Origin of the sequence: Sphingomonas sp. Leaf407 (assembly GCF_001425385.1) — a bacterium.
Lineage (GTDB): Bacteria > Pseudomonadota > Alphaproteobacteria > Sphingomonadales > Sphingomonadaceae > Sphingomonas.
This window is the reverse complement of sequence record NZ_LMQO01000001.1, coordinates 55,609-113,279: the sequence shown is the minus strand read 5'-3', so window position 1 is coordinate 113,279 and position 57,671 is coordinate 55,609. Positions and strand designations below refer to the sequence as shown.

Here is a 57,671-nt window from a genome sequence, read left to right as displayed (position 1 = left end):
ATCGTCGCCGATCCCGTACGGCAGCTCGATGATCCGCTCGGGCCGATGCCGTCGGACGAGTTGGTCGTCGCGCGCGGGATCGCCCAGCCAGTCGGCCCAGCGATACACCGCGCACGGCCCGTCGAGCCCGGTCGTCGGCCCCGCCAATATCAACAGGTCGGCACGATCGCGCTTCAGGTCGCGGATGCCGAGGCCGTTCAGGTCGAGCACCCGCTTGTGCAACGGTCCGGGGATCGTCATCCGCCCGGTTTTCTTGAACGCCGCCTCGAACTCCAGCAGCACCGCATAGTTCTGGATCACCGGCCCGCGCATGCCGATCGCCACCCGGTTGCCCGCAACCGCGATCCCCTCCAGATCGACCCCGCCCTCCTTCGACGCGATCTTGGTGAAGGGCTTGAGCAGCACGTCGCGCGCCATCATCGCCGCCAACCGGTTGCCACGCTTCGTCTGGCGCAGCATCCCCGCGCGCCGGTCGGCATAGGCGGCGACCGGCAGCACCAGCCCCGGCGCATCGGCGTCGGGTGCCAGCGGCAACCGCGCCAGCACGCAACGCGGCCTTGTATCCTTCAACCCGGCGAACGCCGTGAGGTCGATCCGGTCGTCGCCCGCCTTGCCGATCTTGGGCCGGGTCCGCGCGTGCGACCCCAGCACCCACAGCCAGCCGTCGTCCTCCGCCAACCCCTCGATGTCCGCCTCGCCCGAGGTGTCGAGGGGCAATATATCGCCCAGCACGATGCGCTGGTGCCCGCTCCACCCGTCGTCGCCGCGCGCCAGCCGTTCGAGGCTGACCCCCTCGTCGCTGCCGAGGAACAGCGTATCACCATGCCGCGCCGCCGCCGACAGATCGAGCGTCGGGTCATCGCCCCCGGCGGCATCGGCACCAAGGTACAGCCACAGCGAGTCGTCGGGCGGCGTGATCGGCATCGGCATGGATTCCCTTGATGATTGCCACCCCATGCTGCGCCGCGCCGAGCCGCGACGCCAGCGCTGTCTACCGCTCCCTCGCTGAAAGGGAGGGGTCGGGGATGGGTCAGCCGGATCGATAGTCAACGAAGGACCCGCAAACCCTGCTCCCCTCCCTGGAAGGGAGGGGTTGGGGGTGGGTCGGCCGGTTGTGAAGCGCGCACGTTTCCTCGCGGGCCGACCCACCCCCGGCCCCTCCCTTGTCAGGGAGGGGAGGAGGTCGGGCAGGCGACCGACCGATCCATCCACCCCGAACCAAACGTCATCCCAGCGAAGGCTGGGATCTCCGGGTACAGGGCGCGACAGGAACCGCTTGATGCCCCAGCCTTCGCTGGGGCGACGCTTTAGGCGGGATCGACATTCAGCATTGCTGGCCGATCTTCGTCATTTTCGGCCGAAACAGCTATCCCTTTCGTCACCCCGGACCTGTTCCGGGGTCCACGGCTCGGCAATCGGTGCGCCTTGAGGCTGTATCGACAGCGTTTGGGGCCAGGTGGACCCCGGAACAAGTCCGGGGTGACGATGGGAGCGTGAAGGTCTATCGGCCCTATGGCAAAGGGACAAACTCGACCCGCCCCTGCCACTCGCCCGGCCGGCGAAGGAGTCCCCTTCAAAACCCCACCCGAACCGCCCGCGCCGGTTTCACCGCCACCTCCCGGTGCAACCGCTCGACCAGTTCCCCCGCGTCCGCCGCCGGCCAGTGGCGCAACTGCCGCGCGACCACCGCGAAATCGCCCGGCGTCAGCCCCTCGACCTCCGCCAGCGCCGCCGGGGCCGTTTCCCCAAAGAACCGCGCGAACGCCGCCTTCGCCCGAGCGGCCCCAAGCGGCCCCAGTCGCAGCTTGAAGACGAACCGCCGGAGCGTCGCCGGGTCGAGCTTCGCCTCGTGGTTCGTCGCCGCCACTACCGGCAACGGATGCCGGTCGAGCCACGTCAGCAGCTCGTTCACCTGCCCCACCTCCCAGCTATTGCGCGCGGTGGTGCGATCGAACAGCAGCGAATCCGCCTCGTCGAACAACAGCACCGCCTCCTGCCGCCGCGCCTCGGCAAAGGCCTCGGCGATCTGTGCCTCGGTCTGGCCAACCCATTTCGACAACAGGTCCGACGCGCGCTTGACCAGCAACGGCCGGTCGAGCGCGCGCGCCAGATGATGGGCGAACGCGGTCTTGCCGGTGCCGGGCGGCCCGGTCAGCAGCAGCGAGACGTCGCTTGCTCCCTCTCCCGCCATCGCCGCGAACAGCGGTTCGATCGGCCGGTCGCTCTCGAACAGGTCGAGGTCGAACCCCGCCGGCCCCGGATGCGGCAGCGTGCCACCCCGGAGTGCCCGCACCAGCGCCTCGGCCGCGACGCTCCCGCCATCGGCCTCGCCCGCCAGCCTGCCCGCCCGTGCCGCGACGCGCAGCACCGTCGCCGCCTCGGGCGCGGCCTCCAGCAGCGTGGCGAACCCCGGCCCCGGCGCCACCGCCTCCTCGCGCGCCACCCGGCCGAGCATCGCGAGCGCAGCGGCGCGCGACGGCAGGTCCATCCGCAGCACGAAGCTCATCCGCCGCAGGATCGCCGCGTCGACATTGCCGATCGCGTTGGTCGTCCACACCACCGGCACCGGATTGGCCTCAAGCAGCCGGTTGACGAACACCTTGCTCCCTTCGCGCGCGCGGAACCAGTCGCCGCCCGCCGACGGGCTGGCATTGCCGATCAGGTCCTCCATCTCGTCGAACAGCAGCACCGTGTCGCCGCGCTTGGCCAGCAGCTTCTGGCCGAGGGTCAGCGCCATCACCCGGTCCCACCGGCTCGGCTCCTCGCCGTCGTCGTCCGCCTCGCCGATGCCGTGCAGCACCGCGCCCGCGCCTTGCGCCAGCGTGCGCGCCAGTTCGGTCTTGCCGGTGCCCGGCGGCCCGTGGATCAGGATGTTGACCCCGGCGGCCTTCGCCGCAAGCGCGCCGCGCAGCAGCCGGACGAGGAAACCGACCTCGCCGATATGCCCGAACGCCTCCATGCCCAGCGTCGCCGCCTGTCGCGGGCCGACCAGCAGGTCGAGCACCCCGGCATCGTCGGCGGGCGCGCGGTCGAGCAGCCGTTTCATCGTCCACGCGATGTCGATCTCGGCACCACCATCGCGATTGATGTAGAAGCTCGCCAGCCCCAGCCGGGCCAGCGTCCCGCGCCGCGCGACCCGATCGGCATCGCTGCCCTCGGCCCCCGCCATCTCGCCCAGCAATTGCGGCAGGCCCCGCCCCTGCCGGTCGAGCAGTCGCGCCAGCGCCGCCGCGCGCGGCAACCGGTCGCACGCGACCATCAACCGCAGCAGTTCGGCATCCACCGGCGGCAACGCCAGCAGATGCGCGACCGTCCGCGCCAGCTCAAGCGCGGGGGCGCGCAACGGCGTCACGACCGGTTCCTCCAGCGTCGCACGCAACGCCTTCCATTTCAGCTTGCCTGCATGGCCGGGCACCAGCCAGCTCCCATGCGGCTGCGCCCATTCCAGCAGCGCTTTCACCAGCGGTGCGGTTGCGCCAAGCGTTCCCGCCGCCCGGAGCATCAGGCCCCGGACGATATTCAGTTCATCCATGTCGATTCCACATGTCGCATCGCGTCGGGCGCACGCACGAAGGGCGCACGTCGACGGCATTCCTGACGATAGGGGTTCAGGTGCGACGGTGGCGGATGCCGGCCCGTCGCAGCGTCAGTCGACGCGCTATGCGAAAGGCCGGAGACCGCCGACCCGGGCACCGCGCAAGGCGGCAAGGTCGAACAAGGCATGTCTCCGTATCGCCCGCGTCCTGTGGACCGGGTTCGGGCGGCGACTTAGCATGGTGTCGCCGCCCGCGCAATCAGCCAACGCTCACGCGATGAACGCCTCTTTCCACCGGATCGAACCGGGTGCGCCGCCCGGTGAACCGCTCGATCACCGCCGCCGCCGTGCGCGCATGCTCGCTCGGCCGGACGGTGGTGAACACGCCCCCGCCGGCCAGCGCCATCGGCAACAGCAACTGGTCGGCCAGATACGGCCCGGCGAACGCATCGCTGGCCAAATAGCCGCGCATCCGCCCCACCGCCGTCTTGGCGACCTTTTCCGCGCGCACCCCCAGTTGCGCGAAGCCGCTGACGATCTCGGTGCCATGCTCGAAATTCGCTTCGAGCAGCAGGATATTGCCCGGCCCCTGATCCACCGGTAGCTCGCGCACGAAACACTCGCGCTCCGACCAGCCCAGACTGTCGCGCACCACGGCGATCTCGCGCCCGGCGATGTCGAACGGCAGCCCGGCGAACAGCGCGCACGCCGACACGCCGGTCAGTTCCCCGCGCGCCACCCGCTCGATCGGGGTCAGCCGCGACGGCGCGACGATCACCTCGATCCGCCCCCCGCCGCGCGGATAGAAGCCGTGCCGCACCAGCCGCACCGCGACATGCCCGCCCATCGCCCGCACCACCGGCAAGAAGCACCGCTCAATGAACTCGAACGGCGGCGCCAGCATGTTGTGCGTGCCCCCCTCCAGCACCAGCGTCGACGGCGCATCGGCCAGCAACAGCGGCAGCAACACCGTCTGCAACACCAGCCCGGTCGACCCCGCCGTCCCCACCGCGAAGCGATACTCGCCCGGCGTCACCCTGCCCGGCCAGAATTTCACCTCGGACGATCCGACGTGCAGCCCGTCGCACACCCCGCCGCCGATGGTACACGCCGCCTCGATCGCGGTGACATGCTGGCGCATCAGCCCCGGCTTCGTGCGGCCTCCGCGCACGTTGAAAATCCGCACCGCCTCACCGGTGACGAGCGACAGCGCGCACGCATTGCGCACCACCTGCCCCCCGCCTTCGCCCTCGCTGCCATCGATCTCGATCATCGGTTCACCAGTTCCAGAAACAGCGCGTCGGCCTGCGCCAGACCGTCCACGACCCGCGCGGGAATATCATCCGCCCGCGACAATTCGTCGCGGATCATCGCGTCGAGCGCGGCATGCCGCGCCACCGCGCCCTGCTCGGCGGTCGTCGCCTTGGCCTCGACCAGCCGGCCAATCGCCTCGACCAGCGCATCGTCAAGCCGCACGCCCGCCAGCAGCGACGGCAGGTCCATCGGCGGCCGCTCGCCCGGATGTTCGCGCATCCACCGGATCGCCAGCGCCGGCCGCAGCGCGTAGAAATAGCGCTTCACCGCCACCTCCCCGTCGCCCGCCAGCCACGTCCCTGCAGCCGTCAGCCCCAGCTTCGCATAATGGCACGCCACGGCATGGGGATCGCACACCGCCTCCGCCAGCGCGGCGAGGTCCGCCACGACTGGATCGTCGGTGCGGTAGCGGATCGGACTCCCGATCCACTCGCCCAGGATCGCATTCGACTTGAGCAACAGCCCCAGCGCCTTGCGCACATCCCACCCGTTCAGATCGATGTCATCGACGATCGGCGCCTCGATCACATCGCGCCCGCCCTTCAACGATAGATACCAGTCGCGTGGCCGGACATAGACGAAGCGCACGTCATAATCGCTGTCGGGCGAGGGAAACCCCCACGCCCGCGACCCCGATTCGACCGCGAACAACAGCCGTACGCCTTCCTGCGCCTCGACCGCAGCGAGGCGCGCGGCGATCTCGGCCCGCACGTCGGCGGGAATGGCAGTCTTGATCGTCGTCATCGTTCGATCCTTTCCGCAGGACTTCGCTGCGAAACTTGAAATCCCCGTCTTGGCCGTATCCCCGCGCAGGCGGGGATCCAGAGCCACGCATACCGGCCATCGCGTTTGGCTCTGGCCCCCCGCCTACGCGGGGATACGGCGCGCGCCACCGAGCGGCCCTCACCCATCGCACCACTCGGTCGCATCCGGTTCGGGCACGAAGATGTGGGCGGTCCAACAATCACTTTGCAGCGTGCCGACCTCGGCTCCACAAGCGCATTGCTGGTTGGGTCCATTCATTCCATCGAGGCCGCAACAGCCGTTCAACCGACAGCGGTTCGTCGTATCCCGCACCCGCCCGGCGACATCCGCCGGATTCAGCCAGAACTGCGGCACGAATTCCAGCGGCACCGGCGGCCCCTCGAACGCCTTGGCGAGCGGCTCCCACGACTTGTACGCCACGCCCGGCGGACCGAACGGCTCACCGTCGCGATGGTCGGGCACCGTCACCGCCGGGTCCTTGCTCGACAGGATCGTCAGCATCCCGCTCAACGCCGCGCCACAGGCACGGCACGTCAGTATTCCTTCCATCCCATCCTCCAAAAGCGGCACGGCTCCCCTTCCGCCCACCCGCGCGGCCGGTGAAGCGGCGGCGACAGGCCCCCGGCCTGTCGCTGCTTCGCCGCTTCACCCCTTCACGCACACCACCTGTTTCAGCGTATGGACGATCTCGACCAGATCGGCCTGCGCCGCCATCACCGCCTCGATCGGCTTGTACGCCCTCGGCGTCTCGTCGATCACGCCTTCGTCCTTGCGGCATTCGACGCCCGCCGTGTCGGCGATATGCTCGTCCAATGTCACCAGCTTCTTGGCCTGCGTCCGGCTCATCACCCGGCCGGCACCATGCGAGCAGCTATCGAACGACTCCGGGTTGCCCAGCCCCCGGACGATGAACGACTTGGCGCCCATCGATCCGGGGATGATCCCCATCACGCCCTTCGCCGCGCGCACCGCGCCCTTGCGCGTCACCAGCACATTCTCGCCGAAATGGTTTTCGCGCGTGACGTAATTGTGGTGACAGTTCACCGCCTCCAGCGCCGCCTCGAACGGTTTCGCGATCACCCCGCGCAGCGCGGCGATGACGTTGGTCATCATCATCCGCCGGTTGAGCGCGGCATAATCCTGCGCCCACCCCACCGCCTCGACATAGTCGTCGAAATGGTCGGTCCCCTCGGGGAAATAGGCCAGATCCTCGTCGGGCAGGTTCAAATGCCATTTGCGCATGTCCTGCTTGGCCAGTTCGATGAAGAAGCTGCCGATCGCATTGCCGACGCCGCGCGATCCCGAATGGAGCATCACCCACACCGCCCCCGCCTCATCCAGACAAAGCTCGATGAAGTGGTTGCCGGTGCCCAGCGTCCCCAGATGGACGAGGTTGTTGGTGTTCTTGAGCCGCTGATGCTTCTCGCAGATACGGTCGAACCGCTCCACCAGCGTCGTCCACGCCGCGACGATCGCCGGCGGCGGGCTACCCCAGCTTCCGTTGTCGCGCTTGCCCCGGCCGACGCTGCGCCCGTGCGGCACCGCCTGCTCGATCGCCGAGCGCACGCCCTCCAACGTATCGGGCAGGTCGCTCGCCATCAGCGAGGTCCGCGCCGCCATCATGCCGCACCCGATGTCGACGCCGACCGCCGCCGGGATCACCGCGCCCTTGGTCGGGATCACCGAACCCACCGTCGCGCCGATGCCGACATGCACGTCGGGCATTACCGCGACATGCTTGAAGATGAACGGCATCCGCGCCGCCCGCGCCAGTTGGTCGCGCGCCTTGTCGTCGACGGGCACGCCGCGCGTCCACGCCTTGATCGGCACGCCGCCGGGAACTTCGGTATAGTCATAGTTCGTCTGGGTCATCACGACCTCCTTCATCAAATTCCGGTGCCGGCGACGAGGATTGGCGGGACATTCCCGGGTCGCCCCGGGGCGGATTTGAACCGCACAGCCCTTTTGGGGCCTTGACCAATGTAGTCCCGCCGGCATTCGCCAGCGTTGTTTCGGATGCCGGCGACGAGGGGTCGGCGGGACGGTTTCGCTGAGCTATCCGGTCGCCCGGAGGCGGAGTTGAACCGCCGACCTCCCGCACACGCTGCGGGTGCTCTAACCATGTAGTCCCGCCAGCATTCGCCAGCATTATCACTCCCCTCCCTGACCAGAGTTTCGGGTCGGTCATGCCCCCGGCATGACCTGAACAGTGCGGGGCACTGTTCACCCGAAACTGGGCCGGGGGTGGGTCGGCCCGCGAGGGCACGGAAACACTCGCCCCTCCCTTGTCGGCGAGGGGGAGACGGCCGACGCTTCGAAACGCCGTCCTTCGGAAAACTAAGGCGTGGCGACGAGGATTGGCGAGACATCGTCCCGGCTATCGACCGGGCGCTTCAAAGGCGATGTAGTCCCGCCGGCATTCGCCAGCCTGTGCTTGACCCACGGCGACAAGGATTTGACCGGACCTCTCCTGCTCCAACCGATTGAGCTACCCGGCTGAAAGCCGGGGCGGGACTCGAACCCGCATCCTGGGGAATCACAATCCATGTAGTCCGGCCGGCATTCGCCGTGGGCAAGCCTCGAAATCGGCGCGCGCCTGCTCCCCTCCCTGACAGGGAGGGGCTGGGGGTGGGTCGGCCCGTTGGGACACGCCAGCGCCCGCCCCCTTCGTCATCCCCGCGAAGGCGGGGATCCATACACGCAGTCGTCGCGGCTCCTGTCCAAACGTTGGCGGATATGGATTCCCGCCTGCGCGGGAATGACGAAAACGTGCGACACCTGCATGGCACACCCACCACCGGGTCGCGGCGACGAAAATTGGCGAGACATTGCCCGTGTCCTACCGCTGGACGACGGATCAGTCGGCCTGAAGCCGGGCAGACCCGGTCGGATTCGAACCGACGTCTCGGGCGGCAATGTAGTCCCACCGGCATTCGCCACGACCCTGTTCCTCACACCTCCGTTTCGTTCACCAGTTCGACCCAGTCCCGCGTCCGCCCTTCGGCGAAGCGCGCGATTCCATCGAACACCGCGTCGGAGAAGCCCCCGACGTTCAATATCTCCGGCCGCCCCGCCGCCTGGGTGGTCCCGTGCGGCTGGATGTCGACGCAGACCAGCCGCGCCCCCGGATTGCGCCGCTGCAACCGGTCCCACTCCCGCATCGTCGCCGTCGCCCCGCTTCCGGTGGCGTCGACCCACGACTGGTTGTCGGACACGATCACGACCAGATCGACCGCCGCCTTCTCCCGGTTCAACCGGGCGAGCGGCGCGGAAACGGACGTTCCGCCCCCGCCGATCGCCGCCAGCTTCTGGGCATTCACCGCCAGCCGGGCGTACGGATCGATCGTCACATCGACCACGTCCCACTCGAACGGCAGCACCCGCGCATCCCGGTTGCTCCGCAGCATCGCCGCCGTGACCAGCGCCGCGACATCGATACAGCGCACCGCGCTCGTCGCCCCCTTGCGGTAGCCGGTGACGGGCGAGGCCATCGATCCCGACACGTCGGGACACACCACCACCCGCCCCGCGACCGCCGGCACCTTGGCCAGCGACGCCTCCAGCGCGGTTTCCAGTGCGGCCTGCACCGTCAGCGGCACGCCCTCCCCCACCGATCGCAACGCGACCAGCAACTGGTAGGGCAGCACCCCCGGCGCCGGCGTCGCCAGCCGCGCCGCGACCGCCTTCGCCACGCCGGGCACCGCGAACGCGCCGCTCCTCGCCAGCGTGTTCAGGTTGATGCGCAGCGCCTGCCACCCCATCCGCGTCGCCAGCTCGCCCCATTGCTCGGCGGTGAGCGGAAAGGCGGTCAACCACTCGAACGGCACCGGCGGCAATGGCAACGCGGTGTCACGCTTCCACGCCTCGAACGCCGCGATCTCGCTCGGCAGCACCGCCACGTCATACGGCTTGCCGATCAGCCAGCCATAGAACGCCCGCCGCGCCGCATCCGCCGGCTTCGGGTGAACCATCCGCACGATGTCGGCGAGGCTCGGGGCCGTGCCCGTCGCCGCCGCCATCAGGTCGCGCATCGATGCCCGCTCCAGCCACTGCACGACCAGCCGCTTGGGCCGCGAGCCGAGCGACGTCCGCCCGACCTGCCCCGACCGCAAAATCTGCACATAGTTGCGCAGCATCCGCCCGTTGTCGATCACCCGGCCAAACACCCGCACCGCAAGGTCGGGATCGGCCACGGTCAGATACGCGGCGAGCAACGCCGGCATGTCCTTCATCGCACCCGAACGCCGGGCATAGACCGCCGCCTTGGCAACGAACGCCGGATCACAGTCGCGCGCCGCCGCCAGCACCTCGGCCAGTTGCGTCTCCGCGCGCGTGTAAAAACTGTCAGCCAGGGTGCCGGTAGCGGCCAACTGCGCCAGCTTCGCCTGCGGCCCATAGCCATAGGCCGGCGCGGCTTCGCGGTTCGGCGCATCGGCACGCGGCAGCAACCGCGCCACGGCACTTGCGAACAATCCCTTGTTGGCCATCGTCCAACTCCACATTCCGGGGGCGACCGGCCTATTCCGGTCGCCCCAGCCATCTGCCGGACCAAATTCCCTTGCGGACCGACGCAAATAGCGTTGCGAAAGCCGTGCCAAACGCGAAAAACGCGCCTCGGAAAATCTTAAACCATTGTCTTGTAATGATTTTATCCCGAAAATTACGGGATGCGAGTATTCAACTTGGAAACTGCCCGATCGACACGGATAGACATTTATCCTAGCGTATCGTCATGCGTTCTACCGTCGTCCTCGGCTTTCTCGGCTCCACGCTCGATGCGAGCAAATTCGGCCCCTCGCGCTGGGCCAAATGGCGGCCGACCGTCGGCCTGACGATGCACGACGATCTGAGAGTAGACCGGCTGATCCTGCTCCACGGCTCGCAACATCAGCGTCTTGCCGATTATGTCACGGGAGACATCGCCGATGTTTCGCCCGAAACTAAAGTCGAACCGCACATCCTCGACTTCGACGATCCATGGGATTTCGAAGAGATGTACGGCAAACTGCTCGACTTCGCCCGTGCCTATCCTTTCGACCCGGAGGCCGAGGACTATCTCATCCACATCACTACCGGCACCCACGTCGCGCAAATCTGCCTGTTCCTCTTGAGCGAGGCACATTTCCTCCCCGGCCGCCTGCTCCAGACCCAGCCACGTCGCGGCACGATCGAGGCGGCGGGAAGCTGGAACATCATCGACCTCGACCTGTCGCGCTACGACAGCATCGCCACCCGCTTCGCCGCCGACGCAAGGGAAAGCACCAACTTCCTGAAATCAGGGATAGAAACCCGCAACGCCGGCTTCAACGCGATGATCGACGAGATCGAACAGGTCGCGATCCGCAGCCGCGCCCCCCTGTTGCTGATGGGGCCGACCGGGGCGGGCAAGAGCCAGCTCGCGCGGCGCATCTACGAACTCAAGCGTTTGAAACGACAGGTAAAAGGCCCGCTGGTCGAGGTGAATTGCGCGACGCTGAAAGGCGACAGCGCGATGTCGGCGCTGTTCGGCCACCGTAAAGGTGCCTTCACCGGCGCCGCCGCCGACCGCGCCGGACTGCTGCGCACCGCCGACACCGGCGTCCTCTTCCTCGACGAGATCGGCGAACTGGGCCTGGACGAACAGGCGATGATCCTGCGCGCGATCGAGGACAAGCGCTTTCTCCCTGTCGGCGCCGACAAGGAAAGCGCCAGTGATTTCCAGTTGATAGCGGGCACCAACCGCGACCTTGCCGCCTGCGTCACCGCCGGCACCTTCCGCGACGATCTCTACGCCCGGCTCAACCTGTGGACCTTCGCCCTCCCCGGTCTGGCCGAACGGCGCGAAGACATCGCTCCCAACCTCGACTATGAACTCGATCGCCATGCCGAGCGCGAAGGCGAGCGGATCACCTTCAACAAGGAAGCGCGCGACCGCTACCTCGCCTTCGCCACCGGGGGTCAGGCAAAATGGCCCGGCAATTTCCGGGACTTGGCCGCCAGCGTCACCCGCATGGCGACCTTCAGCCCCGCCGGGCGCATCAACCTCGACGGCGTGACCGCCGAGATCGCCCGGCTGCAACGCCTGTGGACCAGCGGTGCGGCCCCTGCCACCGATCCGCTGACCGGCCTGCTCTCTCCCGACCAGCAGGAAGCGCTCGACCCGTTCGACCGGGTCCAGCTCGCCCATGTCGTCACCGTCTGCCGCGCCAGCCGCACGCTGTCCGACGCCGGCCGCACCCTGTTCGCCGCGTCGTTGCGTCAGCGCAGCAGCACCAACGACGCCGACCGGCTGCGCAAATATCTGGCGCGTTTCGGTTTGAGCTGGGGCGACATCACCGCCGCGGCCGGGTAGCCGCCGCTACAACGGCCTGTCGAGCACCGCGCGCACCCGCGCGGCGAGTTCCTCGATCGTGAACGGCTTGGAGATCAGATCGACTCCCGGTTCCAGCACGCCGTTGTGGACGATCGCGTTGCGGGTATAGCCAGTGGTGAACAGCACCTTCAGGTCGCCGCGCCGCCGCCGCGCCTCATCCACCAGCCGGGCACCGTTCATCTCCGGCATCACCACGTCGGTGAACAGCAGCGCGATTTCAGGGTGCGCGTCGAGCAGCCGCAGCGCCATCGCGGCGGAATCCGCCTCCAGCGTGCGATAGCCCAGCTCGGACAGTACCTCGACACTGAACTGGCGGACCGACGGCTCGTCCTCGACCACCAGCACCACCTCGCGCTGGTGCCCGACCGGAAGCTCGGCAGCCTGTTCCGATGCCGGAGCGGCGGCAACGTCGTTCAGCAGCCGTGGAAGATAGACCTTGACGCTCGTCCCCTCGCCCGGCTCCGAATAGATTTTAACGTGCCCGCCCGACTGTTTGACGAAGCCGTACGTCTGGCTCAGCCCCAGCCCGGTGCCCTTGCCCACTTCCTTGGTGGTAAAGAACGGATCGAACGCCTTGGCGATCACCGCCGGCGGCATCCCGGTCCCGCTATCGGTGACGGCGATCAGCACATATTGCCCCGCCGCGACGCCGGGATGCGCGGCGGCATAGCGATCGTCGAGATGCGCGTTCTGCGTCTCGATCGTCACGCGCCCGCCATCCGCCATCGCATCGCGCGCGTTGATCGCGAGGTTCAGGATCACGTTCTCCAACTGGTTGGCATCGACACACGTCCGCCACAGCCCGCCGGCCAGCACCGTTTCCAGCCGCACGTCGCCGCCCAGCGAATGGCGCAACAGGTCGGACATGCCGGCGGTCAGCTTGTTCGCATCGACCGGTTCGGGGCGCAGCGGCTGCTGCCGCGAAAAGGCGAGCAGCCGCTGCGTCAGGTTCGCCGCGCGACGCGCACCGTCGGTCGCCGCTGCGATATAGCGTTTGGCGCGCGCGTCGCCGGCCCCGATCCGCCGGTCGAGCAGGTCGAGCGATCCGATCGTCACCGCCAGCATATTGTTGAAGTCGTGGGCGATACCCCCGGTCAACTGGCCGACCGCTTCCATCTTCTGCGCCTGCCGCAACTGCTGCTCGGCCTCGGTCAGCCGCGCCTGGTTGCGCAGGCGCTCGGTCACGTCGACCGCGTACTGGAACGCACCGATGCGCCGCCCGCGCTCGTCGCGCAGCGTGTTGAAGCGCAGTTCGTAATAGGGCCGGTCGAGATCGGCATCGCCGAAATCCTCGGTGATCGTGAACTCCTCGCCCGACAGCGCGCGGGTCCACATGGCCATCACGCCGTCCAGATCGCCCGAAGACTGCTCCATCAGCCCGGTCAGCGTATCGCCGACCACCGGGCGGACGCCGTAGACCCGCGCGAAGTCGTCGGCATAGGCGGTGTTGAGCGCGAGATAGCGATAGTCGGGCGACAGGATACCGATCAGCGCATCGCTGTTCTCGACCACATCGGCCCACAGCTTGCGCTCGGCGAGCGCGGTGTCGATCCGTTCCTCCAGCGTCCGGTTGAGCCGTTCGAGTTCGATCTGCACCCGGCGGCGATCGCTGATGTCGTTGAACAGGATCGCGACACGGCGGTCGGCGGGGTCGCCGACGCGCAGGGCATGGACGTCGAACCAGCGACCCATCACGTCCGACCCATCCTCGAACCGGATCGCGTCGCCGCTCGTCGCGACGCCGCCGTACAGGTCGAACCAGCGCTGCTCCAGCCCCGGCACCAGCTCGCGCGCGGTCCGGCCGGCAACGCCAACCAGCCCGGTCTGCCGTTCGAGCGCCGGATTCGCCTCGACGAAGCGGTAATCGACCGCCCGGTTGCCGTCGAACATCACCTCGACGATACAGAAGCCGACCTCGATCGTGTCGAACAGCGTGCGATAGCGTTCTTCGCTCCGCCGTAGCGCGTCCTCCATCTCGCGCCGTTCGCCGATGTCGATCACCGACCCGACATAGCCGAGGAAGCGCCCCTCGCCGTCGAACCGCGGCGAGGCGGCATCGATCGCCCAGCGATACGCCCCGTCGTGCCGGCGCAACCGGTATTCGAGCCGGAACGGCGTATGCTCCACGTTCGCCGCAAGGAAGGTTTCGCCCGACCAGCCGCGATCGTCGGGGTGGACCGCGTCGAGCCAGCCGAAGCCGTCGGCGACAGTCTCGCGCTCGCTCTGCCCGGTGAAGTCATACCATGCGCGGTTGAGATAGGTGCAGCGCCCGTCGACGTCCGTGACCCACATCATCATCGGCGCATGGTCCGCCATGTTGCGAAACCGCGCCTCGGATTCGCGCAGCGCGGCGTCGCGCGCGCGGCGATGCTGAATGTTGCGCGCCTCGATCACGGTGCCGACGGGGCGACCGGCGTCGTCGAGCAGCGGGCTGGCGGTGAAGGCGACCGGATAGAAGCTGCCGTCGCGCGCGACGAACAACTCCTCGCCCTCCATCTGCGCCCGTTCGGGAAACGCCCGATCGATCGGGCAGTCCGCCAGCGGATAGTGCGAACCGTCAGGGCGGGTGTGGTGGACCACGTCGTGCAGCGGCCGCCCCTGCATCTCGGCGAGCGAATAGCCGGTCAGTTCCTCGGCGGCGGCATTGGCATAGACGCAGTGCTGCTCCTCGTTCATCAGGAACACCGCCATGCGCGTATTGTCGAGCACGGCGTTCAGCTTGCGGTCGCTGGCCCGCAGCGCATCGTCGGCATCCCGCCGCGCCGCGATCTCCGCCTCCAGCGCGCGGGCCCGCTCGTCCTGTACGGCAAGCTGGCGGCGCAGCTCCAACTGGGTCATCACCTGCCGCGCCAACAGTTCGAGCGTGAGGCGCTGGCGATCGGTGATGCCGTCGGGACGCGGCCGGGTGTCGAGCACGCAGACGGTGCCGATCGGCAGCCCCTCGGGCGTTTCAATCGGCGCGCCGGCATAGAAGCGCAGCCCCGGCGCGCCGGTGACGAGCGGGTTGGCCGCGAAGCGCGTGTCCAGCGTCATGTCGGGTACGACGAAGATGCCATGCTGGCGAATGGCATGAACGCAGATCGACACGTCGAGCGGCAACTCATCGGCGCCGATCCCGACCTCCGCCTTGAACCACTGGCGCTCGCCCGCCACCAGATTGACGACCGCCATCGGCGCATCGAAAATGTCGGACGCAAGGCGGACGATGTCGTCGAACACCTGTTCGCGCGGCGTATCAAGGATCGCATACCGCCCGAGCGCGGCGACACGCTCGGTCTCGCTCCACCCTGCCGGGCCGACACCGAAATCGCAGACGGGTGGGGTCATAGTCACGTACCGACGAGGCTTTCCAACATGCAGCTCAACGTTCCGAACGCATGAACCTCCCGCCGTCTCCGTGCGGATGCGGCGCGGCACGCGATTATCGCGGCGGGATCGGAGGAGTGGCCGGCCGGATCGTTTCGGCCAAGCCGAAACTGGCTGGGGCGGCAGGATTCGAACCTGCGGTACGCGGCATCAAAAGCCGCTGCCTTACCACTTGGCTACGCCCCAGCGACCGCGAAAGGTTCGCGGCAGGCGCGCGTCCTACGAAGATCGGCGGCGCTGCGCAATGGCAAAGCATACGGAAACCTCGCGGGGTTCGGCCGTTCTGCTGCCACCACAGCCAAGGAACGCACCATGTCCGACAAGAGCCCGACCGAAATCCGCGAAGCGATGTGGAAGGCGATGGCCGCCAGCCCCTATGTCATGCTCGGCCTTACCGGCAAGCACACCCATAGCGAACCGATGTACGCCGTGCTCGACGAGGATGCCGACAGCGAATTCTGGTTCTATACCAAGCGCGACAATCGCGCGGCCGAAGGCGGCGCAGCGATGGTGCAGTTCATCGCCAAGGGGCATGACCTGTTCGCCTGCATCGCCGGCACGCTGACCGAGGAAACCGACCCGGCGATCATCGACAAATACTGGTCGACCCATGTCGAGGCATGGTACGAGCAGGGACGGCAGGATCCCTCGCTGCTGATGCTGCGCTTCGACCTCGACAGCGCCGAAATCTGGGAAACCGACCAGTCGCTGCTCGGCAAGCTCAAGATGTTCACTGGCCAGACGATCCGTGGCCGCGACGAAGCCGGCAGCCACGCCAAGGTCGCCGTCTGACCCGAATACGGGCGGGGGAAACGCTCCCCCGCCCGTTTCCGAACGAATCTTTGTTACCCGCCGTGCCGGGTCATCCATTCCTCCAGCACCGGCGCGATCAGCGTCCGCCACTTCGATCCGTTGAAGATGCCGTAATGACCCACGCCCGGCGCCATATGATATTGCTTCATCGCATCGGGCAGCGCGGTCGCCAGCGTCAGCGCGGCGCGGGTCTGCCCCAGTCCCGAAATATCGTCGCGCTCGCCCTCGATCGCGAGGACCGCGGTGTCGGTGATCGCGGCCGGCTCGACCGGGCGGCCGCGATGCTTCATCGTGCCGTTGGGCAGCGCGTGCGTCTGGAACACCAGGTCGATCGTCTGGAGATAGAATTCGGCGGTCATGTCGCACACCGCGCGATATTCCTCGTAGAAACGCTGCGTCGTCCCTGCGCCCTCGCCGTCACCCTGCACCAGATGCTTGAACATCTCGTAGTGCGAGATCATGTGACTGCCCAGATTCATGCTCATGAACCCGGCGAGTTGCAGGAAGCCCGGATAGACCCGACGGCCCGCGCCCGGATAGGTCACCGGCACCGTCGCGATCACATTCTGCTCGAACCACGCATGCGGACGCTGCGTCGCCAGCGTATTGACCGCCGTCGGCGCCTCGCGCGTGTCGATCGGCCCGCCCATCATCGTCAGCGTGTGCGGCCGGTTGGGGTGCTTGTCGGCACCCATCAGCGCGGTGGCGGCATAGACCGGGACCGAAGGCTGGCACACCGCCAGCACATGTGCTCGGCGGTCGCCCTCGGCACCGATCTGTTCGAGGAAGGCGACGACGTAATCGATATAATCGTCGAGGTCGAAGCGCCCCCCCGAGATCGGCACCAGCTTCGCGTCGCGCCAGTCGGTGATATACACCTCGGCGAACGGCAGCATCCGCTCGACGGTGCCGCGCAGCAGCGTGGCATAATGCCCGCTCATCGGCGCCACGATCAGCAGCTTGGGGCTGCCCTCCACCCCTTCGCGGACGAAACGCTTCAACTGCCCGAACGGACGGCGCAGCACGATTTCCTCGCGCACCGACACCTGCTTGCCGTCGATCTCGGTATGGTCGAACCCGAACGCCGGCTTGCCGCGCGGGGCAGAGGCATGGGCGAACACCGCCAGCGCCGATCCCAGCACCGGCCCGCCACCGAAATAGGCGAACGGATTGCTCGGATTCTGGAGCAGGCCGGCACCGAAATTGGCCATGGCGCTCGCCCCCGCCAGCATCGACCGCTGCCATTCATACGCATTGTAGAGCATCGACTTCCCCGGATGAAGGCCACGGGAAATACCCGTTCCTCGTAAAATTAGGATAATTCACGCTATCGGGCAACGATCCGAAGGTAGCGCGGCATTGATGAACATTCGTTGTACCCAAGCAACGAACCGGCGGGTGGTTCCCCTTCCCCCGCAATCACGCTAGGCACCGCGCATGGCAGACCCGGCCCCCGCCCCCGATCGCTCGAAGATGCTGCCCGCGCTGGGCCTCGTGTGGCGCTTCACCATTGCGTACAAGCTGCAACTGGTCGGCGCGCTGGTGTCGCTGGTGACGGCGGCGGTCGCGACCTTGTGGATTCCGCGCACCTTCAAGCAGGTGGTCGACAACGGTTTTTCGGGCGGCGCGCAGGCCGATGCGATCGCGCCCTATTTCGAGGGGCTGCTCGGCGTCGTCGTCATCCTTGCCTTCGCCACCGCCGGGCGGTTCTATTTCGTGTCGTGGCTGGGCGAGCGCACCGTCGCCGACCTGCGCATCGCGGTCCACCGCAATCTGCTCACCCTGTCGCCGGGCTGGTTCGAGGAGAATCGCCCGTCCGAAATCGCCTCGCGCCTCACCGCCGATACCGCGATCGTCGAGGGGATCGTCAGCACCACCGTCTCGGTCGCGCTGCGCAACCTGCTGGTCGGGGTCGGCGGGGTGATCTACCTCTTCGCGCTCGCGCCCAAGCTCGCCGCCTATCTGATCGTCGGCATCCCGCTGATCGTGCTGCCGATCATGTGGCTCGGCGGTCGCGTGCGCAAATTGTCGCGCTCCAGTCAGGACCGGATCGCCGACATCGGCTCGATCGCGTCGGAAACGCTGGGCGCGATGAAGATCGTCCAGGCGTTCGGGCAGGAACCGCGTGAGGGCGACCGGTTCGAAGGCGCGGTCGAACGCGGGTTCCAGACCGCGAAACTGCGCTTCGCCACCCGCGCGGTGATGACCGCCTTCGTCATCGGCATGTTGTTCGCCGCGATCACCCTCATCATGTGGGACGCGGTCAGCGACGTGGCGTCGGGCCGCACCACCGGCGGGTCGATCACCGCCTTCGTCATCACCGCCGGGCTGGTGACGGGATCGTTCGGCGCGCTGACCGAAGTCTACGGCGACCTGCTGCGCGCCTCGGGCGCGGCGGCGCGGCTGGCCGACCTGCTGGCCGAACGCCCGGTCATCGCCGCGCCGGCCCATCCCGTGGCCCTGCCCGAACCGGCGCGCGGGGCGCTGGGCTTCGATCATGTCACCTTCCGCTACCCGACCCGCACCGATGTCGCCGCCCTCGCCGACTTCACCCTGCACGTCGAACCGGGGGAGACGGTCGCGGTCGTCGGCCCGTCGGGGGCCGGCAAATCGACATTGTTCCAGCTTATCCAGCGCTTCTACGATCCCGAAGCCGGCCGCATCCTGATCGAAGGGGTCGACGTGCGCGATGCCGATCCGGCGGCGGTGCGCGGTCGCATCGCCATGGTGCCGCAGGAAACGGTGATCTTCGCCGCCTCGGCCCGCGACAATCTGCGCTATGGCCGCTGGGATGCGTCGGACGACGCGCTGTGGGCGGCGGCCGAAGCGGCCAACGCCGCCAGCTTCCTGCGCGATCTGCCGCAGGGGCTCGACACCTATCTCGGCGAAAGCGGCGCGCGCCTGTCGGGCGGCCAGCGCCAGCGGGTCGCGATCGCCCGCGCATTGCTGCGCGACGCGCCCATCCTGCTGCTCGACGAAGCGACCTCGGCACTCGATGCCGAAAGCGAACGGCTGGTACAGGACGCACTCGACCGGCTGATGGCGAAGCGGACCACGCTGGTCATCGCCCACCGGCTGGCGACGGTCCGCGCCGCCTCGCGGATCATCGTGATGGAGCAGGGCCGCATCGTCGAAACCGGCCGCCACGCCGATCTGATAGCGCAGGGCGGGCTGTACGCCCGGCTGGCGAACCTGCAATTCCACGAACCGGCCTGACGCTTCCCCGGAGCCGGGGTTGGGTAGGCTGCGGCAGCACCGAACGGTCGCGTTGGGAACCTCGTCCCGGTCGTCGTCACGAACGTCGCCCCAGCGAAGGCTGGGGCCTCAAGCGGCTCCTGTCTCGCCCAAGCCGCCAGAGATCCCAGCCTTCGCTGGGATGACGTCTGCCTGTTCTGTGGAAGCAGGCATCACTCCACCCACCCCAACCGCAACGCCCCTGCCGCATCGCCGACCCGCGCCTGCCCGCCGCGTGCGACGATCGCCCCGGCCAGCGCCTCGCGCTGTGCCGCGACTCCGCCCAGCACGTCGAGCACCCGCCCCTGCCGCGCCGACAGCCACGCCGCATCGTCGATCGCGCGCACGTCCGCGATTCCGGCGGTAAAGCCGATCACCGGCGGCGCCACGTCCGATGGCGGCGGCACGACCTCGACCTGCCATCCCGGGGCCGCCGCCCGCGCCCGCGCCTCGACCGCGCGATACCCCGCCGGCGGCAATCCGGGCAGTTCGGCGGCGGTCGCGCGCACGATCCGCGCATCGTCGTCGACCGCGATGGTTTCGGGCGTCGCCCCCGTCACCAGCGCCACTTGCCCCACGATCCGGTCGCGCGCCGGGGCAATTCCCGACGACGCCTTGGCGATCTGCGCCGCCTCGGTCGCCTGCGGGTCGAGCGAGCTGCGGATCTGGTCGACATGCAGGTCGACCCGCCGGTCGAGCCGCGCCGCCAGTTCGCCGTTCAGCGCCCGGTCCGCGCCGCTGTCGAACCGCGGCGTCAGCACCACCGCGCGCACCCGCACCCCCGACGACCGGTAATCGATCTCCAACTGGCTGATGCGCGCATCGTCGGGAAAGCGCGACAGGATGGCGCTCCTCACCTGCCGCTGCGCCACCGCCTCGAACGCGATCTGGCGCAGCGCCGCGACCAGCGGCACCGACAGCGCCAGCATGGCCCCGGCGAACAGCACGATCTGAAACGTGGTGTTACGCGGCGTCAGATGCCGCCCGAATCCATAGAGCCGCGCCATGAACGCGGCGGTCAGCGCGATGGTGACAAGGTTGGTGAGGAACAGCAGCAACGCGCCGCCGGCGACCGTGGCATTGGCGGTCGCGATGCCGAAGCCGACGACGCACAGCGGCGGCATCAGCGCGATGGCGATCGCCACGCCGACCACCGTGTTGCCGCGCCCGCGGATCAGCGCATAGGCCCCCGCCAGCGCCGAAAAAAACGCGACCAGCAGGTCGAACAGCGTCGGCCGCGTCCGTCCCGCGATCTCCGACGTGATCGTCTGAATGGGCGACAGCGCGACCAGCAGTGCCGACAGCCCCACCGCCAGCCCCGCCCCGATCGCCAGCGCGAACAGCGACTTGCGAATATCGGGCACGTCGAGCACCGCGATGCCGAAACCCAGGCCGATGATCGGCATCATCAACGGCGACACCAGCATTGCCCCGATCAGCACCGCGACCGACGGCATCAACAGCCCCAGCAACGACAGCGCCATCGACACGACGATCATGAAGCCATAGCGCCACGACCAGCCGGCCTCCTCCGCCACCTGGCGCAGCACCGCGTCGTGATCGACGCTGCCGATCACCCGTAGCCGCCACCACCGCCCGAACCTGCCCCGCCGTGCCAGCACGGCCGGCATCAACGCTTGCGCCCCTGATGCCGGATGTTGGCGGGCCGTCCCCGGCGTTTCAGCGTGCGCGGCGCGCCCTTGTGGCGGATCGTCCGCGTGTCGCCGCTCCCCGCCGATCCCTTGCCGTCGGGCAGTTCGAAGCGCAGCGCGCCCGACACCGGATTGGCTTCGGCCAGCCGCAACTGCAACCGCATGCCCGACGCGAACGTCTCGCCGCTATGGTCGCCGATCAGCGACTGCGTGGCCTCATCGAAGCGGAAATATTCCTGGCCCAGATCGCGCGCGGGAACCAGGCCATCGCCGCCCACCCCCTCGACCGTCGCAAAGAAACCGAACGACGCGACGCCGGTGATCCGCGCCTCCATCACCTGCCCGACATGTTCGGCGAGGTATGCGGCGACGTAACGATCCACGGTTTCGCGCTCGGCCTCCATCGCCCGGCGTTCGAGGCCGCTGATCGCTTCGCCCACCCGCTCCATGTTCGCGGCATCGGCATCGGCCAGCGCCCCTTCACCCAGACCATAGGCACCGACCAGCGAGCGATGCACGATCAGATCGGCATAGCGCCGGATCGGCGAAGTGAAATGGGCGTAGCTGCCAAGGCTCAACCCGAAATGCCCGTGGTTCTGCGGGCCGTAGAACGCCTGCGTCTGCGTGCGCAGCACCTGTTCCATCACCTGCGGCTTGAAATCGGCCTCGCCGATCCGCGCCAGCACATGGTTGAACGTCGCCGGGCGGATCACCTGCCCCAGCGCGAACGGCACGTCGAAACTGTCGAGATAATCCTTCAGCGCCACCAGCTTCTCGCGCGTCGGCGGTTCGTGGACGCGGTACATCACCGGCGCCTTCTTGGCCTCCAGCGCCTTGGCGGCGGCAACGTTGGCGGCGATCATGTAATCCTCGATCAGCCGCATCGAATCGAGCCGTTCGCGCGGCGCGACCGACAGGATGCGCCCCTTCTCGTCCAGCACGATCCGCCGCTCGGGCAGGTCGAGGTCGAGCGGCTCGCGCTCCGCCCGCGCCTTCGCCAGCGCCGTCCAGCACGACCAGAGCGGTTTCAGCGCGCCTGTGACCAGTTCGGCCGGCACCGGGGTATCGGCCACCCCGTCGATCGCTCCTTGCGCATGCTCATAGGCGATGTTCGCCGCCACCCGGATCACCGCGCGGGTGAACCGCCAGTCCTTGAGCTTCCCGTCCTTCGCGATGGTCAGGTGACATACCAGCGCCGCCCGGTCCTGCCCGGCTTTGAGCGAACACACGTCGGCCGACAGGATTTCGGGCAGCATCGGCACCACCCGGTCGGGGAAATACACGCTGTTGCCGCGCGACCGCGCCGACTTGTCGAGTTCGGACCCCGGTCGGACATAGAAGGATACATCGGCGATCGCGACGATCGCCTGCCATCCGCCCGCGTTGCCGGGGTCCTCGTCGGGCGCGGCCCATACCGCATCGTCATGGTCGCGCGCATCGATCGGATCGATCGCGACGATCGGCAGGTGGCGCAAATCCTCGCGACCCTCGCCCAGCGGCGTGGCCGCCATGGCGCGCGCCTCGGCCAGCACTTCTTCGGCGAATATATCGGGGATGCCATGCTTGTGGATCGCGATCAGCGAGAAGCTGCGCGCGGCGAACGGATCGCCCAGCCGCTCCACCACCCTGGCAGTGATGCGCGGCGGCCTGCCCGCCATCTGCGCCAGCACCAGATCGCCCGGTGCCGCACCGCCCGCGTCGGATACCGGCAACTCGCGCCGCTCCTTCTTGTCGACGCCCTGCAACCACAACCGGTCGCCGTCCTGCCGCAGCACGCCCAGCACCGCCTCGCTCGCCCGGTCGAGCTTCTTCATCGGATAGGCGGCCCAGCCGGCGCCTGCCTCCTCGGTCCGCGCGAGGATGCGGTCGCCGATCCCCAGCGCACTGCGCCGCCCGCGCTCGCGCACCCGCACCTTGGGCGGCGGCGTGTCGGCCTCCCAGCGTTCGGGCACCGCCCACACATTGCCGCCGTCATCGACATCGGCGACGCGCAGCACCGTCACCTTGGGCAGCCCGCCCATCTTGTGAAACGCGCGCCCGCCCGCGCCGTCGATCAGCCCTTCGTCGGCCATGTCCTTCAACATCGCCTTGAGCGAAATCTTCTGCTGCGCCGACAGGCCGAACGCGCGGGCGATCTCGCGCTTGCCGGCGGGCGTGTCCGACGACTGGATGAAATCGAGCACCTGCTCGCGCGTGGGCAGCCCTTGCGGCGTTTTGGAAAATACCATCGGCCACGACATAGGGCGACTTGGCCGCAAACCCAAGCAACAGGGAGCCGATCGCCCGCCCGTCCGTTACGTGGCCCGAGCGACAACCATCCAGAAAGGCCAGTCATGGGCATCTTTGAGCGCATCAAGACGCAGATCTTCGGCAAGGACGGCGGCCCGTTCGGCGACAATTATTTCGGCCAGAAGAAGGACGCGCCCAAGCCGGCCCCAGCGCCGACCCCGGCCCCCGCCCCGGTCCAGCAGCACGCGCCTGCGGCACCCGCCGCGCCCGCCACGCCACCGACCGCCCCCGCCCAGCCGGTCGACGCCCGCACCGCCATCGCCCGCATCGCCGAGCAGAAGGGCAACCCGGCGCTCAACTGGCAGACCTCGATCGTCGACCTGATGAAGCTGCTCGACCTCGACTCCAGCCTCGACAACCGCAAGGAACTGGCGACCGAGCTGGGCTATACCGGCGCCAAGGACGGCAGCGCCGAAATGAACATCTGGCTCCACGCCGCAGTGATGCGCGAACTCGGCAAGGCCGGCGGCCACGTCCCCGAAAAACTGAAGGACTGACCCACCTGCCCTCTCCCCTTCAGGGGAGAGGGCTACCGAAGCTTGCCAGCTTGCTGGCTAGCGAAGGTCGGGAGAGGGGAAGGCGAGCCAAAGGCTCGCGCGCTTGCCCTGCAAGCGCCCCCTTCCCCCTCAACGATCAATACGCCCGCCCGATCAGCACCCGCTCGACCGCCGCCTCACCGGTAAACACGCACGGCCCCTCGTCGCACCCGGTCTGCCCCAGCGGCGCGTTACGGATCGTGAGTTTCAGCGCCTTCAACCGCTGCACCACCGCGTCGAGCGCCGCACCGGTCGGCTTCGACCAGCGAACATCGACCCAGCCGGGGTTCTTCACACCCGAAGCGAAATACGCCTCGACTCCGGCCCAGTCGTCGACCGGCACGATGCGCTCACGCAACCGCTCGGTCGACTGCGCCAGCAGCGCGGCCTGAATCTTCGCCAGCGTCGCGCCGACACCGGCCACGAAATCGTCCTTCGCCAGAATCGCCGAATCCAGCTTGCCACCGTCCTTGTACAGCCGGTCGCGCCGCACGACCGACACGTTGCCGCCGGCCATGTCGCGCCCGCCGACCTCGACGATCAGCGGCGCGCCCTTCTTCACCCAGCCCCAGCGCTTGGTCGCCGCCTTGGCGGGCTTCAGATCGAGCAGCGCCCGCACCGGCTCGCCCAGCGCCGACTGCTTGGCGAGCGAAGACTGCAATTCGCGGCAATAGGCGATCAGCGGTTCGTCCTCCGGCGCATCGCGCAGCATCGGCACGATCACCACCTGCCACGGCGCGATCGCGGGCGGCACGCGCAGCCCGTCGTCGTCGCCATGCACCATGATGACCCCGCCGATCATCCGCGTCGACACGCCCCACGACGTGGTGTTCGCCAGCTCGAACTGCCCCTCGCTGTTCTGGAAGCGGATGTTCTGCGCGCTGGCGAAATTGGTGCCGAGGAAGTGCGACGTGCCCGCTTGGAGCGCCTTGCCGTCCTGCATCATCGCCTCGATCGAATAGGTCGCGACCGCACCCGGAAACCGCTCGTTCTCGGGCTTCTCGCCGGCGATGACGTGCAGGCCGAGGCAGGTTTCGGCGAACTCGCGGTACACCTCCAGCATTTTCAGCGTTTCCTCGCGCGCCTCCTGCGCGGTGGCGTGCGCGGTATGCCCCTCCTGCCACAGGAACTCGGCGGTGCGCAGGAACATGCGCGTCCGCATCTCCCACCGCACTACGTTCGCCCACTGGTTGATGAGCACCGGCAGGTCGCGCCACGACTGGACCCAGCGCGAAAAGGCGGTGCCGATCACCGTCTCGCTCGTCGGCCGCACGACCAGCGGCTCCTCCAGCTTCGCTTCGGGGTCGGGGATCAGCCCGCCCTTGCCGTCGCCGACCAGCCGGTGGTGCGTGACGACCGCCATCTCCTTGGCGAAGCCGTCGACATGCTCGGCCTCCTTCTCGAAATAGCTCAAGGGGATGAACAGCGGGAAATAGCAGTTCTCATGCCCCGTCGCCTTGATCCGGTCGTCGAGCAGCCGCTGGATACGCTCCCAGATGCCATAGCCCCATGGCCGGATGACCATGCACCCGCGCACCCCGGACTCCTCGGCCAGATCGGCCTCGGCGATGACGGCTTGATACCAGGCGGCGAAATCCTGTTCGCGCGTGACGTTGAGAGCATGCTTCATGGGAATGCGCGATAGCCGCAAAGCGGCGGGTGCCGCAACCGGAGGCGGCGGATCGCGCTCGCCCGCCGCAACCGTCCCCGATCGCGCGGTCGATTCCGCCACGCCGCCGCCTTACCGGTCCTGCCGCCCCCACAGGGCCGGTCCGAACAGCCGGCCAGCGACATAGCCGTAAGAGGCGAAGGCAGCGACGATGGTCGGCAGTGCCGCAATCCGGGTCGCCACCGGCCCCAATCCGAGCGCTGGCAGCATCATGATCGCCGTGAAGGTAAAGACCATCCACGGCAAAGCGAGGACGGACAGACCGAACAGTAACATGAGAAGCCGGGTCGGTCGGGGCGCATCCATCGGGATGGAATACGCCGGCCAGTGCTATCGCTCAACGGGGCGTGCGTTTCGATGCCGGCCGAGACAGAGGGGAGGATTTTCTCAACGCTACGACGCATCGCCACGGACGCGCGAACCAATCATACGCCGACCTGCGCGGCGAATACCCATCGTCCGCGAACGCCTAATTATGTAAACTCTTACCCGGCATGCCACCTCCTGATTGTGAACGGTCATTCAACAAACCGGCACTATTCCGAGATCGATCCCCAGCCGGGCCATGTCCGCGAGGAGATCAACATCGAAAGTCTCTCCAGTGTCGCCGGGGAACCAAGACACATAGTAGCTGACCTCACCGCCGGTACGTCGCAGGTCCCTTATGAAGTCGGCGGCATGTTCAAGCTCGACAAGTGTTTGACGAAGGAAATCGGCAAGCTGACCGTCTTCGCTCTCGCCGAGGTCGAATGCGCAATAACTCTCGCGATAGATGCCGGGTAGCGGTGTGCCTTTGGGCGTCTTCCGTTCTTCGCCCACTGTCCAGTATCGACGGGCCGTACGGCCTATCCCGACAATCATCTTCTCTGGATCGACGTCGGGATGTCTGACTCGGAGGGAGACGCTGTACTTGAATGCCATAAGCTCTGATAGCAGGTCCGGTGGTAGACCGCGAACGTCTGGCAACTTGCCCGCACGCCTAAAACATGCAGTCCGCTTTCCAGATGACCGCGCTGCCCGCAACCCAAGGTCGACCAACCCGGCAGGCGCGCCACGCGAAAAAAAGCGCTCCGCGCTGGAATTTGGTCCTTGCCGCTCGAGTCAGGCGTCATCCCAGCGAAGGCTGGGATCTCCCGGTGGTAGCGCACCGCAGGAACTGCTCGAGGCCCCAGCCTTCGCTGGGGTGACGTTTCTGGTTCGATGGGTCAAACGCTACTGCATCGTCGTCCCCACGATAGCGACTTCGGCCATGCGCCCGCGACGGCGTTCGATCACCTGCCGCTCGGACAGCGATTTGCCGATCGCGACCCGCGCCGGCGATCTGGCGTCGACTTGGCGCTGGACATAGCCGGCACCTACCGCACCGGTGAGGAACAGGGCACCGAATGCTCCGGCGACGACATACCCGGTACGCTTGTTCATGGTCCATGCCTCCTCGATCGACGGGTTCGCGGGCCATCGCCCGCCTGCACGACGAACCACGATCCTCGCAAAAGGCTCCGTCGCCCCGCCCGACACCGATGCCCGCACCGGCGGTTGTGCGCCGCACCATCACCGCCTACACGCTCCTCATGCCCGGCGACCGTGTTCTCAAGGGGTTGGCGCTTCGCCTGCTCGCCATCTTCTTTCTCTCGACCATGTCGGCGCTGGTGAAGCTGGCCGAGACGCGCGGCGCGTCGCTGCCCGAAACCATGTTCTGGCGGCAATTCTGCGCGTTGCCGGTGGTGCTGGCCTTCGTCGCCGCCGGACCCGGCCTCGCCTCGCTCAAAACCACGCGGTTCAAGGGGCATCTCGCCCGCTCGATGGTCGGCCTCGTCGGCATGGTGTTCACCTTCGGCGCGGTGCTGCTGCTGCCGCTGGCGGAGGCGACGACGTTCCAGTTCACCGTGCCGATCTTTGCGACGTTGCTCGGCGCGCTGGTGCTGCGCGAGGCGACGGGGTGGCAGCGGTGGAGCGCGGTGCTGGTCGGGTTCATCGGCGTGCTGATCGTCGTGCAGCCGGGAAGCAGCCATGTGCCGCTGTTCGGCGCGATCGTCGGGCTGCTCGCCGCGCTGTTCGTCGCGATCGTCGCCATCCTGTTGCGCCAGCTTCGCGACGAGCCGGCGGGCACCACCGTCTTCTGGTTCTCCACGCTGACGCTGCCGTTCATCGCGATCGGCTATGCGTTCGAACTGCGCGGCCACGACTGGCTGACGTGGGTCAATCTGGTCGCGATCGGGCTGGTCGGCGGCATGGGGCAGATCGCGCTCACCGCCGCGTCGCGCGCAGCACCGGTCGCGGCGGTGGTGCCGATGGACTATTCGGGGCTGGTCTGGGCGACGCTCTACGGCTTCGTACTGTTCGGCGTGCTGCCGACGCCGATGACATGGGTCGGCGCGCCGGTCATCATCCTAAGCGGGCTGTTCATCGTCTGGCGCGAACACCGTCTCGGCCGGCAAAAGGTGCGCAGCGCGGTGGCCGAGGACGATTGATCCGCCGCAATGGTGCAGACAGTGCCGAAACACTCCTGCCAATTGCGCCGAAAGTGCTACCCTCGCACCGGATCGCTCTCGATCTCGCCACGCACCTGCGCATGCGCCAGCAGCGCGAACAACACGCTGCCGCCGACGATATTGCCGCCCAGCACCGGCAGGAAGAACGCCAGCCCCTGTCCCGCTGACAGGTCGCCGTGCAGCATCAGCACCCACATCTCGGCCGATCCGGCGACGATATGCGCAAAGCCGCCAAGGTCGATCAGCCCGGTCAGCAAGATGATGAGCGTCACCTTCTGCCCCTCGGCGCTCGGCAGCGTCCACACCACGCTCGCCAGCAGGATGCCCGCCGGAATGCCGGCAAGGAACCCGGCCATGCCCATATGCTCGAAGATCACCCCGCTCGCTTCGACCAGCTCGCGCGACTGCTCGACACCCAGCCCGCCGAGCATCGCGAACCCGGCAAAGGCGAAGGTGCCGACCAGATTGGCGAGCAGCACGAGCCCCCACAGCCGCAACGTGCGTACCATGTTGCGCGCCGACGGATCGGTCGCCAGCGGCAAGACCGCCGACAAGGTGCTCTCGGTAAACAACTGCATCCGGCCCAGCACCACCACGACGAAGCCGAGCGCATAGCCCAGCGCCTGCAGCAGCGGCGTCCACGGCCCGGCCGGCACCGCGGTTTCCATCACCGCCTTGCCCAGCAGCGACAGGCCGATGACGATCCCGGCAGTCAGTCCCGACCACCACAACGACGCGGCGGGCCGTTCGAGCTCCTCGATCCCCTGCCGCCGGACGATCTCATGGACAATCAGCGCGGAGGCGGCGCGCCGGTCGTCGACGACATCCTCCTGCTCGGGGTCGAGCGCGACCTTGCGCTCCTCATCGTCGATGGCGGCTTCCTGCCGGTCGGGTTCGTTCATCACCTGCTCGAACCGATCGCGCGCGGCGGTGTTCCGTCATGCCTTGATCCGCGCCGCCGCCAGCAACGCCCGCGCACGCAGGAACATCTCGATCCGTTGCGCGACGATTAGCCCCCACCCCATCGCCATCAGCGCGTCGGTGAGCGTCGCGGCGTTCAGGTGGAGCATCGTCGCCCCGCCATGCGCCATCGCCTGACGGATGCCCGTCCGCACGAGCAGCAGCGCGACGATGAACAGCAGCGCGGCGGGCGACGGGCGGTGGTTGATCCGGTGCGTCGCCGGATCGATCTCGATCCGCATCAACCGCCCGCGCTGCCACCCCAGCGCCAAACCGAGTCCGAGGGTGACGACACACAGCGCCCAGCCCCAACCGGTCGGCGGCATCGCCGAAAACAACATGGCGGCGATCACCGTGAACAATGCGGGCAACACCCACATCGTCTCCAGCCGCAACCGCCGCATCTTCTGCCCGCGCCACCAGCGCAGGGCGACGACCAGCGCGACGATGCCGATCGGCATCAGCGTCGGCAACCAGCCCGTCTGTCCGTTCATAGGTAGCTCCCCCCTGCCCCGGCGGTCGATCCGCCGGGGCAGGGTCCAGCTTATTCGGCGGCCTCGGCGGTCGGCAAGGCGTCTTTCCACGCCAGCACCGGCTTGCGCGCGGCCAGCGTCTCGTCCAGCCGGCGGCGCGGCGCGAAATGCGGCGCGGACTTGAGGTCCTGATCGCCCGCCTTCGCCCGCTCCGCGACCGATCGCAGCGCACCGATGAACTGGTCGAGCGCCGCCTTCGATTCGGTTTCGGTCGGCTCGACCAGCATCGCTCCATGGACGACCAGCGGGAAATACACCGTCATCGGGTGATAGCCCTCGTCGATCAGCCCCTTGGCGACGTCCAGCGTCGAGAAGCCGTCGGCCAGATTGGCATCGCTGAACAGCGCCTCGTGCATGCACGGCCCGCTTTGCCCGAACGGCGCGTCGAGCGTGTCGTCGAGGCTGCGCAGCACGTAATTGGCGTTCAGCACCGCATCCTCGGACACCTGCTTCAACCCGTCCGCCCCGTGGCTGAGGATGTAGCTCAGCGCCCGGGTGAACATGCCCATCTGTCCATGGAAGGCGACCATGCGGCCGAAGCTGTCGGCATGATGCTCGCCCGCCGTCTCTTCCTCGACCAGCACGAACTTCCCGTCCTGCTGCTCGACGAAGGGGAGCGGCGCGAACGGGGTCAGCGCCTTGGAGAACACCACCGGCCCCGACCCCGGCCCGCCGCCACCGTGCGGCGTCGAGAAGGTCTTGTGCAGGTTGATGTGCATCGCATCGACGCCGAGGTCGCCCGGCCGCACCCGGCCGACGATGGCGTTGAAGTTCGCCCCGTCGCAATAGACATAGCCGCCCGCCGCATGGACCGCGTCGGAAATGTCCTTCAGGTCGCGCTCGAACAGCCCGCAGGTGTTGGGGTTGGTAATCATCACCCCGGCGACGTCGGGACCCAGCCGGTCCTTCAGCGCCTGCGTATCGACCCGGCCGTCGGGGGTCGCGGGAATATCCTCGACCTTGAACCCGGCGAAGGCGGCGGTGGCGGGGTTGGTACCGTGCGCGCTCTCGGGCACCAGGATGATCTTGCGATGCCCCTCGCCGCGCTTCTCCAGCGCTGCCTTGATCGCGAGGATGCCGCACAGCTCGCCATGCGCGCCGGCCTTCGGGCTCATCGCGACCGAATCCATGTTGGTCAGCGTGACCAGCCAGTGCGCGAGCTGATGGATCACCTCCAGCGCACCCTGCACCGTGTCGATCGGCCCCAGCGGGTGGAGATCGGCGAACCCCGGCAGCCGCGCCATCCGTTCGTTGAGACGCGGGTTGTGCTTCATCGTGCAGCTTCCCAGCGGAAACAGCCCGAGGTCGATCGCGTAATTCTGCCGGCTGAGGCGGGTATAGTGGCGCACCGCCTCGGGCTCCGACAGGCCGGGCAGGCCGATCGGCGAGGTGCGGGCATGATTGCCAAGCCGCGAGGCCACGGTAGGAACCTCGTCGATGTCGACGCCGGTCGTCTCGGTCGACCCGATCTCGAAGATCAGCGCCTCTTCGAGCATCAGCGCGCGGTTGCCGGTGAAGGTCGTCCGCGCGTTCGTGGTCGCGTCGCCCATCTCGGGGCGCCAGCCGCTCTGGTTCACGCTCATGCCAGTACCTCCTCAAGCGCGGTCGCCAGCGCCTCAATATCCTCGTCGGTCACGGTTTCGGTGACGGCGACGACCAGCCCGTTCGCAAGGGCGTCTTCGTTCGGGTAGAGCCGGCCGAGCGACACGCCCGCGAGCACGCCGCGATCCGCCAGCTCGCGCACCACCGGCCGCGCTTCCTGCGACAGCTTCACGGTGAATTCGTTGAAGAAGCTGGTGTTCACCAGCTCGACGCCCGGCACCCGTGCCAGCCGGTCGGCCGCCGCGCAGGCTCGGGCGTGGTTGACGTCCGCCAGTTGCCGCAGCCCCTTCTCGCCCAGCAGCGTCAGGTGGATCGAGAAGGCGAGCGCGCACAGCCCCGAATTGGTGCAGATGTTCGACGTCGCCTTTTCGCGACGGATATGCTGCTCGCGGGTCGACAGCGTCAGCACGAAGCCGCGTTTCCCTTCCGCATCCACCGTCTCGCCGCACAGCCGGCCCGGCATCTGCCGCACCAGCTTGTCCGAACAGGCGAACAGGCCGACATAGGGGCCACCGAACTGGAGGCCGACGCCAAGGCTCTGGCCCTCGCCGACGACGATGTCGGCGCCCAGATTGCCCGGTGCCTCGATCGCGCCCAGCGCGACGGGCTCGGTGACGACCGCGATCAGCAGCGCCTTCACCGCATGCGCCGCATCGGCGATGCGCTTGAGGTCGGGAATACGGCCGAGGATGTCGGGATACTGGACGACGACACACGAGGTATCGGCGTCGATCTTGGCGATCACCCGGTCGTCGTCGGTTTCGGCGACCAGCTCGGGCTGCGTCACGTCGAGCACGTCGCCGGTGAACTTCGCCATCGTCGTCGCGACCGAGACGTAATGCGGATGCACCCCGGCGGAGAACACCGCCTTCGCCTTGCGCGTGACCCGCCTGGCCATCGTCACCGCTTCCCAGCAAGCGGTCGACCCGTCGTACATCGACGCATTGGCGACGTCGCAGCCGAGCAGGCGGGCGACCTGGCTCTGGAACTCGAAGAGCATCTGGAGCGTGCCCTGCGCGATTTCCGGCTGGTACGGCGTATAGGCGGTCAGATACTCGCCGCGCTGGATCAAATGATCGACGCTGGCGGGGACATGATGGCGATACGCGCCGCAGCCGAGGAAGAACGGCACCGATCCCGCCGCCACGTTCTTCGCCGCCAGCTTCGAGAGATGGCGTTCGACCGCAAGCTCGCTGGCGTGATTGGGCAGGCCGGGGACCGGACCGTCGAGGCGGGCGGATTCGGGCACGTCGACGAACAGGTCGTCGATGCTGTCGGCACCGATGACGCGCAGCATGTCGGCACGATCGGTCGGGGTCAGGGGCAGGTAGCGCATGATGGTCCTACTAAGCGCCGAACCAGCGGGTCCGTCCTTCCGGCGAAGGCCGGAATCCATGGACACGGGCGGCATCGACAGAGCCGGAGCGGCCCGTATCCATGGGTCCCGGCCTTCGCCGGGACGACGGTGGTTCGGCGGTGGTCGTTACAGCCGGGCGATGTAGTCGGCGTATTTCGCCTCATCCATCAGCTCGCCAAGCTCGCTATCGTCGCGCAGCGTCAGCTTGAAGAACCAGCCTTCGCCTTCGGGGTCCTCGTTCACCAGCGCCGGATTGTCGACCAGTTGCGGATTGCCCTCCAGCACGGTGCCCGACGCCGGGGTATAGACGTCGGAGGCGGCCTTGACCGATTCGACCACGGCGGCTTCGTCGCCCTTGGTCAACTGGCGGCCTTCGGCGGGCACGTCGACGAACACGATGTCGCCAAGCTGCCCGGCGGCGTATTCGGTGATGCCGACCGTCGCGACTTCACCGTCGACTTCGATCCATTCATGTTCCTGGGTGAAAAAACGGCTCATGGGGTTTCCCTTCAGCGGACGTAACGATGGGGGACGAACGGCATCGGCACGACGCGCGCCTGATGCAGCTTGCCACGCTGGCGCAGGGTGACGACCCCGCTTTCCGCCAGCGCGGGCGGACAATAGGCCATGGCGATCGGCGCCTGGACGCTGGGCGCGAACCCGCCCGAGGTCACGCGGCCGACGACGGTGCCTTGCGGGTCGATCACCTCGGCACCCTCACGCACCGGCTGCCGCCCCTCGACGATCAGGCCGATGCGCTTCGTGGCCGGCCCCTCGGCGCGCTCGGCGAGGATGCGCCCAGCACCGGGGAAGCCGCCTTCCTCGCGGCGGCGCTTCGACAGCGCGAAGCCCAGATCGGCGGCGACCGGCGTAGTCTCGGGGTCGAGGTCGTGGCCGTACAGCGGCAACCCGGCTTCGAGGCGCAGCGAGTCGCGCGCGCCAAGCCCGATCGGCTTCACTTCCGGCTCGGCGGTGATCGCATCGGCAAAGGCTTCCGCCGCGTCGGCCGGCAGCGAGATTTCATAGCCGTCCTCGCCGGTATAGCCCGAGCGGCTGATCCACAGTGCATGCCCCTGCCAGTCGAACGCGCCGGCGGTCATGAACGTCAGCGCGGCGACGCCGGGCACGATCCGGTCGAGCGCGTCGACCGCCTGCGGCCCCTGCACCGCCAGCAAGGCCCGCTCGTCGAGGTGGTTGAGCGTGATGTCGTCGGACAGGTGTTCGCGCAGATGCGCAATATCGTCATACTTGGTCGCGCCGTTGACGACCATGTAGAACGCCTCGCCCTCCGCCTCGCCGAACGGCTGCGCTTCGCCCAGCCGCGTGACCATCAGATCGTCGAGGATGCCGCCATTGTCGGCGAGCAGCAGCGAATAGCGCATCTTCGCGGGCTTCAGGATCGCCAGATCGCCGGGCAGCAGCACCTCCAGCGCGGCGGTCGCGCCCTGCCCGTGGATCAGCAACTGACCCATGTGGCTAACGTCGAACAGGCCGGCGGAACTGCGGGTCCACAGATGTTCGGCCATGATGCCATCATACTGGACCGGCATGACATAGCCCGCGAACGGGACCATCCGTCCGCCCTTCGCACGGTGCCATGCGTCGAGCGGCAGCGTCTGCGGCGGCAGATCCTCGACCGGATCGGTGCCATCGGCGCGCAGTTCATGGGCGGGTTCGACGATCAGTTCACTCATGGCCACGTCCTTCGTGATGGGTCCAACGATGCCCGACAAGGCACGGCCGGCCCTGTCCAACATCGCCCCCTCTGTCACGGAACCTGAGAGCTTTCGCATGGGGGCCGGATGCCGACCCTGCACGCTTACCCCTTCGGTGGTCCGACCCTTTGGGTCGTGACGCTTTCCAGAGTATCCTGTACCCCGCGCGGTCCCTGTTGCCTGAGAGATTCCGGGGCGGTTGCTCCTTCGGCGGCGGACACGTCCGCACTCTCCCGCGCGTGGCAGCGGCTGTAAGCCTTGGATGCGGCAAGCTCTGGCTTGGCACCCCGAATTAGTCAATCGGGAAAGCGGTCCTTATCCTCCGTCATTCCGGCGAAAGCCGGATCCACGGACACGGGCCGTATCGATCGAAGCGCGACGTCACCTGTCCATGGACCCCCGCCTGCGCCGGGGTGACGGGAGATGAAATTTAGCGCGTGACGTTGTAGCGCAACTGATCGTCGGTGAGCTGGAAGCCGACCATCGCCTCGAACGTAGCGGCGAGCACCGCCTGACGGACCGCCGGATCAGACAGCGGATCGACCGCCGCGTCCTGATCCCCCGGACGGCGGCGGCGGTTGATCTGGTCGCGGGTCGCCTGCGGCAAGGTCGCGGCGGCGCGGTCGACGATCGCGCTGCCCTGTCCCTGCGCCTGCGCGCGGGCCGCGCCGGCGGCGAAGGCCAGCGTCACCTGGCCCAGGCGCTTCGACACCACCTGATTGCCGCCGCGCAGCACGGTGACGAAATACGGCAGCGTCACCGTGCGCGCAGCGTCGGTGCGGGTGCGGCGCGCCTGCACGTCGAAACTCAGCGTGCTGGTGATGGTGTCGGCCCCCTCGACGCAGTTGGCGCGCACGTTGGTGAGCGTGGCCACCACGTCGATCGCGCTGGCGTCGCGGCTGGTCGCCGGATCGAACAGGGTGATGTCGCCGGTCCCCGCCGGCACGCCCGCCACGGGGCAAGCCGAACGGACCGCCGAGACGCCGACGCCCTGCGACGTATCGAGCTCGCCCGAACGCTTGCAGCCGGCAAGGGCAAGAGTGGCGAAAAGGGCGATGGCGACGGGATGGCGGAGGGTCACGGGAACGGGCTACCTTATGCACGGGTGCGGCGGTGCCGCGCCTCCTGACAGGCCCGCTTCATAGGAACCGGCTTTCGCGCGTGCAAGCAATCGCGTGTTTTGGGACGGCACCGGCCCGCTCGCCCCGGCCCGCCACGACTTGGCGTGCCACCAAACAAGCTGTAAGCGCTGGAGCCATGACCGAACCCACCCGCCCCGTCATCGAACTCCTGATCGCGGCCCCGCGCGGTTTCTGCGCCGGCGTCGATCGCGCCATCCAGATCGTCGAACTGGCGATCCAGAAGCACGGCGCGCCGGTCTATGTCCGGCACGAGATCGTCCACAACAAGTTCGTCGTCGATTCGCTGCGCGCCAAGGGCGCGGTGTTCGTCGAGGAGCTGGATCAGGTGCCCGATGGCGTGCCGGTCGTCTTCTCGGCGCATGGCGTGCCCAAGTCGGTGCCCGCCGCGGCGAGTCAGCGCGGGCTAGAGTATCTCGACGCCACCTGCCCGCTGGTGTCGAAGGTCCACCGGCAAGCCGAACGGCTGGTCGCGTCGGGCCGCCACATCCTGTTCGTCGGCCATGCCGGCCACCCGGAAGTGATCGGCACGTTCGGGCAGGTCCCCGAAGGCCAGATGACGCTGATCGAAACGGTCGAGGATGTCGCCACGCTGACCCCGGCCGATCCCGACAACCTCGCCTTCCTGACGCAGACGACGCTGTCGGTCGACGACACCCGCGCGATCGTGGAGGCTACGATCGCGCGCTTCCCGAGCATCGTCGCGCCCAAGGCCGACGACATCTGCTACGCCACCTCCAACCGGCAGGCGGCGGTCAAGGCGATCGCCCAGAGCTGCGACATGATGCTGGTGATCGGCGCGCCCAATTCGTCCAACTCGGTCCGGCTGGTCGAGGTGGCCGAACGCGAGGGCATCCGTGCCCGGCTGATCCAGCGCGCGGCCGAACTCGACTTCGCGTGGCTCGACGGCGTCGGCACGCTTGGGCTCACCGCCGGTGCGTCGGCGCCCGAGGTGCTGGTGCGCGAAGTGGTCGACCGGATCGCCGAGCGCTATGACGTCACCGAGCGCGAGGTCGAGATGACACGCGAGACGATCGCGTTCAAACTGCCGCGTGGCCTCGAAGCCGCCTGATGGCCGTCTATACGCAGGTGTCGGCGGAGGCGCTCGGCCGCTTCCTGGCGGGCTATGACCATGGCGAGCTGGTATCGGCCAAGGGCATTGCCGAGGGGGTGGAGAACAGCAACTATCTGGTCGATACCACGACCGGACGCTTCATCCTGACGCTGTACGAAAAGCGGGTCGACCTCGCCGACCTGCCGTTCTTCTTCGCGATGACCGACGCGCTGGCCGATGCCGGCAATCCGGTGCCGCGCGCGCTGCCCGATCGCGCGGGACAGGTGATCCAGACGCTGGAGGGTCGCCCGGCCTGCCTGATCGAATTCCTGTCCGGCGTCTCGCTCAGCCATCCGACGCCCGGACAGGCGCATGCGGCGGGCGCGGCGCTGGGCGCGCTGCACGCGGGCCTGACCGATTTCGCACCGGTGCGGACCAATTCGATGGGGGTGGCGGCATGGCCCGGGCTGTACGCCGACTGCGCCGAGCAGCTCGATACTATCCAGCCGGGGCTGCGCCGGCGGGTCGGGGATGCGCTGGACGCGGTGATCGCGGCATGGCCGGGCGAACTGCCGACCGGGGCGATCCATGCCGACCTGTTCCCCGACAATGTGCTGATGCTCGGCGACCGGATCACGGGGCTGATCGACTTCTATTTCGCCTGTACCGACATCCGCGCCTATGACGTGGCGATCACCCATTCGGCGTGGAGCTTCGATGCGGCCGGAGCGCCGATCGACCCGGCGGTCGGGCGGGCGCTGCTGGCGGGTTATGCGACGCGCGCCGCCCTGTCGGATGCGGAGGTCGCCGCGCTGCCGCTGCTGGCGCGGGGGGCCTGTCTGCGTTTCCTGCTGACCCGCGCATGGGACTGGATCAACACGCCGCCCGATGCGCTGGTGACGCGCAAGGACCCGCTGGCCTATCTGCGCCGGCTGGAATGGTATGAAGCCAACCCACGGGCCTTTGCATGAGCGAAACCGCCGAACTCCCCCGCGTCGAGATCGCGACCGATGGCGCGTGCAAAGGCAATCCGGGTCCCGGCGGCTGGGGCGCGGTGCTGCGTGCCGCCGACGGGCGCGAGCGCGAATTGTCGGGGGGGGAGTCGGTCACGACCAACAACCGCATGGAGTTGATGGCGGCGATCGAGGGGCTGAACGCGCTGAAACGCCCGTGCCGGGTGATCCTGTCGACCGACAGCCGCTATGTGATGGACGGCCTGACCAAGTGGATCAAGGGCTGGCAGAAGAACGGCTGGAAGACCGCCGCAAAGCAGCCGGTCAAGAACGCCGAGCTGTGGCAGGCGCTGCTCGCCGCCGCCAAGCCGCATCGCATCGAATGGACGTGGGTGAAGGGCCATGCCGGCCACCCCGACAACGAGCGCGCCGACAAGCTGGCGAGCGACGCGGCGGTGGCACAGCGATGACCCGCGCGATGGTGCCCGGCGAGCGCGCGCCCATCGCCGCGCTGACGGCGAAGCGGACGATCGAGATCGTCGTCGAGCATAGCCCAAGCGACATCGACATCGCCGCCTTCGGTCTTGGCGCCGATGGCCGGATCGGCGACGACCGCTATGTCGTGCTGTTCAGCAACCGCCGCAGTCCCGAGGGCGCGATCGGAATTGATCCGCAAGCCGGGCGGAGCGTGCTGACGATCGCGCTCGACGCACTGCCGGCGTCGATCGCCCGGATCGCGATCACCGCCGCGCATGATACGCTGGCGCTCGGTCGTGCGCGACTGTCGGCACGGGTCGCCGATGCGGTGACGATCGAGGCGACCGGCCTCAGCGACGAGCGCGCGGTGACGCTGCTCGACCTGTATCGCCACGGTAGCGACTGGCGCGTGGCGGCGGTGGTGCAGGGGTTCGCCGAGGGGCTGGCGGCGCTGGTGCGGCATCTGGGCGGCGAGGTGGCGGAGGATGCGCCGCCGCCTGCCCTGCCGGTATCACTGTCGAAGGTCGACCTGCGCAAGCAGCAGGTCGGCGTCACGCTCGCCAAGCTCGGCATCGACGGCGTGCGCGCCGAGGTGTTGCTGGTGATCGACGCCAGCGGATCGATGGCGCGGCTGTTCGCCGATGGCACGGTGCAGGAAACGGTCGAGCGGATCGTGCCGGTGGCGCTGCGGCTGGACGACGACGGCAGGCTCGATACGTGGTTCTATGCCGCCAAATGCCGGCAGGTCGATCCGCTGGATGCCGGCAACGTCGAGGGCTTCGTCGCGCGCACCCTGCCCTATCCCGGTGCGAAGGTCGCCGGCGGTCCGGGGATCGGCGCGGGCAACAACGAACCTTTGGTGATGGAGGCGATCCTCGCCCGCGAACCGGCGCGGCGGACGCAGCCGCTGCTGATCCTGTTCCTGACCGACGGCGGCATTTCAGGGTCCAAGTCCGAGGCGATCAAGGACCTGCTGCGCCGGACATCGGACCGGGCGATCTTCTGGCAATATGTCGGGATCGGCCGCGCGGGCTATGGCATATTGCGCGATCTCGACACGATCGACGGGCGGCTGGTTGATAATGCCGGCTTCTTCGCGGTCGATGATCTGGCGCAGATAGGTGACGAGGAACTGTACCAGCGGCTGCTGGGCGAGTTTCCGGCATGGTTGAAAGCGGCGCGTGCCGCAGGAGTATTGGCATGATCCCGCGCATCCTGATCGATACCGCGAAGGTGCCGGGCGACGGTGTCGAACTGCGGCTGGTGCAGCGTGGCGACGACTTCATGATCGTGCTCGACCGCAACGAGTTGATGAGCAGCCGCATGTCGGCGTCGGAGGAGGCGCTGGCCGATCTGGGCTGCGCGCATCTTCCGCAGAGCAAGCGCGCGCGGGTGCTGATCGGCGGCCTCGGCATGGGGTTCACGCTGCGCCGCGCGCTCGCCATCCTGCCGGCCGATGCCGAGATCGTCGTCGCCGAACTGGTGCCCGAGATCGTGACATGGGCGCGCGGGCCGCTGGCGCACATCTTCGACGGGTGCCTCGACGATCCGCGGGTGTCGATCGTGCTGGGCGACGTGGCACTGGGCATCGGCAACGGCGGGTGGGATGCGATCCTGCTCGACGTCGACAACGGCCCCGACGGCCTGACCCATGCCGGCAACGACAAGCTGTATTCGGAACGGGGGCTGCGCATCGCGCGGGCAGGGTTGCGTGCCGGCGGGGTGCTGGCGATCTGGTCGGCCTATGCCGATGCGGCGTTCACGAAGCGGCTGAAGGATTGCGGCTACGCGGTCGACGAGCAGGTCGTGCGGGCGCGGGGAACGAAGGGCGCGCGGCACGTCATCTGGCTGGCGGCGCGGCGGTAGGTCCGAATTGCTCCCCTCCCTGACAAGGGAGGGGCAGGGGTGGGGTCGCCCGTGAGGGGAGGTACGCTTTCCATAACCGGCCAACCCACCCCCGACCCCTCCCTGTCAGGGAGGGGAGAAGCGCGACATCTCCTTGATGGCCCATCCAGCCCTTGACGGCCGCGTCCGCGCGGGAGCAGTTTCACGCGATACTTCTCCGTTCCGAGGACCTGTCGCCTTGACCCTGCGTACCGCCGTTTCCGCCATCGCCCTGACGCTCGCCACCCCGGCACTGGCGCAGCAGGCCCCCGCCACGCCACCGACTGCGGCCGATGCTGACCGGTTCGTTGCCTCCACCGAAAAGGCGATGTTCGACTATTCGATCGATGCCCAGCGGATCGCATGGGTCAACGCGACCTATATCACCGACGATACCGATGCGCTGGCGGCCCGATCGGGGGCGATCGGCACCGAGATGGCGGTGAAATATGCGCTGGAGTCGGCGCGCTATGCCGGCATCCGGGGGTTGTCCCCCGACACCGCGCGCAAGATCGGCATCCTGCGCTCGGCGATCGTGCTGCCCGCCCCCACCACGCCGGGGGCGGCGACCGAACTGGCGAACATCTCGACAAAACTGTCGTCGGCGTACGGCAAGGGCAAGGGGACGCTGGGCGGCCAGCCGATCAACGGATCGGACATCGAGGCGGCGATGGGCACCACCCGCGATCCGGCGAAGTTACAGGAGATGTGGGTAAGCTGGCACGACAATGTCGGCGCGCCGATGCGCAAGGACTATCAGCGGCTGGTCACCATCGCCAATGCCGGATCGAAGGAACTGGGGTTCAGGGATACCGGGGCGATGTGGCGGTCGGGATACGACATGCCCGCCGACGATTTCGCCAAGCTGACCGACCAGTTGTGGAAGGAAGTCGAGCCGCTCTACCAGTCGCTCCACACCTATGTCCGGTGGAAACTGAACGAGAAATACGGCGACGGGGTGCAGGGCAGGACCGGGCCGATCCGCGCCGACCTGCTCGGCAATATGTGGGCGCAGGAATGGGGTGGCATCTACGACATCGTCGCCCCCGCCGGATCAGGCGACCTGGGCTATGAGATCGGCGATCTGCTCAAGGCCAAGAACTACGACCCGGTGAAAATGGTACGGACCGGTGAGGGCTTCTATTCCTCGCTGGGCTTCCAGCCGTTGCCGCAGACCTTCTGGGAGCGGTCGCAGATCGTGAAGCCGGCCGACCGCGAGGTGATCTGCCACGCATCGGCATGGGACATCGACAACAAGGACGATATTCGCATCAAGATGTGTACGAAGATCAATTCGGATGACTTCGTGACGATCCACCATGAGCTGGGCCACAATTACTATCAGCGCGCGTACAAGAACCAGCCGTATCTCTACCTGAACGGTGCGAACGACGGATTCCACGAGGCGATCGGCGATTTCGTCGCGCTGTCGATCACGCCCGATTATCTGGTGAGCATCGGCCTGCTCGACCGGGCGAAGGTGCCGGGGCCGGACAAGGACATCGGCCTGCTGCTGCGGCAGGCGATGGACAAGGTCGCGTTCCTGCCCTTCGGCCTGTTGATGGACAAGTGGCGCTGGGGCGTGTTCTCGGGCGAGATCGCGCCGGGTGATTACCAGAAGGCGTGGGATGCGCTGCGGTTGGAATATCAGGGGATCAAGGCGCCGGTGGCGCGTGACGCGAGCAAATTCGATCCGGGGGCAAAGTACCACATCCCGGCGTCGACGCCGTACATGCGCTATTTCCTCGCGCGGATCCTCCAGTTCCAGTTCTACAAGGCGGCGTGCGATCAGGCCGGGTGGAAGGGGCCGCTCCACCGCTGTTCCTTCTATGGCGATAAGCAGGTGGGCCAGCGGCTGAACGCGATGCTGGAGATGGGCGCGTCGAAGCCGTGGCCCGATGCGTTGCAGGCGTTCACCGGCACCCGGGCGATGTCGGGCAAGGCGATGGTCGAATATTTCGCGCCGCTCAAGAAGTGGCTCGACGAGCAGAACCGGGGCAAGCCGACGGGGTGGTAAGACGCGCCGGGCAAGGTGCAGCGAAAGCTGCACCGAGCCACAAGGCGCGTCCGGCCGGCGGCGCACCCAGCGCCGACCGACGGCATGGGCTTTGCCCATGACGCGCCAAAGTTTACAAAGTTTACACTAACGACGCATGGCATTGCGAATGCTTCTCAACGCGCAACGCCATGGCCGCGCATCGCGGCGAGTGTTTTTCGGACAAACGGACGGTAGAAGGAGCGGGGCCGGTCGGGCCACCGGCGATCCTGCCATGGTGCCGCCGCTGTAGGACAGCCACCATGCGGGGTTTCGCGTTCGGTTTCGATTCCCTACCCAGCGGCGATGGTGACGAACGAAACGAATGATCCGGCGGCACGCCCCCTGCGCAGCGACGCGGCGATGCGGCGCGAGGCGTTGATCGAGGCGGCGGCGGTGTGTTTCCGCGAGGACGGCTATCGCGTGCCGTTCGAGGCGGTGGCGGCGCGCGCCGGGGTGGGGCGCGGCACGCTGTACCGCAACTTCAAGGATCGCGAGGCGCTGGCGCTCGCCATCTTCTCGCGCGAGGTCGACCGGATGGCGGCGGCGATCGATCCGGCGGTGCCATTCGACGCGACGTTCGAGCGGATTCTGTGCGAAGGCACGCCCACGCTGACGCTGTTCGGGCGGATTTCGGCCGAACTGCTGGCCGATGGCGAGAACCGCGCAGCGTTCCTGGCGCTGGGCGACCGAATGGAGGCGGTACTGGGGCCGGTGCTGGCGGCGGCGCAAGGGCGCGGCGAAGTGGCGGAGGGCGTGACCCCGCGCGACGTGGTGCTGGCGCTCAGGATGGTCGGCGGGTTGCTGCGGTCGTTCTTCACGCCAGAGGAGGTCGCTGAGACGATCGGCGCGGCGGCGCGGCTGCTGCTGGGGGGGATGCGGCCGCGGCCTGGCCGGTGATCGCCGTTTCGCATTATGCGCGGCGCCGAATTGGGAACGGCGTTCGCATCAACCGATAGCAGACGGGAAACGCGCCACGCATGACCCATGCGCGGCGCGTCTCGCTGCCTACTTCGCCAGCGCCGTGGTGATGGCTTGATCGAGAAACGCCGCCGCGTTTGCGATTGCCGCCTGCCCTTCGGTCAGTTCGGCATGGAACATGTGCCAGACGTGGAACATGCCCGGCCATATTTCCAGCGAGACGCGGACGCGGTTCTCGCCCAGATGCGCCGCGAGGCGGATGGCGTCGCTCAGCATCAGTTCGCTTTCGCCGATCTGTACGATGATGGGTGGCAGGCCACGGACATCGGCGAAGACCGGCGATGCCTCCGGGCTGTTCGGCAGCGCGTCGCCCAGGAAGGTCCGGGCCATCAGGTCAAGGCCGGCCTTGGTGTTCAGCCGGTCCAGTCCCTCGCGATTGAACATCGACGCGCCGGTGTGTTCAAGGTTCGCCCAGGGCGAGAGCGCCGCCCCGCCCGCCGGGAGCGGTACGCCGGCGTTGCGCGCCATGACCATGACCGAAACCACCATCGCCCCGCCCGCCGAATCGCCCGCGAACGTTACCGATTCGGGATTCTGTCCCTGGTCGATCAGCCAACGATAGGCCGCGAACGTATCCTCGATCGGAACGGGAAATGCGTGTTCCGGCGCCAGTCGGTAATCCGGCAGGTAGACGCGCGCCTTCATCGCCGTTGCGAAGGCAGCCGCCAGCCCGTGATAGCCACCCGGCCCGCCGACGATGTACGCGCCGCCGTGGATGTAGAAGAGCACGCGGTCGCCCTGAACATCCTTGGGCGTGACAAGCGTCGCGGGGACGCCGCCCATGTTGACCTGTTCGATGCGCACGTCGGCGGATGTCGGATGCTCGGCCATCTTGCGGACGTAGGATTCGCGGATTTCATCGATCGTCACAGCGGTATTCTCGCCGAGGATGACGGGGCCGAGGTCCTGCAGGCTTTCGGCCCATTGGTTGAGGCGGTGCGTCACGGTGTCGTTGAAAGCCATGGTAGTTGATCCTGATGCCGTTAATCTGTTCAGATCATCAATATAGGCGATTGATTGGCGAGCGGGCGTCGACACTGCGGAGGAACGGGAGCGTCTCATGGCACCGGGGAATATCAACGACATCGTCGCCTTTGTGGCGGCGGCCGAAGCGGGCAGCTTCGTAGGGGCCGCACGCGCGCGATCGATGACGCGGTCCGGCATCGCCAAGAGCGTGGCGCGGCTGGAGGATCGGCTGGGCGTCCGGCTGTTCCACCGTACGACGCGCAGCCTCGGGCTGACCGACGACGGCCGCGTCTTCCTCGATCGCTGCACGCAAATCCTCGCCGATCTCGACGAAGCGGAATCATCGATGTCGGATGGCGGCGGGCAGCCCCAGGGTCTGTTTCGGATGACCGCGCCGATGACGTTCGGTCGACTCATGGTCCTGCCGCTGCTCAACGACTTTCTTGCGTCGTGGCCGAGGCTCAAGGCGGACGTGAGCTTTACGGACCGGGTCAGCGACATCATCGAGGACGGTATCGATCTTGCCATCCGCATCGGCGAAACCCGCGAAAATACCAGCCTCATCGCCAGAACCCTGACCCATCAGCATGACCTGGTCGTCGCGAGCCCGGCCTATCTGTCGGCCAATCCGGCACTACGGCATCCCGACGATCTGATGGGCCACCATTGCCTGAACTATGTGAGCGCCGGCAGGAAGCGGGCCTGGCGTTTCGCGATCGAGGGCAGGACCGTGGCAGTAAGGCCGCGATCCCGGCTTTCGCTCGACAGCGGCGAGGCGTTGCGCGACGCGGCCGTCGCGGGGGCGGGGCTGGCGTTCCTGCCCAGTTACGTCGTCGATCGCGATCTGGCCGATGGCCGGCTGATCGCATTATTATCGGACTATGCCGCACCCCCGGTGCCGATCAGCGCGATCTATCCCAGTCGTCGCCACCTTGCCCCGAAAGTCCGGCGCTTCATCGATCTGCTGGCGCAGAATATATGACGTCCGGCATCCCGCTGCCCGCCCGTACCGGCGGTCCCCGACCTCCATCACCTGGCGGGCATCGTCGCGGCGTTACGGCCGGCCGGACGCCCCCTCACTCGCCCTCGCGCCACCCCAATCCCAGCGCCTTGTTCACCGCGATGTAGCTGCCGGTCAGCGCGGCGCGGGCCTGCGATACGGCGATTTGCGCGGAGAGGCGCTGGCGTTCGAGGTCGAGCTGGTCGATCAGCGTCGCGGTGCCGGCCGCTACCCGCTGGCGGTTGAGCGTCGCGGCGCGGGTGGCGGTGGCCTCCGCCTGTGTCAGCCGGCCGAGCTGGGCGCGGGCGTTGCCGAAGCGCGACAGCGCGGTTTCGGATTCCTGCAACGCTTCGAGGACGGTCTGGCGATAGGCGGCTTCGGCGCCGTCGCGCTGCGCCTCCGACGCGGCGGTGGCGGCGCGGGCGCGGCCGAAATCGAGGAACGACCAGTTGAGCGACGGCGCGGCGAGTGCCGCCAGATTCCCGAGATCGAACACGTCGCCGACCGAGGTGCCGCCCAAGCCCAGCAGCCCCATGAAGCGGATGCCGGGCAGTTCCTTCGCCTTGTTCACGCCGATCGCGGCGGTGCCGGCGGCAAGCTGGCGTTCGGCGGCGCGCACGTCGGGGCGCTGCGCGATCAGCGTGGCGGGGTTGCCGATCGGCACCTGCGCCGGGGGGAGCGGCACCGGCGCGGGGGCGGCGAGCACGGCGTCGAGCGCACCCGGTGTCCGCCCGGTCAGGATCGCGAGGAGTCCCAGTTGCTCGTCGCGCTGCGCGGCGAGCGGGATCGTCTGCGCGGTCGTGTTCTCCAACTGGCCCTGCGCGCGTTCGAGGTCGAGCCGCGAGGCGGTGCCGCGCTCGAAGCGCTGGCGCAGCAGCGCCAGTTGCTGGCGCTGCGCCTGGGCCGCGGCGTCGTTGAGCGTGATGCGGGCCTGTAGGTCACGCAGGCTGACATAGGCCTGCGCGACCTGTGCCGAGAGCGAGACCTGTGCGTCGGCGAGGTCGGCGGTGCGTGCGCCTACGGTCGCGCGGACCTGTTCGATGCCCCGCCGGCCGCCGCCGAACAGGTCGGCCTCCCATGAGGCGTTGAGGCCGGCGTTGTAGAACTGGAGCGATTCGCTGGAGGATGCCCCCTGCCCCTGCCCCAGATCGATGCCGGGCAGGCGCGCGCCGATCGCGGTGGCGTTGGCGCTGAGCGCCGGCAGGTTGGCGGTGCGTTGCTGGCGAAGCTGCGCCTCGGCCTCGCGGATGCGAGCGCTGGCCTGCGCCACGGTCGGGCTGTCGGCGAGCGCTTCGTCGATCAGGCGGGTGAGCAGCGGGTCGCTTAAAGACTCCCACCAGCGGGCGAGGCCGGGGGCGGGCGTGAACGCCGGATCGGTGGCGCGGACGAAGCTGCCGCGCGTCACCGCATCGCCGGCGGTCGCGGGCGGTCCTTCGTAGGATGGGCCGACGGTGCAGCCCGCGAGCAGGCCGGCGGTGACGAGGAGGAGGGAACGACGCATCAATGCACACTCGCCGCCGGGGCGCCCTGGGGTAACGGGCGGAGGAACAGGATCAGCGGCAGCGCGGCCAGCGTCACCATCCCCATCACCCAGAAAATATCGTTATAGGCCATGGTCAGCGCCTCGCCCTGAATCTGCTGGCCGAGCAGGCGCAGCCCCGCTTGCGGACTGCCGACGCTTTGGCCGAGGGTGGTCAGATAGTCCTGTACGCGCAGGCTGTTGGCACTGAGAGATTCTTCCAGCCGGCGCGAATGGAGCCAGACGCGCTGTTCCTGGAGGATCGAGATGCCGGCGAGCGCAAGGCTGCCGCCCAGATTGCGCGCCGCGCCGAACAGGCCCGACGCATCGCCGGCATCGGCGGCGGGGACCGAACGGATGACGGCCTGGCTGAGGAACAGCATGGCGAGGATCTGCCCGACACCGCGCAGCAACTGTGACACGGTGAACGCGCTGCCGGTCGACGCGGCGGTCAGGTTCGCGTCGAGCAGCGCCGCGCCGGCCATAATCGCGAGGCCGCCGCCGACCGCGATGCGGATGTCGATCCGCTTTAGCAGCACCGGCACGAGCATCATCAGCAACAGGCTGGGGATGCCCGACAGCAGCACGACCTTGCCCGATTGCAGCGCGTTGTAGCCGGCCAGCGTCGCGAGGAACTGCGGAATGACGTAGCTGGTGCCGTAGAGGACGACACCCAGGACCAGCCCCATGATCGCGACCGATCCGAACTGGCGGTCGAGCAGCAGTTTGAGCTTGATGATCGGCCGCCTGGCCGCTGTCTGTCCCCAGAACAGGAAGCCGATGCCGGTGACGGTGATGAGCGCCATCCAGCGGATCAGCGACGAATCGAACCATTGTTCGCGCTGCCCGTCCTCGAGAAACACGGTGAGGCCGCCCAGCCCCAGCGTCAGGCCGATGATGCCGCGCCAGTCGGCCTCGCGCAGCAGATGCCATTTGGCGGGTTCGTGGCGCAGCCCGACCAGCAGCAGCACGGCGAGGATCGCACAGACCGGCAGGTTGAGGAAAAAGGCATAGTGCCAACTGATATTCTCGGTCAGCCCGCCGCCGATCAGCGGCCCCAGCACCGGCCCCATGATCGCGGTCACGCCGAAGGCGGCGACGCCGACCGGCTGCTGCGCAGGCGGCAGGCGCTGGGCGATCACCGTCTGCGCGGTCGGGATCATCACCCCGCCGAAAAACCCCTGCCCCACCCGGCCGAGGATCATCACCACCAGCGTGGTGGCGACGCCGCAGACGACCGAAAAGGCGGTGAACAGCCCGGCGGCCATCAACAGGAAGGTGCGCAGGCCCAAGACACGCTGCAACCAGCCCGCCATCGGGATCGCGACGATCTCCGCGACCAGATAGGCGGTGGCGATCCATGTCCCCTCGGTGCCGCTCGCGCCGATCTCGCCCTGGATCGTCGGCAAGGCCGAATTGACGATCGAGATGTCGAGCGTCGCCATGAACGCGCCCAAGGTCCCCGCCGCTACCGCCAGCCATGCCGAAAGGTCGGCGCGCTGCGGCGGATCGGCGGCGGCGGTCATGGCCGGGGCGGCGACGGCCATGTTACTTGGCCACCGCCGCCGATTGCTGTTCGCGAATCCGCTCGAGGTCGCCCTTGGCCGAGCGGGTGTCGACCGTGACCGTCACCGACAGGCCGGGCACGAGCAGGCGGCGCGCGGCCGGTGTCGCCTGAATCGCGACGCGGACGGGCACGCGCTGGGTGATCTTGGTGAAGTTGCCGGTCGCGTTCTGCGGCGGCAGGATCGAGAATTGCGCACCGGTGCCCGGCGACAGGCTTTCGATCCGGCCGCGCAGTTCGACGCCGTCGAGCGCATCGACCTCGATCCGCACCGGCTGGCCCGGGCGCATCAGGGCGAGCTGCGTTTCCTTGAAATTGGCGGTGACGTAGAGCGCGTTGAGCGGCACGATCGACATGAGGCGGCTGCCGGCCTGCGCGTACTGGCCGGGGGTCACGGTGCGGTCGCCGATCCGACCGGCGACGGCGGCGGTGAGCAAGGTCGCATCCTCGTCGACCGAGGCGGCGGTGCGCTGGGCGCGGGCGGCCTGCTGCTGCGCCTGCCCTTGCGCGATCTGGCTACGGACCGAGGCGACGCGGCGTTGCTGGATGACCAGTGCCGCCGCCTGCGCGCGGACCTGATCGGCGGACTGGCGCGCGGCGAGTTCGAGCGTGGCGAGTTGCTGGCGCGTCTCCGCCCCGCTTTCGGCGAGCGGGCGGTAGCGGGCGACCTCGGCGGCGTCGTGCATCGCCTTGGCGCGCGCGGAGGCGAGTTGCGCCTGCGCCTGCGCGATCGCGGCGGATTGTTCGTTCAGTTGCGCGCGGGCGGCATCGGCCTGCGCGGTGGCGACGGCGATCTGCGCGTCGGCCTGCGCCGCCTGCGCATCGATCGTGCGGCGGTCGATGCGGACCAGCGGCTGGCCGGCGGCGACGTCCTGATTCTCGCGCACCAGCACCTGCGCGACATAGCCCGAGACGCGCGGCGACACCGTGACCATGTCCGCCTCGATCCGGGCGTCGTCGGTGCTTTCCATGAAGCGGCCGACGTTCTGGTAGTTCAGGAACCACGCGACTCCGCCGACGATCGCGGCGAGCAGCAGGACGATCAGGATGACCTTCGCCCGGCCACTCGGCCGCTTCGACGGCGATGGTGCGTCGTCGGGAACGATGGGGTCGGCGATCTGATCGGTCATGGGCGGCGGTCCGGGCGTGACGGCCGGCGCGGCCGTCATCGATGATGCGGCGCAACATAAGCGGACATCGTGTCCGGTTCAAGCACGATCGGCGGAAACGCGAACGGCCCGGTTGCCGTGGGGCAACCGAGCCGTCGGGGTCCGTTCTGAAAGCAAAGCCCGGTCGGTATTCCCTTCCCGACCGTCACCCCGGACATGTTCCGAGGTTCACCACGCCGCAAGCGTTGCCGCTGGTGCCTTGCGCCGCACCGATCGCCGCACCGTGGACCCCGGAACAAGTCCGGGGTGACGACGGGGAGTGGTTCGTCGGTGCAGGAAGCCCCGATCGGCCCCGGATCAGCGCTTGAACGGATCGATGAAGCCGCCGATCGTCGGCTGTTCGCCGCTGGCGGCCAGTTCGGCATCGCGGGCCGCTTGCGTCCGTTCGTTGCGGAGCTGTTCGATCAGCGCCTCGCGGTCGCCCTCCAGCCGGGTGTCGGTCGGGGCTTCGATGCCGGCGGCCTTCGCCGCCTTGCCGACCAGCGCGTCGAGTTCGCGCTGCGAACACAGGCCGAGCGTCACCGGGTCCTTCGGCGTGATGTTGGCGATGTTCCAGTGGGTGCGATCACGCAGCGCGGCGATGGTGGTGCGGGTGGTGCCGATCAGCTTGCCGATCGCGCCGTCGGTGATCTCCGGGTGGTTGCGGATGATCCATGCGATGCCATCGGGCTTGTCCTGCCGCTTGCTGACCGGCGTGTAGCGCGGGCCCTTGGTGCGGCGGACCTGATCGGGGCCCTTCATCATGACAAGGCGATAGTCGGGGTTCTTCTGTCCCTTCTCGATCTCGTCCATCGTCAGTTCGTGCGCGCGGACCGGATCGCGCCCGGTCAGCTTGGTCGCGGCGGTATCGTCGGCGATCGCCTGAACCTCGAGGACGTGTAGGCCGCAGAAGTCAGCGATCTGCGGAAAGGACAGCGCGGTATTGTCGACGAGCCAGGAAGCGGTCGCATGCGGCATCAGCGGCTGGGCCACGACGGGTCTCCGAAATAGAAAGGGCCGCCCAATCCGGGCGGCCACACTGGGTACGGACTTAGTGGCAAGGATACGAAAGGGCAAGCGCCGTGCCGCGCGGGGGGCCTGACGGTCAGTCGGCGTCGCCCACCACCAGCACGATCTTGCCGACATGATCGCCCGCTTCCATCCGGCGATGCGCGTCGGCGGCCTGTGCGATCGGGAAGGTGCGGTCGATCACCGGGCGCAGCCGTCCGCCGGCGATGTGCGGCCAGACCGAGCGCGACAGTTCGTCGGCGACCATTTCCTTGAACGCCGCGTCGCGTCCGCGCAGCGTCGAGCCGGTCAGCGTCAGGCGGCGGCGCATGACATCCCACAGCGGGATCGTGGCGACCGCCCCGCCCTGCACCGCGATCGAGACGTGGCGGCCGTCCTCGCCCAGGCATTTCAGGTTGCGCGGCACATAATCGCCGCCGACCATGTCGAGCACCACCGCGACACCCCTGCCGTCGGTGATCTGCCCCACCCGCTCGACGAAATCCTCGGTGCGATAGTTGATCGCATGGGCGGCCCCCAGGTCGAGCGCGGCCGTTGCCTTCGCATCTGATCCGACCGTGACGATGACGGTGAGGCCGAAGACCTTGCCGAGCAGGATCGCCATCGTGCCGATGCCGCTGGTGCCGCCATGGACCAGCACCGTATCGCCTTCGGCCGCGAAGCCGCGATCGAACAGGTTGGTCCAGACGGTGAAGAGCGTTTCGGGCAGCGCCGCCGCCTCGACCAGCGACAGCCCGTCGGGCACCGGCAGGCATTGCCCGGCGGGCACCGCGACATAGTCGGCATAGCCACCGCCGGCGAGCAGCGCGCAGACCGGCTGGCCGAGCAGTTCGCGCGCCACCCCGTCACCGAGCGCGGCGACATGCCCCGCGACCTCGAGTCCCGGAATCGACGGCGCGCCGGGCGGGGGCGGATAGCCGCCGGTGCGCTGCAACACGTCCGGGCGGTTGACCCCGGCGGCGGCGACGCGGATCAGCACCTCGCCCGCCCGTGGCACCGGCACCGGCCGGTCGACCAGCGTCAGCACCTCCGGCCCGCCGGCTTCCGCCGGATCGATCGCACGCATCGTCGCTGGTACGTTCATGACGCCGCCCCCTTATGGCCTCGCGTTATTGACATCCCGCAAGACAGGGTCAACGTTGCATTGCAATGGAACCCGACGATTTTCTTAACCATGATCGTGCCAATACGTTGGCGATGCTGGTGCGCGAGGATCTCGACCCGCTGTCGATCGACGAACTGACCGCGCGCATCAGGGCGCTGGAACAGGAGATCGGCCGCTGCCGGGCGCGAATCGAACGCGCCCGCGATCATCGCTCCAGCGCCGACGCGCTGTTCCGTTCGTGACCGGTTGCCGCCCCCTCCCGCCGGCATGGCTTGATGCGGGGGGGCGGCATACCGACATTGGGGAAGACCCGGGAAACCGGGACGCAGGGCCGGCGCGTTCCCGCCGGTCGACCGGAGTGACCTGAATGCCATCCTTCGCTTCCGCACTGGAAACCACGCTGCACAAGGCGCTCGAGGCCGCATCCTCGCGCCGTCACGAATATGCGACGCTCGAACACCTCCTCTACGCGCTGATCGACGACAAGGACGCCGCCAAGGTCATGGCCGGCTGCGGCGTCGAGCTTGACGAGTTGAAGGCGACCGTCGCCCATTATCTCGACACCGAACTCGACACGTTCAAACTGGATGCCGCGACCGATCCGTCGCCGACCAGCAGCTTCCAGCGCGTGGTGCAGCGCGCGATCCTGCACGTCCAGTCGTCGGGCCGCGACGAAGTGACCGGGGCCAACGTGCTGGTCGCGATGTTCAGCGAGCGCGAGACCTATGCCGTGTATTTCCTGCAACAGCAGGACATGAGCCGGCTGGATGCGGTCAGCTTCATCAGCCACGGCGTCGGCAAGGGCGGCACCACCGCATCGGAAACACCGGCCCCCAAGGGCGCCGAGGAAAAGGAAACCCAGAAGACGGGCGACAAGGGCAAGGGCGAAAGCGCGCTCAAGCAGTTCTGCGTCGATCTGAACGAGAAGGCGAAGACCGGCAAGGTCGACCCGCTGATCGGTCGGTCGGCGGAGGTCGATCGCACGGTGCAGATTCTGTGCCGCCGGTCCAAGAACAACCCGCTCTATGTCGGCGATCCCGGCGTGGGCAAGACCGCGATCGCGGAAGGGCTGGCACGCAAGATCGTCGAGGGCGACGTGCCCGAGGTGCTGTTGCCCGCCGTCATCTATTCGCTCGACATGGGCGCGCTGCTCGCCGGCACCCGCTATCGCGGCGATTTCGAGGAACGGCTCAAGCAGGTCGTGACCGAGCTCGAGAAGCTGCCGCATGCGGTGCTGTTCATCGATGAGATCCACACCGTCATCGGCGCGGGCGCGACCAGCGGCGGGGCGATGGATGCGTCGAACCTGTTGAAGCCCGCGCTGTCGGGCGGGCAAATCCGCTGCATCGGCTCGACCACCTACAAGGAGTTCCGCAATCACTTCGAAAAGGATCGCGCGCTGCTGCGCCGGTTCCAGAAGATCGACGTGAACGAGCCTTCGGTCGAGGACACGATCAAGATCCTCACCGGCCTGCGTTCGGCGTTCGAGGAGCATCATAAGGTCAAGTACACCCCCGATTCGATCAAGTCGGCGGTGGAATTGTCGGCGCGCTACATCAACGACCGCAAGCTGCCCGACAAGGCGATCGACGTGATCGACGAAGTGGGCGCGATGCAGATGCTAGTGCCCGCGCCCAAGCGCAAGAAGACGATCACGTCGAAGGAGATCGAACAGGTCATCGCGACGATGGCGCGCATCCCACCCAAGACCGTGTCGACCGACGATACCCGCGTGCTCGCCAACCTCGACGTCGATCTCAAGCGCGTGGTGTTCGGGCAGGACGCGGCGATCAAGGCGCTGTCGTCGGCGATCAAGCTGAGCCGTGCCGGCCTGCGCGATCCCGACAAGCCGATCGGCAACTATCTGTTCACCGGCCCCACCGGGGTCGGCAAGACCGAGGTTGCGCGGCAGTTGGCCGAGATCATGGGCATTCCGCTCCAGCGGTTCGACATGTCCGAATATATGGAGCGCCATTCGATCAGCCGGCTGATCGGTGCGCCCCCGGGCTATGTCGGGTACGATCAGGGCGGATTGCTGACCGATGCGATCGACCAGCAGCCGCATTGCGTGCTGTTGCTCGACGAGATCGAGAAGGCGCATCCCGACCTGTTCAACATCCTTTTGCAGGTGATGGACAACGGCAAGCTGACCGATCACCACGGCAAGACCGTCGATTTCCGCAACGTCATCCTCATCATGACGACCAATGCCGGCGCGTCGGACATGGCCAAGGAATCGATCGGCTTCGGCCAGATCGATCGCGAGGACGTGCAGGAAGAGGCGGTGAAGAAGCTGTTCACGCCCGAGTTCCGCAACCGGCTCGATGCGATCGTGCCGTTCGGCTATCTGCCGCCGGAAGTCGTGGCGCGGGTGGTGGATAAGTTCATCCTCCAGCTCGAACTGCAATTGTCGGATCGCGGCGTCCACATCCAGCTCGACGAGGACGCCAAGAGCTGGTTGACCGAGAAGGGCTATGACAAGCTGTACGGCGCGCGGCCGATGGGCCGGTTGATCCAAGACAAGATCAAGCAGCCGCTGGCCGAGGAACTGCTGTTCGGCAAGCTGGTCCATGGCGGTGAGGTGAAGGTCCGGCTGAAGGACAATGCGCTCGCGTTCGAGATGGTGCCCGCTGCGCCCAAGAAGCCGCGCAAGGGCGGCAAGGCGAAGGTGACGACCGGGGCATGACCGCCCGCCGCCACGCCGGGACCACCGGCGTGGCGGCGACGCCGCTCATTTGATCCGGTCGGCGCGCTCGGTCGATCCGTCGGCCCGTTCGACCTCCATGGCGACGATCTGGCCATTGGCCTCGACGAAGCGAAAACGGGTCGTGGGGTCGGTTTCGGGCACCACGCTGTCCGCCGCGACCACCACCAGCGGAAAAGCCGCGCGGCCAATGCGGGCGGAGGTCAGCCCGTTGTCGGCCACCGCGACCACCCGGTTGCCATAGCGTCCCGCATAATCCGCCAACGGCCGCGCCAGCCGCACCGGGTTGGCCGACGCGCGATAGAAGGCGACGAGGCGCTCGTCCTCGCGGCGTTCGTCCGCCGGCGCACGCGCGGCGATGGCGGTCATCGCCGCGACCTTCGCCGCCGCCAGCGCCTGGTCCGGCAGGGTGACGATTGCCGGCGTCACGCCGACCCTTTCCCAATCCTTGCCCGTCTTGAGGCTGATCGCCCGGCCGGTCGATACGCTCAGCACATAGCTTTTGCCGATGGGCACCATGTCGTTGCGGAACCCCGCGCCGGCGGTGCGTTCGCCCACCAGCGTACCGAAGCCCAATGCCGAGACGTGTGTCGCGAACTCCTCGGCCGCCGATGCGGTCTGGCCGCTGGTCAGCACATAGAGCGGCTTGCCCGCAAGGCTGAACGGTGCGGCGGGCGCGGTGGTCGCCTCGCCCGGCTTGCCGCGCATCTCGAACCGCATCAGCGGCGTGCCGGCGGGGACGAAATAGCTGGCGATCGCCGCCACCGCCTCGGGCGAGCCGCCGCCGTTGCGGCGCAGGTCGATGATATACGCATCGCCCCCTTGCAGGAACCGCATCGCCCCGGCGATCGCCGCTTCCGCTTCGGGCGTTCCCCAGATGAACCCGTCATAGGCGATCATGCGGATATTGCCCGGCAATGTCTCCATCGCGCGAACGCCGGCATTCAGGCGGAGGATCATCCGCGCGACGCCGGGCGGCAGCGGGGCATCCTCGTCATCCCCGGCAGGCGGCCGGCTGGCTAGCATCGCCGCCGTCCTGGGATCGAAGCGCAGCGACAGATGCTTGTCCGGCGTGACCCGCGCCATGTCGGCGTTGATGCGATCGGCCAGCGCCTCGCCCTGCAACCCGCGATAGCGATCGGGCGAGGCCAGCGCCGCGCCCAGCTTCGTCGCCACGTCGGGCAGGACATAGCGTTCGACAAGGGCGGCCCGCGTCGCGGCGACGACCGTGACCGGATCGTCCTGCGCCCGCGCCGGCGCGACCGACAGGGCGATGACGGCGATCGGTGACAATATGGCGGTAATTCCGTGACGCATTCGAACCCCTTCGCGTGACAATCGGCCATCTTATGCGCTGGCGATCCCGCGCTATTTCGGCAAATATCGCGGTGTCATCGCCGAAGTCCGGCGTCCGGGGGGAAGGACATTGACGGGAATACGCGATCTGGACGCCCATGATCGCGCGCTGTTGCACTGGCTGCAACGCGACGCGCTGCGCACGGCGGAGGATCTGGCACGCGACGTGGCGCTGTCGCCATCGGCGATCACCCGCCGGGTGCGGCGGATGCGCGAGGACGGGACGATCGTCGCCGACATCGCGATCGTGTCCGACCGGGTCGGGGCGTTCCTGTCGGCGCTGGTGGAGTTGCAACTCGATCGTCATGCCCTGCCCCATGTCGAGGGGCTGCTGCGGCGGCTGGATGCCGACCCACGGGTGCAGGCGATCATGGAGGTGACGGGAGAGCATGACCTGACGCTGATGGTCGTGGTCGCGGACATGGCGGCCTATAACCGCTTTGCCGATACGATGCTGGCGAACGATCCGACGATCCGCCGCTATGAAACCCGCTTCATCAAGAAACGGCGCAAATGGTCGGCGGCCCGGCCGATGGACTGACCGGCGGCGGCGTCCATGCGCCGCCGCCGGTGTCGATTACTGGAGGACGACCGTCACCGCGCGGCGGTTCTGCGCCCATGCACCCTCGTCGGAACCCAGCGCCAGCGGACGTTCCTTGCCATAGCTGATCGTGGTGATCCGCGACGACGAAATACCGCGCGCCGCGAGATAACTGGCCGCCGCATTGGCGCGACGATCGCCGAGCGCAAGGTTGTATTCGCGGGTGCCGCGTTCGTCGCAATGCCCCTCGATCGTCACGCGGACGTTGGGGTAGCGCTGGAGCCACTGTGCCTGGCTGTCGAGGACCGCGCGCGCCGACGAATCGATGTCATACTGGTCGAGGCCGAAGTTGATCGTGTCGCTGGCGACCGATTGCTGGAAATCGGCGCGCGATCCGGGCACCACCGCGCCGGTGCCGGTGCCGCTTCCGATGCCGCCGGTGCCGCCGTTGGGATCGACGGTCTGGCCGGGGCCAGGCGGCAGTACCGCCGGGCGCTTCTTGGCGCAGCCGGCCACCGCCAGCAGGCCGGTGGCGACGATCAATGCGGTCGAGAACTTCTTCATGGGGTCACTCCCTGGTCGTTACGCATCCACCACAATGCCCTGTAGCGGAAAACAGCCCTGTTAGCGAATGTTACGGCCGGATCGGCCCCCAGCTCGGGTCCGATCCGTCGAGCGCGGTCGGGATACGGCGGATGTTCGATCCGGTGAGGTCGACCGACCACACCTCGGTCCGGCCCGACCCCTGCGCCGATCGGAAGAAGGTGAGCACGCGGCCGTTGGGCGACCAACTCGGCCCCTCGTCGCCCCATGCGTCGGACAGGAGCTTCTCGCCCGACCCCGAAGGCGACATGATGCCGATGCGAAACGATCCGCCGCCCTGCCGGGTGAAGGCGATCAGGTCGCCGCGCGGGCTCCATACCGGGGTGCCGTAGCGCCCGCCGCCGAAGCTGATCCGCTGCTGGTTCGATCCGTCGGCGTTCATCACATAGAGCTGCTGCCCGCCCGACCGGTCGCTTTCGAACACGATGCGGCTGCCGTCGGGCGAATAGCTTCCCCCCGTGTCGATGCCGGGCGAGTTGGTCAGCCGTTGCGGCGAACCGCCGGCGGCGGGGACGCGGTAGACATCGGTATTGCCCGCCTGCGCCATCGAGAACAGGACGTAGCGCCCGTCGGGCGAGAAACGCGGCGCGAAGGTGAGCGAGGTGTTCTGCACCAGCAGCCGCTGTTTGCCGCTGCCCAGATCGTAGATGTAGATCGCCGGGCGTTCGTTGACATAGCTCATGTAGACGATCGACTGCTGGTTCGGCGCGAAACGCGGCGTCAGCACGATCGACTGGCCGTTGGTCAGGAAGCGGTGGTTGGCCCCGTCCTGATCCATGATCGCCAGCCGCTTGATCCGGCGACCCTTCGGCCCCGTTTCCGATACATAGACGATGCGGCTGTCGAAATACGGCCCCTCACCCGACAGGCGGGTATAGACCGCATCGGCGCATTTGTGCGCGGCGCGCCGCCATTCGGACGGGGCGACGTTGAACCCCTGCCGCGTCAGCTCGGTCCGCGCGAACACGTCGTAGAGATAGCAGCCGATCGTCAGCGTGCCGTTCGCTTCGGCGCGGACATAGCCCTGCACCAGCGCCTGCGCGCCGCTCCACGCGGCATAGTCGGGCGACTGGACCTGTCCCATCGCGACCGGCGGCAGGCCGGCGGGGCCGGCGGGCTTGAACAGCCCCGAGTTGCGCAGGTCGGTCGCGACGATCTCGGCCAGTTGCCGGCCGAGCGCATCGGTCGATCCGGCGGGGGTCGAGGCGGCCTGCGGCGTCGGCATCACCGGCACGGCGATGGGCAGCGGTTCGGAAATGCCGCCCTCGATGTCCACCTCGACCTGCGCATAGGCAGGCATGGCGGTGACGGTCGCAAGTGCGGTGGCAAGCGCCATCGTGAGTCTACGCATACATCCCTCCGGTCAGCCGGGCAGCTTGTAGTTGATGATGATGTCTTTCCAGCCGCCTTCGTACAGGTCGGCAGGCAG

48 protein-coding genes, 1 tRNA gene and 1 riboswitch (2 of these 50 only partly in view) are annotated in these 57,671 nt (G+C 67.9%); of the genes, 16 read left to right on the top strand and 33 right to left on the bottom strand.

The genetic code is table 11. From position 1 onward, the window contains the following. From ASG37_RS00515 to ASG37_RS00485, 7 genes are all read right to left on the bottom strand, one after another. On the bottom strand, nt 1-930 hold the 5' portion of the coding sequence (locus tag ASG37_RS00515; protein WP_055755332.1) for a DUF3616 domain-containing protein. Its footprint begins 135 nt before the window's first position; the window shows 930 of its 1,065 coding nt (coding positions 1-930); its start codon is at nt 928-930; the stop codon falls past the left edge of the window. A 643-nt stretch (nt 931-1,573) separates the two neighbouring features. Next, nucleotides 1,574-3,532 carry an AAA family ATPase gene (locus ASG37_RS00510; protein WP_082447899.1) on the bottom strand — a complete coding sequence of 653 codons (1,959 nt, stop codon included), beginning with the start codon at nt 3,530-3,532 and terminating at the stop codon, nt 1,574-1,576. Between the two features lie 262 nt (nt 3,533-3,794). Then, nucleotides 3,795-4,808, bottom strand: a complete 1,014-nt coding sequence (rtcA, locus tag ASG37_RS00505) for an RNA 3'-terminal phosphate cyclase (RefSeq protein WP_055755330.1) — start codon at nt 4,806-4,808, stop codon at nt 3,795-3,797. Further along, nucleotides 4,805-5,593 carry a DNA polymerase beta superfamily protein gene (locus ASG37_RS00500; RefSeq protein WP_055755329.1) on the bottom strand — a complete coding sequence of 263 codons (789 nt, stop codon included), beginning with the start codon at nt 5,591-5,593 and terminating at the stop codon, nt 4,805-4,807. The genes rtcA and ASG37_RS00500 overlap by 4 nt, the downstream gene beginning before the upstream one ends. Before the next feature lie 159 nt (nt 5,594-5,752). Further along, nucleotides 5,753-6,163, bottom strand: coding sequence for a hypothetical protein (locus ASG37_RS00495; RefSeq protein ID WP_156348985.1), 411 nt, complete (start codon nt 6,161-6,163; stop codon nt 5,753-5,755). 96 nt (nt 6,164-6,259) lie between these two features. Then, nucleotides 6,260-7,486: an RtcB family protein gene (locus tag ASG37_RS00490; protein WP_055757139.1), complete on the bottom strand. Its 1,227-nt coding sequence runs from the start codon at nt 7,484-7,486 to the stop codon at nt 6,260-6,262. A gap of 1,079 nt (nt 7,487-8,565) precedes the next feature. Next, on the bottom strand, nt 8,566-10,101 hold the full coding sequence (locus ASG37_RS00485; RefSeq protein WP_055755327.1) for a vWA domain-containing protein: 1,536 nt from the start codon (nt 10,099-10,101) through the stop codon (nt 8,566-8,568). Between the two features lie 245 nt (nt 10,102-10,346). On the opposite strand from ASG37_RS00485, the gene rtcR reads away from it, so the two are divergent. Next, nucleotides 10,347-11,945 (top strand): RNA repair transcriptional activator RtcR, encoded by a 1,599-nt coding sequence (gene rtcR, locus ASG37_RS00480; protein WP_055755326.1) that lies wholly within the window; start codon nt 10,347-10,349, stop codon nt 11,943-11,945. 6 nt (nt 11,946-11,951) lie between these two features. Here rtcR and ASG37_RS00475 read toward each other — a convergent pair whose 3' ends face one another. Further along, entirely contained in the window at nt 11,952-15,293 is a 3,342-nt protein-coding gene (locus ASG37_RS00475; RefSeq protein ID WP_055755325.1) for a PAS domain S-box protein, read from the bottom strand. Between the two features lie 150 nt (nt 15,294-15,443). Then, nucleotides 15,444-15,518, bottom strand: a tRNA-Gln gene (locus ASG37_RS00470). A 126-nt stretch (nt 15,519-15,644) separates the two neighbouring features. Here ASG37_RS00470 and ASG37_RS00465 point away from each other — a divergent pair. Continuing rightward, the gene (locus ASG37_RS00465) at nt 15,645-16,124 is read left to right on the top strand and encodes a pyridoxamine 5'-phosphate oxidase family protein (RefSeq protein ID WP_055755324.1); all 480 of its coding nucleotides are present in this window, start codon (nt 15,645-15,647) and stop codon (nt 16,122-16,124) included. A 53-nt stretch (nt 16,125-16,177) separates the two neighbouring features. Here ASG37_RS00465 and ASG37_RS00460 read toward each other — a convergent pair whose 3' ends face one another. Beyond that, entirely contained in the window at nt 16,178-17,410 is a 1,233-nt protein-coding gene (locus tag ASG37_RS00460) for a polyhydroxyalkanoate depolymerase (protein WP_055755323.1), read from the bottom strand. Between the two features lie 172 nt (nt 17,411-17,582). Between ASG37_RS00460 and ASG37_RS00455 the strand changes: the two genes are divergently transcribed. Beyond that, complete coding sequence (locus ASG37_RS00455) at nt 17,583-19,361, top strand: ABC transporter transmembrane domain-containing protein (protein ID WP_055755322.1); 1,779 nt, start codon at nt 17,583-17,585, stop codon at nt 19,359-19,361. A gap of 191 nt (nt 19,362-19,552) precedes the next feature. On the opposite strand, the gene ASG37_RS00450 is transcribed toward ASG37_RS00455, so the two are convergent. Continuing rightward, a complete protein-coding gene (locus ASG37_RS00450; protein WP_055755321.1) occupies nt 19,553-21,010 on the bottom strand; it encodes a DUF389 domain-containing protein in 1,458 nt (485 codons plus the stop codon). Continuing rightward, the gene (locus ASG37_RS00445; protein ID WP_055757137.1) at nt 21,010-23,259 is read right to left on the bottom strand and encodes a ribonuclease R family protein; all 2,250 of its coding nucleotides are present in this window, start codon (nt 23,257-23,259) and stop codon (nt 21,010-21,012) included. Before ASG37_RS00445 ends, ASG37_RS00450 begins: the two co-directional genes overlap by 1 nt. Before the next feature lie 105 nt (nt 23,260-23,364). Here ASG37_RS00445 and ASG37_RS00440 point away from each other — a divergent pair, with 105 nt between their 5' ends. Then, nucleotides 23,365-23,817, top strand: a complete 453-nt coding sequence (locus tag ASG37_RS00440; protein WP_055755320.1) for a DUF3597 domain-containing protein — start codon at nt 23,365-23,367, stop codon at nt 23,815-23,817. A gap of 136 nt (nt 23,818-23,953) precedes the next feature. Here the strand turns inward: ASG37_RS00440 and ASG37_RS00435 are convergent, their stop codons facing one another. The 4 genes from ASG37_RS00435 to ASG37_RS00420 form a co-directional block, all read right to left on the bottom strand. After that, a complete protein-coding gene (locus ASG37_RS00435) occupies nt 23,954-25,486 on the bottom strand; it encodes an aminoacyl--tRNA ligase-related protein (protein WP_055755319.1) in 1,533 nt (510 codons plus the stop codon). Between the two features lie 111 nt (nt 25,487-25,597). Further along, a complete protein-coding gene (locus ASG37_RS00430; protein ID WP_055755534.1) occupies nt 25,598-25,801 on the bottom strand; it encodes a hypothetical protein in 204 nt (67 codons plus the stop codon). Between the two features lie 246 nt (nt 25,802-26,047). Beyond that, nucleotides 26,048-26,446 (bottom strand): DUF4279 domain-containing protein, encoded by a 399-nt coding sequence (locus tag ASG37_RS00425; RefSeq protein ID WP_055755317.1) that lies wholly within the window; start codon nt 26,444-26,446, stop codon nt 26,048-26,050. Nucleotides 26,447-26,737: 291 nt separating this feature from the next. Further along, entirely contained in the window at nt 26,738-26,947 is a 210-nt protein-coding gene (locus ASG37_RS00420; protein WP_055755316.1) for a hypothetical protein, read from the bottom strand. Nucleotides 26,948-27,096: 149 nt separating this feature from the next. On the opposite strand from ASG37_RS00420, the gene ASG37_RS00415 reads away from it, so the two are divergent. Then, nucleotides 27,097-27,996: a DMT family transporter gene (locus ASG37_RS00415; RefSeq protein ID WP_055757135.1), complete on the top strand. Its 900-nt coding sequence runs from the start codon at nt 27,097-27,099 to the stop codon at nt 27,994-27,996. Between the two features lie 56 nt (nt 27,997-28,052). Here ASG37_RS00415 and ASG37_RS00410 read toward each other — a convergent pair whose 3' ends face one another. The 7 genes from ASG37_RS00410 to ASG37_RS00380 all read right to left on the bottom strand — a co-directional run bounded on the left by ASG37_RS00410 (nt 28,053) and on the right by ASG37_RS00380 (nt 35,265). Then, entirely contained in the window at nt 28,053-28,919 is an 867-nt protein-coding gene (locus ASG37_RS00410) for a formate/nitrite transporter family protein (RefSeq protein ID WP_055755315.1), read from the bottom strand. Nucleotides 28,920-28,955: 36 nt separating this feature from the next. After that, complete coding sequence (locus ASG37_RS00405) at nt 28,956-29,471, bottom strand: CcdC protein domain-containing protein (RefSeq protein ID WP_055755314.1); 516 nt, start codon at nt 29,469-29,471, stop codon at nt 28,956-28,958. A 50-nt stretch (nt 29,472-29,521) separates the two neighbouring features. Continuing rightward, a complete protein-coding gene (gene gcvPB, locus ASG37_RS00400; protein ID WP_055755313.1) occupies nt 29,522-31,093 on the bottom strand; it encodes an aminomethyl-transferring glycine dehydrogenase subunit GcvPB in 1,572 nt (523 codons plus the stop codon). Beyond that, complete coding sequence (gene gcvPA / locus ASG37_RS00395; protein WP_055755312.1) at nt 31,090-32,448, bottom strand: aminomethyl-transferring glycine dehydrogenase subunit GcvPA; 1,359 nt, start codon at nt 32,446-32,448, stop codon at nt 31,090-31,092. The genes gcvPB and gcvPA overlap by 4 nt, the downstream gene beginning before the upstream one ends. A gap of 147 nt (nt 32,449-32,595) precedes the next feature. After that, entirely contained in the window at nt 32,596-32,967 is a 372-nt protein-coding gene (gene gcvH / locus ASG37_RS00390) for a glycine cleavage system protein GcvH (RefSeq protein ID WP_055755311.1), read from the bottom strand. Between the two features lie 11 nt (nt 32,968-32,978). Next, nucleotides 32,979-34,163 carry a glycine cleavage system aminomethyltransferase GcvT gene (gene gcvT / locus ASG37_RS00385; RefSeq protein ID WP_082447897.1) on the bottom strand — a complete coding sequence of 395 codons (1,185 nt, stop codon included), beginning with the start codon at nt 34,161-34,163 and terminating at the stop codon, nt 32,979-32,981. A 178-nt stretch (nt 34,164-34,341) separates the two neighbouring features. After that, nucleotides 34,342-34,430, bottom strand: a riboswitch (glycine riboswitch). Nucleotides 34,431-34,614: 184 nt separating this feature from the next. After that, complete coding sequence (locus ASG37_RS00380) at nt 34,615-35,265, bottom strand: hypothetical protein (RefSeq protein WP_200909679.1); 651 nt, start codon at nt 35,263-35,265, stop codon at nt 34,615-34,617. A gap of 176 nt (nt 35,266-35,441) precedes the next feature. Between ASG37_RS00380 and ispH the strand changes: the two genes are divergently transcribed. The 7 genes from ispH (at nt 35,442) to ASG37_RS00345 (ending at nt 42,626) form a co-directional block, all read left to right on the top strand. After that, nucleotides 35,442-36,395: a 4-hydroxy-3-methylbut-2-enyl diphosphate reductase gene (gene ispH, locus ASG37_RS00375; RefSeq protein WP_055755310.1), complete on the top strand. Its 954-nt coding sequence runs from the start codon at nt 35,442-35,444 to the stop codon at nt 36,393-36,395. Next, complete coding sequence (gene thrB, locus ASG37_RS00370) at nt 36,395-37,348, top strand: homoserine kinase (RefSeq protein WP_055755309.1); 954 nt, start codon at nt 36,395-36,397, stop codon at nt 37,346-37,348. The genes ispH and thrB overlap by 1 nt, the downstream gene beginning before the upstream one ends. After that, nucleotides 37,345-37,800: a ribonuclease HI gene (gene rnhA, locus ASG37_RS00365; RefSeq protein ID WP_055755308.1), complete on the top strand. Its 456-nt coding sequence runs from the start codon at nt 37,345-37,347 to the stop codon at nt 37,798-37,800. The genes thrB and rnhA overlap by 4 nt, the downstream gene beginning before the upstream one ends. Continuing rightward, nucleotides 37,797-39,011 (top strand): VWA domain-containing protein, encoded by a 1,215-nt coding sequence (locus ASG37_RS00360; protein WP_162233437.1) that lies wholly within the window; start codon nt 37,797-37,799, stop codon nt 39,009-39,011. The genes rnhA and ASG37_RS00360 overlap by 4 nt, the downstream gene beginning before the upstream one ends. Further along, a complete protein-coding gene (locus ASG37_RS00355) occupies nt 39,008-39,673 on the top strand; it encodes a hypothetical protein (protein ID WP_055755306.1) in 666 nt (221 codons plus the stop codon). The genes ASG37_RS00360 and ASG37_RS00355 overlap by 4 nt, the downstream gene beginning before the upstream one ends. A gap of 223 nt (nt 39,674-39,896) precedes the next feature. After that, nucleotides 39,897-41,708 (top strand): M2 family metallopeptidase, encoded by a 1,812-nt coding sequence (locus ASG37_RS00350; RefSeq protein ID WP_055757129.1) that lies wholly within the window; start codon nt 39,897-39,899, stop codon nt 41,706-41,708. A gap of 324 nt (nt 41,709-42,032) precedes the next feature. Further along, nucleotides 42,033-42,626 carry a TetR/AcrR family transcriptional regulator gene (locus ASG37_RS00345; RefSeq protein ID WP_055755305.1) on the top strand — a complete coding sequence of 198 codons (594 nt, stop codon included), beginning with the start codon at nt 42,033-42,035 and terminating at the stop codon, nt 42,624-42,626. Between the two features lie 108 nt (nt 42,627-42,734). On the opposite strand, the gene ASG37_RS00340 is transcribed toward ASG37_RS00345, so the two are convergent. Continuing rightward, nucleotides 42,735-43,871 carry an alpha/beta hydrolase gene (locus ASG37_RS00340; RefSeq protein ID WP_235525086.1) on the bottom strand — a complete coding sequence of 379 codons (1,137 nt, stop codon included), beginning with the start codon at nt 43,869-43,871 and terminating at the stop codon, nt 42,735-42,737. Here ASG37_RS00340 and ASG37_RS00335 point away from each other — a divergent pair. Then, on the top strand, nt 43,768-44,655 hold the full coding sequence (locus ASG37_RS00335; protein ID WP_055755303.1) for a LysR family transcriptional regulator: 888 nt from the start codon (nt 43,768-43,770) through the stop codon (nt 44,653-44,655). The genes ASG37_RS00340 and ASG37_RS00335 overlap by 104 nt on opposite strands. Before the next feature lie 94 nt (nt 44,656-44,749). On the opposite strand, the gene ASG37_RS00330 is transcribed toward ASG37_RS00335, so the two are convergent. The 5 genes from ASG37_RS00330 to ASG37_RS00310 all read right to left on the bottom strand — a co-directional run bounded on the left by ASG37_RS00330 (nt 44,750) and on the right by ASG37_RS00310 (nt 51,017). Next, nucleotides 44,750-46,174 (bottom strand): efflux transporter outer membrane subunit, encoded by a 1,425-nt coding sequence (locus tag ASG37_RS00330; protein WP_055755302.1) that lies wholly within the window; start codon nt 46,172-46,174, stop codon nt 44,750-44,752. Next, a complete protein-coding gene (locus ASG37_RS00325) occupies nt 46,174-47,739 on the bottom strand; it encodes an MDR family MFS transporter (RefSeq protein WP_055755301.1) in 1,566 nt (521 codons plus the stop codon). The genes ASG37_RS00330 and ASG37_RS00325 overlap by 1 nt, the downstream gene beginning before the upstream one ends. Before the next feature lies 1 nt (nt 47,740). Further along, nucleotides 47,741-48,886 (bottom strand): HlyD family secretion protein, encoded by a 1,146-nt coding sequence (locus tag ASG37_RS00320; protein ID WP_055757127.1) that lies wholly within the window; start codon nt 48,884-48,886, stop codon nt 47,741-47,743. 336 nt (nt 48,887-49,222) lie between these two features. Beyond that, on the bottom strand, nt 49,223-49,882 hold the full coding sequence (locus ASG37_RS00315) for a DUF1013 domain-containing protein (protein ID WP_055757125.1): 660 nt from the start codon (nt 49,880-49,882) through the stop codon (nt 49,223-49,225). A gap of 127 nt (nt 49,883-50,009) precedes the next feature. Next, complete coding sequence (locus ASG37_RS00310; RefSeq protein ID WP_414887717.1) at nt 50,010-51,017, bottom strand: NAD(P)H-quinone oxidoreductase; 1,008 nt, start codon at nt 51,015-51,017, stop codon at nt 50,010-50,012. Between the two features lie 65 nt (nt 51,018-51,082). On the opposite strand from ASG37_RS00310, the gene ASG37_RS00305 reads away from it, so the two are divergent. After that, nucleotides 51,083-51,280, top strand: coding sequence for a DUF1192 domain-containing protein (locus ASG37_RS00305; RefSeq protein WP_055755300.1), 198 nt, complete (start codon nt 51,083-51,085; stop codon nt 51,278-51,280). Between the two features lie 125 nt (nt 51,281-51,405). Beyond that, nucleotides 51,406-53,724 carry an ATP-dependent Clp protease ATP-binding subunit ClpA gene (clpA, locus tag ASG37_RS00300; protein ID WP_055755299.1) on the top strand — a complete coding sequence of 773 codons (2,319 nt, stop codon included), beginning with the start codon at nt 51,406-51,408 and terminating at the stop codon, nt 53,722-53,724. A 45-nt stretch (nt 53,725-53,769) separates the two neighbouring features. Here the strand turns inward: clpA and ASG37_RS00295 are convergent, their stop codons facing one another. Continuing rightward, on the bottom strand, nt 53,770-55,059 hold the full coding sequence (locus ASG37_RS00295; RefSeq protein ID WP_082447889.1) for a S41 family peptidase: 1,290 nt from the start codon (nt 55,057-55,059) through the stop codon (nt 53,770-53,772). Between the two features lie 109 nt (nt 55,060-55,168). On the opposite strand from ASG37_RS00295, the gene ASG37_RS00290 reads away from it, so the two are divergent. Next, the gene (locus ASG37_RS00290) at nt 55,169-55,639 is read left to right on the top strand and encodes an Lrp/AsnC family transcriptional regulator (protein ID WP_055755297.1); all 471 of its coding nucleotides are present in this window, start codon (nt 55,169-55,171) and stop codon (nt 55,637-55,639) included. 36 nt (nt 55,640-55,675) lie between these two features. On the opposite strand, the gene pal is transcribed toward ASG37_RS00290, so the two are convergent. The 3 genes from pal to ASG37_RS00275 form a co-directional block, all read right to left on the bottom strand. Then, on the bottom strand, nt 55,676-56,203 hold the full coding sequence (gene pal, locus ASG37_RS00285; RefSeq protein ID WP_055755296.1) for a peptidoglycan-associated lipoprotein Pal: 528 nt from the start codon (nt 56,201-56,203) through the stop codon (nt 55,676-55,678). A gap of 70 nt (nt 56,204-56,273) precedes the next feature. Beyond that, nucleotides 56,274-57,593, bottom strand: a complete 1,320-nt coding sequence (gene tolB, locus ASG37_RS00280; RefSeq protein WP_055755295.1) for a Tol-Pal system beta propeller repeat protein TolB — start codon at nt 57,591-57,593, stop codon at nt 56,274-56,276. A gap of 12 nt (nt 57,594-57,605) precedes the next feature. Then, nucleotides 57,606-57,671 carry the end of a hypothetical protein gene (locus ASG37_RS00275; protein WP_055755294.1) on the bottom strand. The gene runs 996 nt beyond the window's last position, so only the last 66 of its 1,062 coding nucleotides appear in the window; its start codon lies beyond the right edge, outside the window; its stop codon occupies nt 57,606-57,608.

Bases quoted from the DNA above. Each gene is read 5' to 3' on its own strand.
- ASG37_RS00330 (WP_055755302.1), bottom strand. From the start codon at position 46,174: ATGCGTCGTTCCCTCCTCCTCGTCACCGCCGGCCTGCTCGCGGGCTGC.
- ASG37_RS00465 (WP_055755324.1), top strand. From the start codon at position 15,645: ATGTCCGACAAGAGCCCGACCGAAATCCGCGAAGCGATGTGGAAGGCG.
- ASG37_RS00345 (WP_055755305.1), top strand. From the start codon at position 42,033: ATGGTGACGAACGAAACGAATGATCCGGCGGCACGCCCCCTGCGCAGC.
- gcvPA (WP_055755312.1), bottom strand. From the start codon at position 32,448: ATGCGCTACCTGCCCCTGACCCCGACCGATCGTGCCGACATGCTGCGC.
- rnhA (WP_055755308.1), top strand. From the start codon at position 37,345: ATGAGCGAAACCGCCGAACTCCCCCGCGTCGAGATCGCGACCGATGGC.
- ASG37_RS00320 (WP_055757127.1), bottom strand. From the start codon at position 48,886: ATGACCGATCAGATCGCCGACCCCATCGTTCCCGACGACGCACCATCG.
- ASG37_RS00360 (WP_162233437.1), top strand. From the start codon at position 37,797: ATGACCCGCGCGATGGTGCCCGGCGAGCGCGCGCCCATCGCCGCGCTG.
- tolB (WP_055755295.1), bottom strand. From the start codon at position 57,593: ATGCGTAGACTCACGATGGCGCTTGCCACCGCACTTGCGACCGTCACC.
- ASG37_RS00435 (WP_055755319.1), bottom strand. From the start codon at position 25,486: ATGAAGCATGCTCTCAACGTCACGCGCGAACAGGATTTCGCCGCCTGG.
- ASG37_RS00355 (WP_055755306.1), top strand. From the start codon at position 39,008: ATGATCCCGCGCATCCTGATCGATACCGCGAAGGTGCCGGGCGACGGT.
- ASG37_RS00340 (WP_235525086.1), bottom strand. From the start codon at position 43,871: ATGCCGGACCGCGTCATCGATCGCGCGCGTGCGGCCCCTACGAAGCTG.
- ASG37_RS00485 (WP_055755327.1), bottom strand. From the start codon at position 10,101: ATGGCCAACAAGGGATTGTTCGCAAGTGCCGTGGCGCGGTTGCTGCCG.
- ASG37_RS00500 (WP_055755329.1), bottom strand. From the start codon at position 5,593: ATGACGACGATCAAGACTGCCATTCCCGCCGACGTGCGGGCCGAGATC.
- ASG37_RS00305 (WP_055755300.1), top strand. From the start codon at position 51,083: ATGGAACCCGACGATTTTCTTAACCATGATCGTGCCAATACGTTGGCG.
- ASG37_RS00430 (WP_055755534.1), bottom strand. From the start codon at position 25,801: ATGTTACTGTTCGGTCTGTCCGTCCTCGCTTTGCCGTGGATGGTCTTT.
- gcvPB (WP_055755313.1), bottom strand. From the start codon at position 31,093: ATGAGCGTGAACCAGAGCGGCTGGCGCCCCGAGATGGGCGACGCGACC.
- ASG37_RS00495 (WP_156348985.1), bottom strand. From the start codon at position 6,163: ATGGAAGGAATACTGACGTGCCGTGCCTGTGGCGCGGCGTTGAGCGGG.
- ASG37_RS00510 (WP_082447899.1), bottom strand. From the start codon at position 3,532: ATGGATGAACTGAATATCGTCCGGGGCCTGATGCTCCGGGCGGCGGGA.
- ASG37_RS00440 (WP_055755320.1), top strand. From the start codon at position 23,365: ATGGGCATCTTTGAGCGCATCAAGACGCAGATCTTCGGCAAGGACGGC.
- thrB (WP_055755309.1), top strand. From the start codon at position 36,395: ATGGCCGTCTATACGCAGGTGTCGGCGGAGGCGCTCGGCCGCTTCCTG.
- ASG37_RS00405 (WP_055755314.1), bottom strand. From the start codon at position 29,471: ATGAACGGACAGACGGGCTGGTTGCCGACGCTGATGCCGATCGGCATC.
- ASG37_RS00410 (WP_055755315.1), bottom strand. From the start codon at position 28,919: ATGAACGAACCCGACCGGCAGGAAGCCGCCATCGACGATGAGGAGCGC.
- ASG37_RS00460 (WP_055755323.1), bottom strand. From the start codon at position 17,410: ATGCTCTACAATGCGTATGAATGGCAGCGGTCGATGCTGGCGGGGGCG.
- ASG37_RS00455 (WP_055755322.1), top strand. From the start codon at position 17,583: ATGGCAGACCCGGCCCCCGCCCCCGATCGCTCGAAGATGCTGCCCGCG.
- rtcA (WP_055755330.1), bottom strand. From the start codon at position 4,808: ATGATCGAGATCGATGGCAGCGAGGGCGAAGGCGGGGGGCAGGTGGTG.
- ASG37_RS00425 (WP_055755317.1), bottom strand. From the start codon at position 26,446: ATGGCATTCAAGTACAGCGTCTCCCTCCGAGTCAGACATCCCGACGTC.
- ASG37_RS00445 (WP_055757137.1), bottom strand. From the start codon at position 23,259: ATGGTATTTTCCAAAACGCCGCAAGGGCTGCCCACGCGCGAGCAGGTG.
- ASG37_RS00450 (WP_055755321.1), bottom strand. From the start codon at position 21,010: ATGCCGGCCGTGCTGGCACGGCGGGGCAGGTTCGGGCGGTGGTGGCGG.
- ASG37_RS00475 (WP_055755325.1), bottom strand. From the start codon at position 15,293: ATGACCCCACCCGTCTGCGATTTCGGTGTCGGCCCGGCAGGGTGGAGC.
- ASG37_RS00490 (WP_055757139.1), bottom strand. From the start codon at position 7,486: ATGACCCAGACGAACTATGACTATACCGAAGTTCCCGGCGGCGTGCCG.
- ASG37_RS00315 (WP_055757125.1), bottom strand. From the start codon at position 49,882: ATGCCGCATGCGACCGCTTCCTGGCTCGTCGACAATACCGCGCTGTCC.
- ASG37_RS00415 (WP_055757135.1), top strand. From the start codon at position 27,097: ATGCCCGGCGACCGTGTTCTCAAGGGGTTGGCGCTTCGCCTGCTCGCC.
- ASG37_RS00420 (WP_055755316.1), bottom strand. From the start codon at position 26,947: ATGAACAAGCGTACCGGGTATGTCGTCGCCGGAGCATTCGGTGCCCTG.
- rtcR (WP_055755326.1), top strand. From the start codon at position 10,347: ATGCGTTCTACCGTCGTCCTCGGCTTTCTCGGCTCCACGCTCGATGCG.
- clpA (WP_055755299.1), top strand. From the start codon at position 51,406: ATGCCATCCTTCGCTTCCGCACTGGAAACCACGCTGCACAAGGCGCTC.
- gcvH (WP_055755311.1), bottom strand. From the start codon at position 32,967: ATGAGCCGTTTTTTCACCCAGGAACATGAATGGATCGAAGTCGACGGT.
- ASG37_RS00335 (WP_055755303.1), top strand. From the start codon at position 43,768: ATGGCACCGGGGAATATCAACGACATCGTCGCCTTTGTGGCGGCGGCC.
- ispH (WP_055755310.1), top strand. From the start codon at position 35,442: ATGACCGAACCCACCCGCCCCGTCATCGAACTCCTGATCGCGGCCCCG.
- ASG37_RS00295 (WP_082447889.1), bottom strand. From the start codon at position 55,059: ATGCGTCACGGAATTACCGCCATATTGTCACCGATCGCCGTCATCGCC.
- gcvT (WP_082447897.1), bottom strand. From the start codon at position 34,163: ATGAGTGAACTGATCGTCGAACCCGCCCATGAACTGCGCGCCGATGGC.
- pal (WP_055755296.1), bottom strand. From the start codon at position 56,203: ATGAAGAAGTTCTCGACCGCATTGATCGTCGCCACCGGCCTGCTGGCG.
- ASG37_RS00325 (WP_055755301.1), bottom strand. From the start codon at position 47,739: ATGGCCGTCGCCGCCCCGGCCATGACCGCCGCCGCCGATCCGCCGCAG.
- ASG37_RS00310 (WP_414887717.1), bottom strand. From the start codon at position 51,017: ATGAACGTACCAGCGACGATGCGTGCGATCGATCCGGCGGAAGCCGGC.